The organism is Ruegeria sp. YTSA064 (genome assembly GCF_059610325.1).
Genome location: NZ_JBXWNK010000011.1, coordinates 56262 through 111783, shown reverse-complemented (window position 1 = coordinate 111783; position 55522 = coordinate 56262). Strand labels below are relative to the sequence as shown.

At 56.3% G+C, this 55522-nt stretch carries 61 protein-coding genes (2 of these 61 only partly in view); 25 read left to right on the top strand and 36 right to left on the bottom strand.

Going from position 1 to position 55522, the window contains the following annotated elements:
• The 6 genes from fabF to fabD form a co-directional block, all read right to left on the bottom strand.
• On the bottom strand, positions 1–940 hold the 5' portion of the coding sequence (gene fabF / locus AC2FI7_RS17030; protein ID WP_010442090.1) for a beta-ketoacyl-ACP synthase II. The gene continues 326 nt to the left of window position 1, outside the view; 940 of the gene's 1266 nt are visible here — the first part of the coding sequence; the start codon lies at positions 938–940; its stop codon lies off the left edge, out of view.
• A 204-nt stretch (positions 941–1144) separates the two neighbouring features.
• On the bottom strand, positions 1145–1888 hold the full coding sequence (locus AC2FI7_RS17025; RefSeq protein WP_010442089.1) for a 1-(5-phosphoribosyl)-5-[(5-phosphoribosylamino)methylideneamino]imidazole-4-carboxamide isomerase: 744 nt from the start codon (positions 1886–1888) through the stop codon (positions 1145–1147).
• A 123-nt stretch (positions 1889–2011) separates the two neighbouring features.
• A complete protein-coding gene (locus AC2FI7_RS17020; RefSeq protein ID WP_010442088.1) occupies positions 2012–2551 on the bottom strand; it encodes a GNAT family N-acetyltransferase in 540 nt (179 codons plus the stop codon).
• 139 nt (positions 2552–2690) lie between these two features.
• Positions 2691–2924: an acyl carrier protein gene (locus AC2FI7_RS17015; RefSeq protein WP_008756330.1), complete on the bottom strand. Its 234-nt coding sequence runs from the start codon at positions 2922–2924 to the stop codon at positions 2691–2693.
• Positions 2925–3133: 209 nt separating this feature from the next.
• A complete protein-coding gene (fabG, locus tag AC2FI7_RS17010; RefSeq protein ID WP_010442087.1) occupies positions 3134–3871 on the bottom strand; it encodes a 3-oxoacyl-[acyl-carrier-protein] reductase in 738 nt (245 codons plus the stop codon).
• Positions 3872–3915: 44 nt separating this feature from the next.
• Positions 3916–4854: an ACP S-malonyltransferase gene (gene fabD / locus AC2FI7_RS17005; protein ID WP_010442086.1), complete on the bottom strand. Its 939-nt coding sequence runs from the start codon at positions 4852–4854 to the stop codon at positions 3916–3918.
• Between the two features lie 172 nt (positions 4855–5026).
• On the opposite strand from fabD, the gene AC2FI7_RS17000 reads away from it, so the two are divergent.
• On the top strand, positions 5027–6256 hold the full coding sequence (locus AC2FI7_RS17000; RefSeq protein WP_496816288.1) for a cytochrome b/b6 domain-containing protein: 1230 nt from the start codon (positions 5027–5029) through the stop codon (positions 6254–6256).
• Positions 6257–6309: 53 nt separating this feature from the next.
• Here the strand turns inward: AC2FI7_RS17000 and AC2FI7_RS16995 are convergent, their stop codons facing one another.
• Positions 6310–6882, bottom strand: a complete 573-nt coding sequence (locus tag AC2FI7_RS16995; RefSeq protein WP_319544825.1) for a YceI family protein — start codon at positions 6880–6882, stop codon at positions 6310–6312.
• A 126-nt stretch (positions 6883–7008) separates the two neighbouring features.
• Positions 7009–7518 carry a hypothetical protein gene (locus AC2FI7_RS16990; RefSeq protein WP_238528803.1) on the bottom strand — a complete coding sequence of 170 codons (510 nt, stop codon included), beginning with the start codon at positions 7516–7518 and terminating at the stop codon, positions 7009–7011.
• A gap of 277 nt (positions 7519–7795) precedes the next feature.
• On the opposite strand from AC2FI7_RS16990, the gene rpsF reads away from it, so the two are divergent.
• The 6 genes from rpsF (at position 7796) to AC2FI7_RS16960 (ending at position 11632) form a co-directional block, all read left to right on the top strand.
• Positions 7796–8149 carry a 30S ribosomal protein S6 gene (rpsF, locus tag AC2FI7_RS16985; RefSeq protein ID WP_029622013.1) on the top strand — a complete coding sequence of 118 codons (354 nt, stop codon included), beginning with the start codon at positions 7796–7798 and terminating at the stop codon, positions 8147–8149.
• Positions 8150–8176: 27 nt separating this feature from the next.
• Positions 8177–8404, top strand: a complete 228-nt coding sequence (rpsR, locus tag AC2FI7_RS16980; protein ID WP_005608650.1) for a 30S ribosomal protein S18 — start codon at positions 8177–8179, stop codon at positions 8402–8404.
• A gap of 12 nt (positions 8405–8416) precedes the next feature.
• Complete coding sequence (gene rplI / locus AC2FI7_RS16975; RefSeq protein ID WP_010442081.1) at positions 8417–9037, top strand: 50S ribosomal protein L9; 621 nt, start codon at positions 8417–8419, stop codon at positions 9035–9037.
• 153 nt (positions 9038–9190) lie between these two features.
• Positions 9191–9676: a lytic transglycosylase domain-containing protein gene (locus AC2FI7_RS16970; protein ID WP_010442080.1), complete on the top strand. Its 486-nt coding sequence runs from the start codon at positions 9191–9193 to the stop codon at positions 9674–9676.
• A 280-nt stretch (positions 9677–9956) separates the two neighbouring features.
• A complete protein-coding gene (locus AC2FI7_RS16965; protein ID WP_170472255.1) occupies positions 9957–10658 on the top strand; it encodes an autoinducer binding domain-containing protein in 702 nt (233 codons plus the stop codon).
• Positions 10659–10777: 119 nt separating this feature from the next.
• Positions 10778–11632, top strand: a complete 855-nt coding sequence (locus tag AC2FI7_RS16960; RefSeq protein ID WP_480455800.1) for an acyl-homoserine-lactone synthase — start codon at positions 10778–10780, stop codon at positions 11630–11632.
• Positions 11633–11729: 97 nt separating this feature from the next.
• Here the strand turns inward: AC2FI7_RS16960 and tig are convergent, their stop codons facing one another.
• The 3 genes from tig to AC2FI7_RS16945 form a co-directional block, all read right to left on the bottom strand.
• Complete coding sequence (gene tig, locus AC2FI7_RS16955; protein WP_170473353.1) at positions 11730–13061, bottom strand: trigger factor; 1332 nt, start codon at positions 13059–13061, stop codon at positions 11730–11732.
• Between the two features lie 185 nt (positions 13062–13246).
• Positions 13247–14371 (bottom strand): porin, encoded by a 1125-nt coding sequence (locus AC2FI7_RS16950; RefSeq protein WP_029622010.1) that lies wholly within the window; start codon positions 14369–14371, stop codon positions 13247–13249.
• A 307-nt stretch (positions 14372–14678) separates the two neighbouring features.
• On the bottom strand, positions 14679–16271 hold the full coding sequence (locus AC2FI7_RS16945; RefSeq protein WP_029622009.1) for an NAD(P)H-hydrate dehydratase: 1593 nt from the start codon (positions 16269–16271) through the stop codon (positions 14679–14681).
• Between the two features lie 170 nt (positions 16272–16441).
• On the opposite strand from AC2FI7_RS16945, the gene AC2FI7_RS16940 reads away from it, so the two are divergent.
• The 5 genes from AC2FI7_RS16940 (at position 16442) to AC2FI7_RS16920 (ending at position 20950) form a co-directional block, all read left to right on the top strand.
• The gene (locus AC2FI7_RS16940; protein WP_010442074.1) at positions 16442–16780 is read left to right on the top strand and encodes a P-II family nitrogen regulator; all 339 of its coding nucleotides are present in this window, start codon (positions 16442–16444) and stop codon (positions 16778–16780) included.
• A 41-nt stretch (positions 16781–16821) separates the two neighbouring features.
• Positions 16822–18228: a type I glutamate--ammonia ligase gene (glnA, locus tag AC2FI7_RS16935; protein ID WP_010442073.1), complete on the top strand. Its 1407-nt coding sequence runs from the start codon at positions 16822–16824 to the stop codon at positions 18226–18228.
• A 105-nt stretch (positions 18229–18333) separates the two neighbouring features.
• Entirely contained in the window at positions 18334–18981 is a 648-nt protein-coding gene (locus AC2FI7_RS16930; protein ID WP_496816283.1) for an MSMEG_1061 family FMN-dependent PPOX-type flavoprotein, read from the top strand.
• A 65-nt stretch (positions 18982–19046) separates the two neighbouring features.
• The gene (locus AC2FI7_RS16925) at positions 19047–19841 is read left to right on the top strand and encodes a lytic murein transglycosylase (protein ID WP_029622007.1); all 795 of its coding nucleotides are present in this window, start codon (positions 19047–19049) and stop codon (positions 19839–19841) included.
• Positions 19842–20038: 197 nt separating this feature from the next.
• Complete coding sequence (locus tag AC2FI7_RS16920) at positions 20039–20950, top strand: hypothetical protein (RefSeq protein WP_496816281.1); 912 nt, start codon at positions 20039–20041, stop codon at positions 20948–20950.
• Here AC2FI7_RS16920 and AC2FI7_RS16915 read toward each other — a convergent pair.
• Together AC2FI7_RS16915 and AC2FI7_RS16910 are read right to left on the bottom strand one after the other, a co-directional pair.
• Complete coding sequence (locus AC2FI7_RS16915; RefSeq protein WP_496816280.1) at positions 20866–21306, bottom strand: heme-dependent oxidative N-demethylase subunit alpha family protein; 441 nt, start codon at positions 21304–21306, stop codon at positions 20866–20868. The genes AC2FI7_RS16920 and AC2FI7_RS16915 overlap by 85 nt on opposite strands.
• The gene (locus AC2FI7_RS16910; RefSeq protein WP_496816279.1) at positions 21294–21731 is read right to left on the bottom strand and encodes a heme-dependent oxidative N-demethylase subunit alpha family protein; all 438 of its coding nucleotides are present in this window, start codon (positions 21729–21731) and stop codon (positions 21294–21296) included. Before AC2FI7_RS16910 ends, AC2FI7_RS16915 begins: the two co-directional genes overlap by 13 nt.
• 124 nt (positions 21732–21855) lie before the next feature.
• On the opposite strand from AC2FI7_RS16910, the gene dddP reads away from it, so the two are divergent.
• Positions 21856–23199 carry a dimethylsulfonioproprionate lyase DddP gene (dddP, locus tag AC2FI7_RS16905; protein ID WP_029622004.1) on the top strand — a complete coding sequence of 448 codons (1344 nt, stop codon included), beginning with the start codon at positions 21856–21858 and terminating at the stop codon, positions 23197–23199.
• 3 nt (positions 23200–23202) lie between these two features.
• Here dddP and AC2FI7_RS16900 read toward each other — a convergent pair whose 3' ends face one another.
• Positions 23203–23397 carry a hypothetical protein gene (locus AC2FI7_RS16900; protein ID WP_010442067.1) on the bottom strand — a complete coding sequence of 65 codons (195 nt, stop codon included), beginning with the start codon at positions 23395–23397 and terminating at the stop codon, positions 23203–23205.
• Positions 23398–23652: 255 nt separating this feature from the next.
• On the opposite strand from AC2FI7_RS16900, the gene AC2FI7_RS16895 reads away from it, so the two are divergent.
• Positions 23653–24867, top strand: a complete 1215-nt coding sequence (locus AC2FI7_RS16895; protein WP_010442066.1) for a bifunctional alpha/beta hydrolase/OsmC family protein — start codon at positions 23653–23655, stop codon at positions 24865–24867.
• 12 nt (positions 24868–24879) lie between these two features.
• Here the strand turns inward: AC2FI7_RS16895 and AC2FI7_RS16890 are convergent, their stop codons facing one another.
• From AC2FI7_RS16890 to AC2FI7_RS16865, 6 genes are all read right to left on the bottom strand, one after another.
• Entirely contained in the window at positions 24880–25158 is a 279-nt protein-coding gene (locus AC2FI7_RS16890; protein ID WP_120981142.1) for a hypothetical protein, read from the bottom strand.
• A 239-nt stretch (positions 25159–25397) separates the two neighbouring features.
• Entirely contained in the window at positions 25398–25748 is a 351-nt protein-coding gene (locus tag AC2FI7_RS16885) for a hypothetical protein (RefSeq protein ID WP_010442064.1), read from the bottom strand.
• A 10-nt stretch (positions 25749–25758) separates the two neighbouring features.
• Complete coding sequence (locus tag AC2FI7_RS16880) at positions 25759–26316, bottom strand: hypothetical protein (protein ID WP_010442063.1); 558 nt, start codon at positions 26314–26316, stop codon at positions 25759–25761.
• 139 nt (positions 26317–26455) lie between these two features.
• A complete protein-coding gene (locus tag AC2FI7_RS16875; RefSeq protein WP_010442062.1) occupies positions 26456–27043 on the bottom strand; it encodes a biotin transporter BioY in 588 nt (195 codons plus the stop codon).
• 75 nt (positions 27044–27118) lie between these two features.
• On the bottom strand, positions 27119–27541 hold the full coding sequence (locus tag AC2FI7_RS16870; protein WP_010442061.1) for a DUF6314 family protein: 423 nt from the start codon (positions 27539–27541) through the stop codon (positions 27119–27121).
• On the bottom strand, positions 27538–27870 hold the full coding sequence (locus AC2FI7_RS16865; RefSeq protein ID WP_010442060.1) for a hypothetical protein: 333 nt from the start codon (positions 27868–27870) through the stop codon (positions 27538–27540). Before AC2FI7_RS16865 ends, AC2FI7_RS16870 begins: the two co-directional genes overlap by 4 nt.
• Positions 27871–27958: 88 nt before the next feature.
• On the opposite strand from AC2FI7_RS16865, the gene purB reads away from it, so the two are divergent.
• The 4 genes from purB (at position 27959) to AC2FI7_RS16845 (ending at position 32350) form a co-directional block, all read left to right on the top strand.
• Positions 27959–29263, top strand: a complete 1305-nt coding sequence (purB, locus tag AC2FI7_RS16860; RefSeq protein ID WP_010442059.1) for an adenylosuccinate lyase — start codon at positions 27959–27961, stop codon at positions 29261–29263.
• 374 nt (positions 29264–29637) lie between these two features.
• On the top strand, positions 29638–30180 hold the full coding sequence (locus tag AC2FI7_RS16855) for a tetratricopeptide repeat protein (protein ID WP_010442058.1): 543 nt from the start codon (positions 29638–29640) through the stop codon (positions 30178–30180).
• Between the two features lie 66 nt (positions 30181–30246).
• Complete coding sequence (locus AC2FI7_RS16850; protein ID WP_496833515.1) at positions 30247–31341, top strand: flagellar motor switch protein FliG; 1095 nt, start codon at positions 30247–30249, stop codon at positions 31339–31341.
• A gap of 85 nt (positions 31342–31426) precedes the next feature.
• Positions 31427–32350: a lysophospholipid acyltransferase family protein gene (locus AC2FI7_RS16845; protein WP_170473356.1), complete on the top strand. Its 924-nt coding sequence runs from the start codon at positions 31427–31429 to the stop codon at positions 32348–32350.
• Here AC2FI7_RS16845 and AC2FI7_RS16840 read toward each other — a convergent pair whose 3' ends face one another.
• Complete coding sequence (locus tag AC2FI7_RS16840; RefSeq protein ID WP_496816273.1) at positions 32351–33052, bottom strand: DUF1223 domain-containing protein; 702 nt, start codon at positions 33050–33052, stop codon at positions 32351–32353.
• 226 nt (positions 33053–33278) lie between these two features.
• Between AC2FI7_RS16840 and acnA the strand changes: the two genes are divergently transcribed.
• From acnA to AC2FI7_RS16825, 3 genes are all read left to right on the top strand, one after another.
• Complete coding sequence (gene acnA / locus AC2FI7_RS16835; RefSeq protein WP_496816271.1) at positions 33279–35966, top strand: aconitate hydratase AcnA; 2688 nt, start codon at positions 33279–33281, stop codon at positions 35964–35966.
• A 120-nt stretch (positions 35967–36086) separates the two neighbouring features.
• Positions 36087–37589, top strand: coding sequence for a BCCT family transporter (locus tag AC2FI7_RS16830; RefSeq protein ID WP_010442053.1), 1503 nt, complete (start codon positions 36087–36089; stop codon positions 37587–37589).
• Positions 37590–37704: 115 nt separating this feature from the next.
• Positions 37705–38406 (top strand): SDR family NAD(P)-dependent oxidoreductase, encoded by a 702-nt coding sequence (locus tag AC2FI7_RS16825; protein WP_010442052.1) that lies wholly within the window; start codon positions 37705–37707, stop codon positions 38404–38406.
• Here the strand turns inward: AC2FI7_RS16825 and AC2FI7_RS16820 are convergent.
• The 10 genes from AC2FI7_RS16820 to yajC all read right to left on the bottom strand — a co-directional run bounded on the left by AC2FI7_RS16820 (position 38401) and on the right by yajC (position 45379).
• A complete protein-coding gene (locus AC2FI7_RS16820) occupies positions 38401–38943 on the bottom strand; it encodes a DsbE family thiol:disulfide interchange protein (protein ID WP_010442051.1) in 543 nt (180 codons plus the stop codon). The two genes, AC2FI7_RS16825 and AC2FI7_RS16820, sit on opposite strands and share 6 nt — an antisense overlap.
• Positions 38936–39094 carry a heme exporter protein CcmD gene (gene ccmD / locus AC2FI7_RS16815; RefSeq protein WP_010442050.1) on the bottom strand — a complete coding sequence of 53 codons (159 nt, stop codon included), beginning with the start codon at positions 39092–39094 and terminating at the stop codon, positions 38936–38938. The genes AC2FI7_RS16820 and ccmD overlap by 8 nt, the downstream gene beginning before the upstream one ends.
• Positions 39091–39864 (bottom strand): heme ABC transporter permease, encoded by a 774-nt coding sequence (locus AC2FI7_RS16810; RefSeq protein WP_010442049.1) that lies wholly within the window; start codon positions 39862–39864, stop codon positions 39091–39093. The genes ccmD and AC2FI7_RS16810 overlap by 4 nt, the downstream gene beginning before the upstream one ends.
• A 61-nt stretch (positions 39865–39925) precedes the next feature.
• Positions 39926–40582, bottom strand: a complete 657-nt coding sequence (ccmB, locus tag AC2FI7_RS16805; protein ID WP_010442048.1) for a heme exporter protein CcmB — start codon at positions 40580–40582, stop codon at positions 39926–39928.
• Positions 40579–41193 carry a heme ABC exporter ATP-binding protein CcmA gene (gene ccmA / locus AC2FI7_RS16800; protein WP_010442047.1) on the bottom strand — a complete coding sequence of 205 codons (615 nt, stop codon included), beginning with the start codon at positions 41191–41193 and terminating at the stop codon, positions 40579–40581. The genes ccmB and ccmA overlap by 4 nt, the downstream gene beginning before the upstream one ends.
• Before the next feature lie 130 nt (positions 41194–41323).
• On the bottom strand, positions 41324–41677 hold the full coding sequence (locus tag AC2FI7_RS16795) for an Mth938-like domain-containing protein (protein ID WP_010442046.1): 354 nt from the start codon (positions 41675–41677) through the stop codon (positions 41324–41326).
• A 10-nt stretch (positions 41678–41687) separates the two neighbouring features.
• A complete protein-coding gene (locus tag AC2FI7_RS16790; RefSeq protein WP_496816266.1) occupies positions 41688–42434 on the bottom strand; it encodes a TSUP family transporter in 747 nt (248 codons plus the stop codon).
• Entirely contained in the window at positions 42427–43395 is a 969-nt protein-coding gene (gene secF / locus AC2FI7_RS16785) for a protein translocase subunit SecF (RefSeq protein ID WP_010442044.1), read from the bottom strand. Before secF ends, AC2FI7_RS16790 begins: the two co-directional genes overlap by 8 nt.
• A gap of 1 nt (position 43396) precedes the next feature.
• Positions 43397–45058, bottom strand: a complete 1662-nt coding sequence (gene secD, locus AC2FI7_RS16780; protein ID WP_010442043.1) for a protein translocase subunit SecD — start codon at positions 45056–45058, stop codon at positions 43397–43399.
• A 33-nt stretch (positions 45059–45091) separates the two neighbouring features.
• Entirely contained in the window at positions 45092–45379 is a 288-nt protein-coding gene (gene yajC / locus AC2FI7_RS16775; RefSeq protein WP_010442042.1) for a preprotein translocase subunit YajC, read from the bottom strand.
• Positions 45380–45571: 192 nt separating this feature from the next.
• Here yajC and AC2FI7_RS16770 point away from each other — a divergent pair, with 192 nt between their 5' ends.
• Positions 45572–47236 (top strand): mechanosensitive ion channel family protein, encoded by a 1665-nt coding sequence (locus AC2FI7_RS16770; protein WP_010442041.1) that lies wholly within the window; start codon positions 45572–45574, stop codon positions 47234–47236.
• A 72-nt stretch (positions 47237–47308) separates the two neighbouring features.
• Positions 47309–48601, top strand: a complete 1293-nt coding sequence (gene serS / locus AC2FI7_RS16765) for a serine--tRNA ligase (protein WP_010442040.1) — start codon at positions 47309–47311, stop codon at positions 48599–48601.
• A gap of 50 nt (positions 48602–48651) precedes the next feature.
• Here the strand turns inward: serS and AC2FI7_RS16760 are convergent, their stop codons facing one another.
• The 5 genes from AC2FI7_RS16760 to AC2FI7_RS16740 all read right to left on the bottom strand — a co-directional run bounded on the left by AC2FI7_RS16760 (position 48652) and on the right by AC2FI7_RS16740 (position 54044).
• Positions 48652–49275, bottom strand: coding sequence for a helix-hairpin-helix domain-containing protein (locus AC2FI7_RS16760; protein ID WP_010442039.1), 624 nt, complete (start codon positions 49273–49275; stop codon positions 48652–48654).
• Between the two features lie 70 nt (positions 49276–49345).
• Positions 49346–50332, bottom strand: coding sequence for a fatty acid desaturase (locus tag AC2FI7_RS16755; protein WP_010442038.1), 987 nt, complete (start codon positions 50330–50332; stop codon positions 49346–49348).
• Positions 50333–50496: 164 nt separating this feature from the next.
• Positions 50497–51960, bottom strand: coding sequence for a ribosome biogenesis GTPase Der (gene der / locus AC2FI7_RS16750; protein ID WP_010442037.1), 1464 nt, complete (start codon positions 51958–51960; stop codon positions 50497–50499).
• 48 nt (positions 51961–52008) lie between these two features.
• On the bottom strand, positions 52009–53331 hold the full coding sequence (locus tag AC2FI7_RS16745; protein WP_010442036.1) for a PQQ-like beta-propeller repeat protein: 1323 nt from the start codon (positions 53329–53331) through the stop codon (positions 52009–52011).
• Positions 53332–53372: 41 nt separating this feature from the next.
• Positions 53373–54044 carry a hypothetical protein gene (locus AC2FI7_RS16740; RefSeq protein WP_010442035.1) on the bottom strand — a complete coding sequence of 224 codons (672 nt, stop codon included), beginning with the start codon at positions 54042–54044 and terminating at the stop codon, positions 53373–53375.
• Positions 54045–54270: 226 nt separating this feature from the next.
• Here AC2FI7_RS16740 and AC2FI7_RS16735 point away from each other — a divergent pair, with 226 nt between their 5' ends.
• The gene (locus AC2FI7_RS16735) at positions 54271–55494 is read left to right on the top strand and encodes an efflux RND transporter periplasmic adaptor subunit (RefSeq protein WP_010442034.1); all 1224 of its coding nucleotides are present in this window, start codon (positions 54271–54273) and stop codon (positions 55492–55494) included.
• A protein-coding gene (locus AC2FI7_RS16730; protein ID WP_010442033.1) for an efflux RND transporter permease subunit crosses the window boundary here: on the top strand, positions 55491–55522 show its 5' end (the start). 3784 nt of this gene lie beyond the right edge of the window; only the first 32 of its 3816 coding nucleotides appear in the window; it begins with the start codon at positions 55491–55493; its stop codon lies beyond the right edge, outside the window. Before AC2FI7_RS16735 ends, AC2FI7_RS16730 begins: the two co-directional genes overlap by 4 nt.

Below are 55522 nucleotides of genomic sequence, written 5' to 3'. Positions count from 1 at the left end.
CATGTGCGTTGATGTAGTCCAGATCCTTCGGCTCAAGCCCCGCGCTGCGCAGCGCTGCTTTCATCGAGCGTTCGGCCCCGTCGCCATCCTCAGACGGAGCAGTGATGTGATAGGCGTCGCCGGACATACCGTAACCCAGCACCTCCGCGTAAATTTTCGCACCACGAGCTTTAGCGTGTTCGTAATCCTCAAGAACCACGATACCCGCGCCCTCACCCATGACGAAACCGTCGCGGTCAATATCATAGGGGCGGCTCGCCTTCTTCGGGTCACCGGCATATTTGGTCGACAAGGCTTTGCAGGCGTTGAAGCCTGCGATACCGATTTCGCAGATGCAGCCCTCGCCGCCGCCCGCGATCATCACATCTGCATCTCCGGCGCGGATGATGCGGCTGGCGTCGCCGATCGCATGGGCACCGGTCGAGCACGCGGTAACGACCGAGTGGTTCGGCCCCTTAAATCCATGCCGGATCGATACCTGACCCGAGGCCAGATTGATCAGAGCGCCCGGAATAAAGAACGGTGACACTCGACGCGGACCTTTGTCGCGGATCAGATTTGCTGTGTTGGCAATCGACCCAAGCCCGCCAATACCCGATCCGATCAGAACGCCCGTGCGCAGGCGGTCTTCTTCGTCCTCGGGCAGCCAATTGGCATCCTTGCAGGCCATCTCGGCAGCCGCGATCGAATAGAGAATGAAATCCTCAATCTTGCGCTGCTCTTTCGGTGGCATCCAATCATCGGGATTGAACGTTCCGTCGGTGCCATCTCCGCGCGGCACTTCGCAGGCATAGGTCGTGGTGACCCCGCTTGCCTCAGCGTCGAAATGTGTGATCGGGCCTGCACCGGACTCGCCGTCCAGCAGCCGCGACCATGTTTCCTCAACCCCACTGGCCAAAGGAGTGACCAATCCAAGACCGGTTACGACGACTCTGCGCATGAAGTGCCTCTTGCCTGCTTCCTGTTATGAGAACCGCTCATACCCCGGCCCGGGGTGCGGGGGCAAGAGCAACGGCAGAATCTGGCTCGGTATCCCCAAACCGGAAATCGTTCAAAACTCTGCCATGTAATCTAAAATGCGTGAAAAAGTGAAAACCCGACCGACATCAAGCATATAACGGCCGGGTTTTTTGTTGCGCTATGTCTACTGGAATTCAGCGACCGGCTCGTGCGCCGATTTTGCAACTTCCAACGCTTCGGACAAATCAACTGTTTTGCGGAACAGTGCGCGACCAACGATTGCGCCTGAAATATTCGATATATAGGCAAGGCGCGAAATATCATCTGCAGTACGGACGACGCCGCTTGCAATGATCGGTGTGCGTGATTTCTCGGCGAGACCCGAGATCAGCCCCAGCTGCGCCTCGACATCTTCCATGTCGCTATCGATGTCAGTGACCAAAATGGCCGCAAATGGTGTATCTGCAAATGCTTCAATGAACGCTTCCGGTGTAAAGGCGCTCTGGCTTCGCCAACCTTCGGTCATCACCTGGCCTTGCCAGACATCAACTGCCAATACGATCTGATCAGGATACAGCTTAGCCAGTTCTTTAACCAATTGAGGGTCCCAGGCCGCCAACGTCCCGATTACGATTCGCCCAGCGCCTTTGTTGATCCAATATTCAACCTGCTCGCGCGTCCGCATGCCACCGGCCAACTGCACGGACATCTCGGACGAACGAATGATCTCTTCAACCAGCTCTGCATTGGTGTCACGTCCTTCGATGGCATCGAAGTCCGTCAGTTGCATCCATGCTGCGCCTGCAGCCGACCAGCTTCGCGCGGTCTCTACCGGATTCACATGCCAGATCATCGCGTCATCCAGACGCCCCTTGTCCAGCGTCACACAGCGACCGTTCTGTAGTTCCATCGTGGGATAAATTCTCATGAGCCTTTTCCTCCGCTCACTCAAATGGCAATACCACGATACCATATCTCCGCCGCCCCTCCCATCTTTTCCCGGGATCGGCAAAGTAAATGCCGTTTGCGGCATTGCTCAAGTATAAGCGTTTCAGACCCGCGCCGGGGGTCCATCACGGCGAAACAAATGAACCGCCGTGTCGAGGTACTCTGCCTCACGCAGCAACTTGTAGCCCAACTTCTCAGCCAGTCGCTGAGACGCTGCATGGTCGGCATCAATCAGCGCGACAAGCGGGCCGGGTATGACGCGGTCGAACCAATCATGCGCGGCTTGGGCGGCTTCGCGCCCGTACCCCTGCCCTTGCAATTCTGGGTCCAGAACCCACCCTGCTTCAGGGAAGCCATCAAAATCTTCTCCGAGCTCGCGGTTGCCGAAAAAGAACCCGGCCTGCCCGATCAAAGTGCGATTCGATTGCAGCATCACACCCCATTGACCGAAACCGGTCATCTGCCAGTGGCCAGCGTTGCGCAAGAAGGAATCCCAGGCCTCGCCACGCGTCTTCGGGGTGCCACCGATATGTCGCACAACTTTCGGATCACGCCAGATCTCGGCGAAACGGTTGAAATCCTCGGGGCGCATCGCACACAAGGTCAGACGCGCCGTATTGATCATCGGGATGGATCTTATCATGCCCTTACCCGCTTATTTTTTGCCTCAAGCGCCAGATTGCGAATTCTCAACAGATCAAGGCAAGTGCGAATTACGTCAGGCACAAAAAAACGGCGCTTCCGTTGCCCGGAAGCGCCGCTTTTGTCTTAGAACGATAAGCTTAGGAAGCTTCGCTGATGAATTTGACCGCGTCGCCAAAGGTCTGGATGGTCTCGGCAGCGTCGTCCGGAATCTCGATGCCGAACTCTTCTTCGAACGCCATTACCAGCTCAACGGTGTCCAGGCTGTCTGCGCCCAGATCGTCGATGAACGAGGCGTTTTCAGCAACCTTGTCCTCTTCAACACCCAGGTGCTCAACAACGATCTTCTTTACGCGATCTGCGACGTCGCTCATGTCTATTCCTCATTTCATTTCAGGGCTGTCCGCCCGGTTCTGCCCTTGCCCGTTCGGGATGGACTGGTTTTGCCCTTTCCGGGCGGTTTGGGTCCCGGGTCCCCGGGAAATCAGAGAACCGGCCCTTGGACCGGTTCCTGCGCATATGCGCCGCCTATAACACAGACTACGCACAAGGCAAACGCTTTCGCATCCGCCCCGAATTGCGACTACAACATGGCCATACCGCCATTCACATGCAAGGTGCTTCCGGTAACATAACCTGCTTCGGGGCTTGCAAGATACAGCACAGCGGCTGCGATTTCCTGTGGATCACCCATACGACCTGCCGGAACCTTGAGCAGCAGACCCTTCTTTTGCTCATCGGTCAGCTTCTCGGTCATTGCGGTGGTGATGAAGCCCGGCGCAACCGCGTTCACGGTGATGCCACGGGTCGCAACTTCATGCGCCAGCGCCTTGGAAAAGCCGATCATACCGGCCTTGGAGGCGGCATAGTTCGCCTGACCCGGGTTCCCGATCGCAGCCACTACCGACGAAACGTTCACGATCCGGCCCCAGCGCGCCTTCATCATGCCCCGGATCACGCCTTTGCACAGCTTCATAGTGGCGGTCATGTTCACGTCGATCACGCTCTGCCACTCTTCATCTGACATGCGCATGAACAAGTTGTCGCGCGTGATGCCTGCGTTGTTGACCAGAATATCGACCGAGCCCATCGCCTCGACTGCCTGTTTCGGCAGTGCCTCGACGGCCTCGGGATCGCTCAGGTTGCAAGGCAGGACATGCGCACGGTCGCCCAGACTGTCAGCCAAGGCTTGCAGAGGCTCTACTCGCGTTCCGGAAAGGCCAACAGTGGCACCAGCGTCGTACAGAGCGCGAGCGATATCGCCTCCAATTCCACCCGAAGCACCAGTGACTAGCGCATTCTTACCTGTCAAATCAAACATCTATGTTCCCTCTCTGGCCGCCGAAACCGGCGACTGTCTTTTGTTTATGCGCCGGGGTTAACGGCTTTTTGTACGTCTTCAGGCGATCCAACCGCCGTGCAGGACAGCGCACGATCAATCTTGCGGATCATGCCAGACAAAGCTTTACCCGCGCCGATCTCCCACACCTCGGTCACACCTTGTGCGACCATGTACTGCACGCTCTCGCGCCACCGAACCGAACCTGTGACCTGTTCCACCAGCAGCTGTCGGATCACATCCGGATCGGTCACAGCATCGGCCCGAACATTCGCGACCAACGGCACGGCAGGTGCCTTGATTTCCACGGCAGCCAGAGCGTCTGCCATTACATCTGCAGCAGGTTGCATCAGCGCACAGTGAAATGGAGCACTTACAGGCAACATAATCGCGCGTTTGGCACCTTTTTCCTTGGCAATCTCGGCAGCGCGTTCAACAGCGGCCTTTGCGCCCGAGACGACGACCTGTGTCGGATCGTTGTCATTGGCAGCCTGACAAACTTCTCCCTGCGCGGCCTCTTCGGCCACCAGACGCACTGCTTCTAGGTCCAGACCCAGGACTGCGGCCATTGCGCCTTCACCTACCGGTACAGCGCTTTGCATCGCCCGTCCGCGCGTCCGCAACAGCCGTGCGGTGTCAGCAACTGACAGAGCACGGGCAGCGGCCAAAGCCGAGTATTCACCCAGCGAGTGTCCGGCCACATAGGATGCCATCGAGATTGACGCTCCTTCAGCCTCCAGTGCACGCATCGCCGCCATCGATGTCGCCATCAGCGCAGGCTGAGCATTTTGCGTCAGCGTCAATTCAGCAATATCGCCTTCCCAGATCAGATCGCTAAGCTTTTCGCCCAAGGCCTCATCGACCTCATCGAAAATGGCGCGCGCGGCGGGATAGGCCTCCGCCAGTGCTTTGCCCATTCCGATGGTCTGGGCACCCTGCCCCGGGAAAACGAATGCGCGTGTCATTGCAACCTCATGGATGACGTTAGATTGCGGCGGGGTGTAAACTGACTGACGACGCTGCACAAGCGTTGCATGCGTTCTGCATCAGGACACCTTGACTGTGCATTTCTCCGCCTTGTGTCCGCACAGCATCCCTTTAACTTAGCCGCAACCCAGAAATGCGGAGAGCTAAACAATGTCCCTGACAAATACCCAGTCCAGCTATGGTGGTGTAACCAAAGCATTTCATTGGTTGACTGCACTGCTGATCCTGACGGCTCTGCCACTGGGTTGGTTCGCGAATGAACTGGCCCACGCGATATATGATCAAAACATCCAAACGACCGAGGATGATATCGCCCGCGCGGCCCGGCTATTTTCGTTGCATAAGACCGTCGGGGTCACCGTGTTCTTCGTGGCTCTGGCACGAATCCTATGGGCTCTAAACCAAACAAAACCCGGTCTGCTCAACGCCGATAACAAGCCCGAGGCCTTTGCCGCTGAAACCGTGCACTGGTTACTTTACGGTTCGCTGATATTGGTTCCACTCAGTGGCTGGATCCACCACGCCGCCGCCGAAGGCTTTGCCCCAATTCTCTGGCCGTTCGGTCAGAACCTGCCGTTTGTTCCAAAATCGGCATTTCTCGCCGAGCTAACCGCCGCCTTTCATTGGTTATTCATCTTGGTCCTGGCCGGATCGCTCTTGCTACATATCGCGGGCGCGTTGAAACACCATGTCGTGGACAGAGACAGCACTCTGCGCCGCATGCTGCCGGGTCGGTCCGAGGCGCCACAGCCACCAGCACAACACCATTCGACCGTACCCGCGTTTGCCGCTTTGGCAATATGGGCTGCAGTGCTCGTGGGCGGCTGGGCCACTGGCGAGTTTGACGACCTCGGCAAAGCCTCGGTGGACACTGCAGAGCTTGAAGATGTCCAATCAGAGTGGGAGGTTGAGGAAGGCACCCTGTCGATCACGATTTCCCAGTTGGGGAGTCCGGTGACCGGTGAATTCGCCGACTGGACTGCGGCGATTGCGTTTGAGGACCCGACCGAACCGGGACTGGCGGGATCGGTCGATGTGACCATTGCGATCGGATCACTCAGCCTTGGTACGGTCACCGATCAGGCGATGGGTGCGGATTTCTTCGACAGCAAGACATTTCCCACGGCTCAATTCAAAGCTGATCTTTTCAAAACAGAAACAGGTTACGAAGCACGTGGGCCTCTGACGATCCGGGATAAATCGGTTGATGTTGTTCTGCCGTTCACCCTGGAGATTGCGGACGACGAAGCGACCATGTCCGGCAGTCTGGAGATCAACCGCATGGATTTCAACGTCGGCACATCGCAACCCACTGAAGATTCGTTAGGCTTCACTGTCGTTGTTACAGTTGAATTGACGGCAGAGCGCGACCAGGAATGAAAAAAACCGCCGGAGGGTTGCCTCCGGCGGTAACAGAGTTCGTCAACGTCGGATTAGTCGGCCTTCTGGGCCTCTACCGAAATGCGAACCTCGACTTCGTCGCCGACGAAGGGTGCAAACTGGCCAAGATCGAACTCGCTGCGCACCAGTGTTGTGGTGGCGTCAAAACCGGCCCAGGGTTTGCCCGCCATTGGGTGTTCGCCCACTTGGTTTAACTTGGCGTCCAGTACGACCGATTTGGTAACACCGTTCATGGTCAGATCGCCCGTGATGTTGGCAGTGTTTTCGCCGGTAACTTCAATACCGGTAGAGGTAAACGTGATCAGGTCGCCCTCGGTCACGCCAAAGAAATCTTCGGTCATGAAGTGATCTTCGCGAGGTTTCCAGCCGGTGATCATCTCGACGACCGGCATCGAAACGGTCACGCTGGAAGCGGCGGGATCTTCCTGATCGAACATGATCTCGCCCTCAAAGCCTGAGAACATGCCGTAAGTGGTTGAAAAGCCCAGGTGATTATAGCTGAAAAGAACCTGGCTGTGGCTGGAGTCCAGCGTGTATTTTTCTGCGCTGGCGAAAGCAGTCGTGGCCGAAACGGCCAGAGCAGCGGCAAGAAGGGTGGATTTCATAACAATCTCCGCAATGGTGTTGTCGCAAACCGGGTGGGTTGCTCACCAACAAAAATGTGCTGCCCAAGGGCAGCACACAAGTTTTTTTGATTCACAGAGTCTGTTCCTTTTTGAACAGAATAAAATTCAGGCGAAAATTGTTACGTTTTGGCTGAGTTGACCTTTCAGCGCTGAGCTGACATCGGCCGATTGCAGCGGCAGCTTCATCAGCAGGCTGCCATCCACATCAAACAATTCAACCTGATCATCCGCAAATCGTGCACCGCCCAGCGAGTCGTAGCTGCGGCGCAGAACCGTTTGCGGCCGACCGTTTTCATTCTTCTGCAAAATGCGAACTTCGCGGCGGATCGGATCAAAATAGGCATCTGGGCGTGAATCCATGACCTCGATGGTCAGCAGGCTGACGCCAACAATCAGGAACATCATCGATGCGGCCAGTTTGATCGGCCAAACTTCGGCCCCCATGACAGAGCCAGGCATAAGCCACATTGAAAATGCCGAGAGGATCAGAAAAGCCCCTACGACACGCATAAGAACGATCCGTGCGCGCCAGTTCGGCGCGAAGGTAATCAGAACGGGAACTGATTTCTCAAATGCTGCGCGAGACGCAGATTGTTCAAAAGTGTTTGTGTTCATGACGGCCATTGTTTTGCCCTGTCTAATTTTTCCAAACTGCCGGGTACTCCGGTCTTCATGAACAACCTCGGGGCGAAAAGCGTCAGGAATTGGGCACACCAAAGGAAATTGGGCGACTTCACCAAGGCATCCATGGCAGGGCTTGCCCCGACCGCGCAAACGTGTATACGGGGCCATCCTTCGCAAAGGTTATGAATCGCGCAGCCTCTCGTGGCAGGGTCGCGAAGGACCAATGGCCCCGCCTTTGAAATGCGCCTTGATATAAACAGGAGTGCACATGCCACTGTATGAGCATGTAATGATCGCGCGTCAGGATCTGTCCAACGCGCAGGCAGAAAGCCTTGTCGAACATTTCGGCACCGTTTTGGCTGACAACGGCGGCAACGTCGTCGACAGCGAGTACTGGGGCGTTAAGACGATGGCTTATAAGATCAACAAGAACCGCAAAGGCCACTATGCCTTTCTGAAAACCGATGCCCCTTCGGGCGCGGTTCAGGAAATGGAACGCCTGATGCGCTTGCATGACGACGTTATGCGCGTTCTGACCATCAAGGTCGACGAGCACAACGAGGGCCCCTCGGTCCAGATGCAAAAGCGCGATGAGCGCGAAGGCCGCCGCGAGCGCCGCTGATCAACGCCTGACGAAAGGACATAACCCATGGCCGCAAAACCATTTTTCCGCCGCCGCAAGGTCTGCCCGTTCTCGGGTGAGAACGCGCCAAAAATCGACTACAAAGACACCCGTCTGCTGCAGCGCTACATCTCAGAGCGCGGCAAGATCGTACCTTCGCGCATCACCGCCGTTTCGGCGAAAAAGCAGCGTGAACTGGCCCGTGCTATCAAGCGCGCCCGCTTCCTCGCCCTGCTGCCCTACGCTGTGAAGTAAGGAGAGACTGACATGCAAGTTATCCTTCTGGAACGCGTTGCGAAACTGGGTCAGATGGGCGACGTCGTTGACGTAAAGCCCGGCTACGCCCGCAACTTCCTGCTGCCTCAGGGCAAAGCACTGAGCGCATCCGAATCGAACATCGCATCGTTCGAGGCCCAGAAAGCGCAGCTTGAAGCACGCAACCTGGAAACCAAGAAAGAAGCTGAAGCGCTGGCTGAAAAGCTGGACGGTCAGCAGTTCATCGTGATTCGCTCGGCGTCAGATGCCGGCGCTCTTTACGGTTCGGTCACCCCGCGTGACGCCGCAGACGCTGCGACCGACGCAGGCTTCACCGTCGACAAGAAACAGATTGTTCTGATCGCCCCGATCAAAGAACTTGGTCTTCACTCGCTGGCAGTCAAACTGCACCCCGAGGTTGAAGTCGAGATCAAGATGAACGTTGCCCGTTCGGAAGAAGAAGCCGAACTGCAGGCATCGGGTAAATCGATTCAGGAACTGGCTGCTGAAGAAGAAGCCGCCGCTGAATTCGAAATCGCTGAACTCTTTGACGACATCGGCTCGGCCGCGTCGGATGACGATGAGTTGGTCGCCGAAGAAGCTCCGGCTGAAGAAGACGAAGCCAAAGCCTGATCCGGCTGTTTCTACGAATCCAAAGGGCCGCACTTATGTGCGGCCTTTTTTGTTTTCTTATCGCCACCAGCAAGATTTAGCCCGATTGATCGCCTAGACTTGCGGACCGGCGAAGGTTTCATATCATCGCCCTTCGATATCAGGAGCATTTATATGACCCCTCTCCTTCGCCGCAGCGTTTTGACCTTGTTGCTCATTGCGCCACTTGCCGCCTGTGGTGGCCCAAACGCTTCAGGTGGCACCGACACCTCCGACCCGCCCCTCTATCCCAATGAGACGCCGGAACTGCGTGCCTCGATCAACAAATGGGCCGATCACTATGAGCTTCCACGAGAGTTGGTGCACAAACTTGCCATCCGCGAAAGCACACATCGCCCCTGGGCGGTGAACCGCCCCTACTATGGGCTGCTGCAAATCCTGCCTGCGACCGCGCGATCTATGGGCTATGCTGGTAATGCCCAGGGATTGCTGGACGCAGACACAAATCTGGAATTTGCAGGTAAATACCTACGCGGCGCGTGGCTATTGTCGGACGGCGATCAACAGCGCGCTATTTTTCTCTATGCGAAAGGGTACTACCCCGAAGCTAAGAAGAGGGGTATGCTAGTTGAAACTGGTCTAGTTTCCGCCACAAAATAGACGTTATTAATGCGCATTCACCTCGTAAAGTATGCGCATAACCACTCAAACACCCGATAAACTTCGGAATGGGCACCACAAATCTGACATTGACCTGAGCAAAGGACGCCATAAAGATGTGCACCAAAGGCACATTTCCCTTTAAACGGCAGACATTTCCCCTAGCTTCTTGTCATGATATGGGAAATGTGGTGTCCTTGTTGACGTCAGGGAAGACAGTATCTTTTTTCCTGGATAAAGGGATCCGCCCGCTCACTCGGGTCTAGCTGGTCGTTGCCGTATGGATATTGTTGATCTCAGCACCCTTCCAGAACAGGATACTCGATATGACGAGTTCCTGCGCCAAGTCTGTGACAAATACGAAATGGACCACGCAGCCTATGCGGGTATGAACCCTGCTGCGGGGACGATCCACGGCCACGTGACTTATGGGGACGACTGGAAAACCCACTATCAAGAGCAAGGCCTGCACCTGATCGATCCGACGCTGCACATGAGCCAGCGCAGCATCGCCCCGGTCGATTGGAGCCGTCTGGAACGCGGCAAGGATTTCCAGCGCGTTTTCCGTGATGCACATGATTTTGGCATTCCAGATCAGGGCATTACGATTCCTGTGCGCGGGCCGTACGGAGATATCGGCCTGCTCAGCGCCGTGCGTGAATGCAGCCGGGAAGAGTGGAAGAAACTGGTGCCCAACGTGATAAGTGACCTGCAATCTTTGGCCGTACACATTCATGACAACGTCATGACGTCGGATACAATCAGCCGAATGCTGTACCACCCGACCCTCTCCAGCCGCGAGTTGGAGATTTTGCAATGGGCCGCAGCAGGCAAATCACAGCAGGATATCGGCGATATTCTATCGATTTCGCACCGTACGGTTGAGGTGCACTTGCGCTCTTCTCGCGAAAAGCTTAATGCACTGACGACTCCGCAGGCCGTCGGTCGCGCCATCGGAATCGGCTTAATCTACCCAGGGTAAAGCCAAATCTTGCCAAAATTGGGCTAAAAAAAGCCAATATTACGGGAAACCCCCAATAGATTCGCTGTGGAAACCGAGTAACGTCTTATCCACAGACAGATCACTCGAAGGGGGTTAACATGATTTTGGTAGTTGATGGGCTGAACAGACATCTGTTCACCGAAGTTCTTGACGATATGTTCGAACTGCGCGCTCGGGTTTTTGGCGGGCGACTTGGTTGGGACGTTAACATCCAAGATGGGAAAGAAATCGATCAATTCGATCATCTGGATCCTGCATATGTAATCGGTCTCGACGATGAGGGGAACGTCGTGGCCGCAGTACGTGCACTCCAGACCACTGGCCCACACATGCTTTCGGATGTGTTCTCGGATATCTTATGCGGCGAAGCACCAATGCGCAGTGCGACCATGTGGGAATCGACCCGCTTCTGTGTCGATACGCAGCGTTTGACTCGAGGAAAAGAGAAAAACTCGGTCTCATATGCGACCTGTGAGTTGATGATTGGATCACTGGAATATTGCCGCAGCGCGGGTATTCAAGACATCATCACCGTCATCGACCCGGTCATGAACCGCGTCCTCAAACGCTCGAACTGTGCGCCCTACGATTATGTTGGCGAAACAGTACCGATGGGCAAAGTGCCGGCGATGGCGGCCCTGCTGGATTGCTCGGAAGAAAGGATTTCGGGCCTTCGAGAGTTTGCTGACATCCACCACGATGTCTTTATCGAAGAAGAAAAGGCATTGGAGTTCTTCGAGGCAAAAAAGGCAGCGACTGCCAACCCGGCAAACCGCGACCACAAACCGCTCACCGATCTTGAGAAGTATTTTGTCGAACAGATGAGTGCGGCAAAGACGGAAGTGGAAAGACAGGCAGTGCTGAAACTGATCGAAGCGCTGACCGATACATTCACCCCAGAGCAAAAGACCGCTCTGTTACAGACCCCCCGTGCTTTTGCTCATGAGGCCTGACCCCCTCACCTCATAGTACAAAGCCACCCATGCGGAGCCGTCTAATTTCCAGACGGCTCCGCTTTTTTGTGGCCCCAGGCCGGGAGAAGGAAGAGGATTATTCCTCTTCCAGTGCCTCAACGGCTTTTTGCAGGTCGTCTTTGCTGACTTCTTTGTCTGCGACCTGAGCCAGCTCGACGATGTAGTCGACAACCTTGTCTTCAAAGATCGGCGCCCGCAATTGCTGCTGCATCTGAGCGTTCTGCTGCACGAACTCAAAGAACTGACGTTCCTGACCTGGGTACTGACGTGCCTGGTTCATGATCGCCTGAGTCATCTCGGCATCGGTCACTTCGACTTCGGCCTTCTGGCCCAGCTCTGCCAGCAACAGGCCCAGACGCACGCGGCGCTCGGCCAGTTTGTTGTGCTCGTCGGTGGGCTCGATCGGATCATGATCGTGGCCTTCAACTTCAGGGTTCTCTTCGTGCCACAGCTGATGTGCAATCTGTTTGGCTTCGGCTTCCACCAACGAGGGCGGCAGGTCGAACGAAACTTTCTCGTCCAGCACGTCCAATAGCGCGCGCTTCATAACCGCACGCGACGCACCGGCATATTCCGCTTCCAGGCGCTCACCAATCTGCTCTTTCAAAGCAGCCAGATCATCGGCACCAAATTTCTTTGCCAGTTCGTCGTCAACCTCGGCTGCAACCGGTTCTTTCACTTCTTTGATGGTGCAGGTGAATACGGCGTCTTTACCGGCCAGATGCTCGGCACCGTATTCTTCCGGAAAGGTGACATTCACGTCTTTTTCTTCCTCGGCTTTTACGCCAACCAACTGCTCCTCAAAGCCAGGGATGAAGCTGTTCGAGCCCAAAACCAGCGGGTAATCTTCAGCCGAACCACCTTCGAACTCTTCGCCATCAACCTTGCCAACAAAGTCGAACACGATCTGATCGCCATCTTTCGCTTTCGAACCCTTGCGACGCGCTTTGAAGTTCTGGGCGGTTTCGGCCAGGTTGTTCAGCGCTTCTTCCACGGCTGCGTCATCAGCTTTGACAACCAGCTTCTCCAGCTCGACCGATTTCAGGTCAACCTCTGGAATTTCGGGCAGTGCTTCGTAGGACATCGCAACTTCTACGTCATCGCCTTCTTTCCAGTCTTCATTGGTCATCTTGACCTCGGGCTGCAGTGCAGGACGCTCGCCGCTGTCCTCAAAGTGCTTATTCATCGCACCGTCGATGGTTTCCTGCATCGCTTCGCCAAGCAGGCGCTGGCCAAACTGCTTCTTCAGCAGCGCCATCGGCACCTTACCTTTACGGAAACCCTTCATCTCGACTTCGGGCTGCGCTTCGGTCAGCTTTTCGTTGACCTTGTTGTCCAGCTCGGCAGCGGTCACAACGATGTTGTACCCGCGTTTCAGACCTTCATTCAGCGTCTCGGTAACCTGCATTATGGTAGTCCCCATAGGATTCGGGGCGCGCAAAACGGGCGCGCCGGGCAAATTTGACGCCTTCTATTTGCCCAGCCGCCTACGTGCAAGAGGCAAAGGCCTTTTCAGCCCCGTTTTGCCCATATCACAGACGAAAAAACGCCCCGGCGCAGGCCGGAGCGTTTGGTCATTACAGAGTTAAGAGCTCAGAACTTCCAGCGGGCGCCCAACACCCAGGCTTCGTTGTTGTCGAACGAAGCGCCATCTTCGAAGTCGTGATTGCGGTATTTCAGGTAGGCATCTGTATTGATGCTGTCGATACGCTGAACGACAGCGATGCCCCAAGCGTCTGTGCTGGACCCGTCATTCACGAAGTCCGAACCCGAATAGTAGTCGATCCCGATACCGGTTTTGCCCCAGGAGACCCACTGATCTTCATACGCGATCTTTCCATAGAAGTAGTTCGGATCAGACGCACCGTCCGCATCATTGTCGCGCGTGCCCGCAGCGACGGTGAAGCTCAACCCACTCTGCAGCAGAACGGACGCGGAACCGATGGTATCCTTGCGATCCCCTGATCCATCGTCAGCCGAACGAACCGAGTAAGCAATGGCTGCAGCAAACTCGACCCCGCCACCGAAGGTGTTGTTGTATCTGAGGCCAACATCATAATAGTCATCGTCATCGCTGCTGGACAGGATGTTCTGACCATATGCCAGCCCAGCGGTGAATCCACTGAACTCGGGTGTATCATAACGAACACGGCCACGACGCGCGCCGTCAAAGTTGCTGCTGGAATCGCCTACGGTGATATCGCTTAGGAAACCGTCAGTGCCGCGATAGAAAAAACCGCCGTTCTCGTCATTAGTGAATGAATACAGCGCGGTCCCGACATAGGACAGGTCCACTTCGGCGGCACCGTCCGCCACCATGCTGCCCTGACCAGCAGAGAATTTACCCCAGTCACCCGCCAGAGCGAAATCTACATGCCGGATGTCTTCGCGAGTCCAACCGCTGAAATCAGTGCCCAACTGGTTCCACTCGCTTGAATTCGGAAGTCCCAATCCGGTTTCCAGCCGGAATGTGAAATCGTTGTTCCCAAAAGGCTGTAACAGCTCAAGTCCGACCCGGCTATTCGAAAGGTCGTTGTCCAACACGCGGGTCTCGGTGTCTTCTCCATCATCGACCGAGATCAACGCAGGGTGCAGCTGCCCGTATAGCAACACATAACCACCTGTGTTGTTTTCATATTTGAGTTCGGCGGCGGCAGGTATCGCGGTTGTTGCAGCAAAAGCTGCTGCTAAGGAAGTCAGTTTATAATTCACTGTCATGTCATTCACCGTAGATGGTTCTTTAAGTTTGATACTGCTCAAATGCTCATCGGCTCCTGCATTTCCAATGATACCCGGCTCAAGTTCCGCATTCATTGCTTTATCGCCACAGGTATCTGCGTCGAAGGCAAGAATTCTGCATTAATTTCAATTCATTGATCGAGTCCCAGAAGCGACTCTAATAACCATGCAAGAAAATTGTGACGCTGATCGTTGCATACTGCAAACAGCCGCTATGCGACTGGCGGGACGCAGCGGCATAAATTCGCCGCTTTGGGCTGTGATCGGCCATTAACCGCCGATCCATTTATACTTCAATCTGTTGCAATACGGCGGGCAACTGCTCGGCTAAATCTTCGGCGATCAAGCCTGGCCCAAATATCCGAGCGCATTCAACATGCAGCCAGGCCGCCGTTTCTGCCGCTTGCATTGGCTCGAACCCACGGGCAAGCAATCCGGTGATGAAGCCGGCCAACGTATCGCCCGATCCGGCCGTTGCAAGCCAAGGGGCCGCCCGGTTGTAATGTGCAGAATTGACCGAGCACCGCCCGTCCAGCGTGGCAATGACCGTGTCAGGCCCTTTCACCAATACACAACATCCAGCTCGCGCCGCAGCCTCACGAGCCGCATCAACCTTAGAGAATGCCGGGCCCTTGGCGGGCACTTCATTCAGCTTTTCTGCGATATCCGGGAACAAACGCGCGAACTCTCCTGTATGCGGCGTCAGCACGCATCTTTCATGCAGCAGTTCTAATAGCGCCCCCGGTTCTTCGGCAAACGCTGACAAGGCATCCGCATCCAACACAGTCGGCCGCGCTGCGCTTAGTGCAACCGGCACCAATTCCCGAGATCGCGTTTCCCCCAGGCCCGGTCCAAGGCACAATGCGTTAAACCGCTCATCCTGCAGAGTTTCAAGTAAGTCCCCTGCCCCATCAACCCGCTTCAGCATCAGAGCGGTGATCTGGCTCGCGATCTCCATTTGCGCGGCAGGTGGCGCACCCAGTGTCACCAACCCCGCCCCTATCCGCAGCGCCGCTCGAGCTGCCAAACGTGCGGCCCCGGTTTTGCCGACGCCGCCCGACAGCACAAGCGCATGACCGTGCGAGTACTTATGGCTGTGCTCACTTTTGTAGAGATGAGTGCCAGATGGCGCTTCGACAGAAGTTGCCGCCTCAATCCCTCCATCATCCCGATTCAATCCGATATCTTTCACGACCAGCCGACCGCAATGAGATGGACCCTCACTCAGAACATGCCCAAGCTTTCGCGCGTGGAATGAAACGGTCAGGGCGGACCGTGCGCAACGGCGACCATGCTGTGCAAAGGCGCCCCCAATAACTTTGCCTGAATCCGAGCAGAGACCTGAAGGCAGATCAATTGCGACTGTTCGTGGTGGTACGATATCGGTTCCACCACCTTGCCTGCGCATTTCCCATGCGTCTTCCGCATCATCATGCGCCCATAGGTATTCCCACAAAACCGGATCTTCGATTGGTCGCGTCAATCCGGTGCCAAACAATGCATCAATGGAAAGGTCAGGATGCTGAATTTCAGCCCTACCAAAATCAGCCACGCCAAGCGTCCTTCCTTCCCACCGTTCATAGTTTACGCGCGCATCCGGTGGCAATTTGGCAGGGTCACCATAGAGCAACACTTCGACTTGCCACCCCTGCCCTTGCAGCAACCGCGCGACCACAAAGCCGTCTCCGCCATTGTTGCCCGGGCCACTTAATATCACCGCGCGACCACCGGATTTCGCTAAGTCTGACCATTCCTCAAAAATCGCGGCCACAACGCCTTGTCCTGCGCGCTCCATCAACTCAAGACCCGTCGCCTGCCCAAGACCAATCGCGGTGGTCTCGATGAGGCGTATTTGCGCAGCGGTCAGCAGTTTCGTCATCTCTGGCCCCTCAGGCGATTCAAATTCGATTACTTTTTGTGCACAGCGATCAAAATTTGATCCAATGATCGCTTTCACTGTTTCTGGCAGCCTGCAACACAGCAATCAGATTGCCGCCCAATCTTAGACGTGATCAGTGCCTTCAAGACAACCATGCAAGGTGAGCCGGAATGAAAAAGATCGAAGCGATCATCAAGCCGTTCAAGCTGGACGAAGTGAAAGAAGCGCTGCAGGACGTGGGCGTTCAAGGTCTGAGCGTGATCGAGGTCAAGGGCTTCGGACGCCAGAAGGGCCATACCGAACTTTATCGCGGCGCGGAATATGTCGTCGACTTTCTACCCAAAGTAAAAGTCGATGTAGTGCTTGAAGATGATCAGGTTGACGCTGCCATCGAAGCAATCATATCCGCTGCCAAAACAGACAAAATCGGCGATGGCAAAATCTTTGTCTCACCGGTTGAACAAGCTGTTCGCATCCGCACCGGCGAAACCGGTCCAGACGCACTCTAAATCATCCGAATACAAACATATCTATCAGAAGGACCAATGGAATGAGCGTAGACGCAGTGCTCAAGACACTCCGCGAAGAAGACGTCGCTTACGTCGATATTCGTTTTACCGACGTGCGTGGCAAGCTGCAGCACGTAACCGTGGACGTTGATCTGGTTGACGAAGACTTCCTGGAGGAAGGTTTCATGTTCGACGGCTCGTCCATTGCGGGCTGGAAGTCGATCGAGAACTCGGACATGAAATTGATTGCCGATACGACCTCGGCTTACATCGATCCGTTCTATGCCGAAAAGACGTTGTGTCTGCACTGCTCGATCGTTGAACCTGACACTGGCGAAGCATATGGTCGCGATCCGCGTGGCACCGCGCAGAAGGCCGAAGCTTACCTGAAATCCAGCGGAATCGGCGATGCTGCCTATATGGGCCCCGAAGCTGAGTTCTTCTTGTTCGACGACGTTCGTTTTTCGAACAGCATCAATAAGGTATCGTTCGAAGTCGATGCGACCGACGCATCCTGGAACACCGACACTGAATACGAGATGGGCAACATGGGCCATCGTCCGGGCATCAAGGGCGGTTACTTCCCCGTGAACCCGATTGACGAAGCACAGGATCTGCGCTCGGAAATGCTGTCAACCATGAAGCGTCTGGGCATGAAGGTCGATAAGCACCACCATGAGGTCGCGTCGTGCCAGCACGAACTGGGCTTGATCTTTGACAGCCTGACCAAGCAGGCCGACGAGCTGCAAAAGTACAAATACGTCATCCACAACGTGGCGCACGCCTATGGCAAGTCGGCTACCTTCATGCCCAAGCCGATCTATGGTGATAATGGCACCGGCATGCATGTGAACATGTCGATCTGGAAAGACGGCAAGCCGCTGTTTGCGGGCGACAAATACGCCGACCTGTCGGACGAAGCGCTGTACTTCATCGGTGGTATCCTGAAGCACGCCAAAACCCTGAACGCCTTCACCAACCCAGCAACCAACAGCTACAAGCGCCTGATCCCGGGTTTTGAGGCTCCTGTTCTTCGCGCTTACTCGGCACGTAACCGTTCGGGTTGTGTCCGTATCCCGTGGACCGAAAGCCCGAAAGCCAAGCGCGTCGAGGCTCGTTTCCCCGATCCGGCCGCAAACCCCTACCTGGCGTTTGCTGCGCTGCTGATGGCCGGTCTGGACGGCATCAAGAACAAGATCGATCCGGGCGAAGCCATGGACAAGAACCTGTACGATCTGCCCGCCGAAGAACTGGCCGACATCCCGACCGTTTGCGGATCGCTGCGTGAGGCTCTGGAAGCTCTGGCATCCGATCACGACTTCCTGCTGCAGGGCGACGTTTTCACAAAAGACCAAATCGACGGCTACATCGCATTGAAGATGGAAGAGGTCGAAACCTACGAGCACACACCGCACCCGGTTGAGTACGGCATGTACTACAGCTGCTGATCCAATAGCATATCGGACTGTTTCAAGGGCGCCCTTCGGGGCGCCCTTGTTTCGTTTGACGCGATCTTCCACACTCGCTGAACCAGCACCAAAGGAGGAACGCGCATGCCCGTCGATGCTTCACCTTTTTCAGAGTTCGCAAGTCTCGTGACCTCAGAAGCCGAACTCGAACAGATTTGCGGGCACCCCCTGCCTCAGATCATCGACAAAGAACTTCCGGCGCTGGATCAGATGTGCCGTGACTTTATCGCAACCTCACCTTTCTGCCTCATCGCGTCGGCGAACCCGTCCGGCTATCTAGATATTTCTCCGCGTGGGGACCCGGCAGGGTTCACATTCATCATTTCTGACACGGTGATCGCCCTGCCCGACCGCCCCGGAAACAAGCGCGTAGATACCTTTCACAACGTTCTGAAGGACCCGCGCGTTAGTTTGATCTTCTTAGTCCCCGGAAAAATGGAAACGCTGCGGCTTCGGGGCACCGCTAGGATTTGTGCGGATTCTGAACTGCTTTCTACCATGGCTGTAGGAGGTCACATGCCCAAATTGGCATTGTTGATCCATGTCGACACCGTTTTTGCGCATTGCCCCAAATGCATCATCCGTTCGAACCTGTGGCAGCCAGAGGAATGGCCGGATTCTTCGCATCTTCCCAATATGAACGCGATGATGGTCAAGCATGCCAAGATCGATAAAACCCCGGACGAGTGGTTCGAAACCCTGAAAACCACAGGTGAACTTGATCTGTATTAAACCGCTTTGCCCGACAGCGATCAAAGCTTAGGCTGAAGCAGTTAATCTGCAATCGGATTTCCTTCATGCTTAGAATTTGCACCTGCGTTGCTATCGCTATTCTCATGCCCTCGATGGCGTTCACGGCCCCATGCGGTAATACCGGTAGCGGATTTGAGGCTTGGAAAGCCGACTTCGCCAAAACGGCCAAGCGTGCGGGGGTGAAAAAGAAAGGCCTGCAGGCATTGGCGCAGACCCAATACGCGACCCGCACCATTGCAGCTGATCGCAATCAAAAAAGCTTCAAATACTCGCTGGACAAGTTCATGAAAATTCGCGGAGCGGATACCATCGTCGCGCGGGGACGTAAGCGTAAGGCGCGCAACCCGCAATTCTATGCTGCTCTGGAGCGCCAATACGGGGTGCCCGCGGGTGTTCTGATTGCCATCCACGGCATGGAAACCGGCTTTGGTAACTTCATGGGCGACAGCCAGGTTGTTTCCGCAATCACAACATTGGCCTATGATTGTCGCCGATCCGAGTTCTTTATCCCGCATGCCATTGGTGCGCTAAAATTGGTCGATCAAGGAAGCGTCACGATGGCGACAAAAGGGGCAAAACATGGCGAGCTGGGTCATACGCAATTTTTGCCTGGCAATGCTTTGACCTATGGCGTGGACGCAACGGGTGATGGTCGGGTCGATTTCTACAACATGACCGACGCCCTTGCCTCAACTGCAAATTTCTTACGTAAGAATGGGTGGAAGCCAGGACGTGGCTACCAATCCGGCGAGCCGAATTTTGCGGTTATTCAACAGTGGAATGCCGCCACTGTTTATCAGCAATCCATCGCTATTATGGCCGCTCGAATCGACGGTTGAGTCGACCAACTTATCTGGCCCGGCAGATCCGATTTCAGCCACATTCTCGCCACATATATTAAAGAAAACCGCGTTTTTCTTGGTTTCCAAAGTGTAATCAATGATGGAAATCTCTGACTTTTTTGCATTTTCGTCAAAATTTGCACCATTTCGGTTGCTACATTGTTGTGAAGATTATTACGGCAAAGGAACATGCTGTGACTTCGAAGCATATGTACCACGGCGGTCTCCAGTTCGACGGCTCTGCGGATGGCGCGCTTGAACGCGTTTGCGATGTCGTATCCACCACACTCGCGGATTATGGCCATCTGGTCGAGCGCAAGACGCTTCTCAGCGCGTCCGAGGCTAGCATCGTCTGCAGCCAGTATCTTGTGCGTCTGACCCTTGATTCAGAATCCAAGGCAGTTGAACACAGCCACCATGAACGGATGGACAAAACTGCGGGTCTCAGAACCAAGGCGCGTCGTGTCGTAGCCCCCCCAGACAACCGGTTGACGATTACAATTTGTCCAGTTTCAAAGCTGCTTGATGATAGCGAAATTTCAGAGCTGATGCTGGTTGTGATGCTTTACCGCATGGTCGATATCTGTACGACCCGGCGGGTTGAATGGTTATCGCCCAATACAGTACTGACGATTGAACAATTCATGAGCGCGTTCGACTCGATCAGCCCCCGCAATTCCCGAAATCGTAAACAGATTTTCGAAGCGATCAGCGGTCCATTTGCCGGGCTCGACTTGCCCGATCCCAATCCAGTGCAATTGGATACCAAAACCCAGAGCAAGCCGCGCCCAATAAAGCTGAGCGATGACCAACTCCTCAGTATCGCGTTTCGCACTGAAACCGATCCGTCGCCGTCGGCAAACCTTTCTCAGGACAGCGCTGAGGAAACCGATCGCCCAAGCGATATCCTTAGGCTGACTAGTTGGGGCATGACAGGCGCGATTGCCAGCATATCTGCCCCGGTTGCCGTTTCCTTGGCGGCTGTCAATCTGATCCGCGGTGAGGACTTTCGCCTCAACACTCAGGTGTTGGCATTTACAACCGCGATTTTCAGCCTGAACCTTACAAATGCTTTTGGCGAGGTCGCAAGCGCCCTAGGCATGTAACCAAACGACCCAAGACCCTCCTTGGAAACCCCGCCATCAGGCGGGGTTTCCAATTCTAAGACCTGCTCCGCCACCATCACGTATGTGTGGATGGCAAATACCACCGCGCCTGTTTGTGGTAAACGCAAGAGAGTTTGTCGTTCGCTGCGCAGATACCGGGCGGTGTTTTCGTTCTGTGGCGCACGTCTTTGCGCAATACTGCGTGGCTGGAACAGTTCAGCGTCATGATACCAAAGCGCATTAAACCGCCACAGCGGGCGGTTCGGTTGAATCCCATCAAATAAACGCTGAACCCTACGTGCTATGTTTGCGTCGTAGACATCCACGGGTTCATGAATTCCGGTCAGTGGGCGCATGAATTTTTTTCGGACAACATCCAGCTTGCAGGAAAGCACAGGATCGCGCCTGTAAGTACATGCTCATCTCCGTGCTTCTGCAATATGCAGAAATCTTCCTGTACCAATTGGCAAAGCGTTTCCAACGGGTGGTCCCGATCAATTTCGACCTTGATCCCGTCTGGCCTAACAACTTGATCGGAAGCGCCCGGGTAGGCTTGCCTAAGAACCAATTCAAGCAACTCCTGCGCGGGCTTCGATGCTTCGGGGCTCAGGGCCAGAACATCTAACGTCCGCTCTTCCAACAAATCTGTCCGCCGTTGCATCTGAGCCGCAAAGGCATCGTCCTGGTGCAACCAGTTGTTAGGATCAGCCGGCTTGATCCCAGGTAGCGGGTTTGGGGCAAGCGGATTGTGGGGGATGGAATGCTGCAATATCTCCGTCATGACTGAGGCATAGCATCCCAAACTGGCTTTGCCGGTCAAAAAGCGACTTCTAGACAGTCGCAAACTTTCGAGACGTATCGTCTTTGGCTTTGCAGGCTGGGTTGACAAGCAGAAAGGCCCGCCCGTGAACACACCCTATCGCGACACCCGTAAGATTGATCCCACCAAGGGTACCACTCTCGGCGATGGAACCCCAAATGACAATGATCGGATCGAAATCGGACCGACCCAGCTGGCCTTTGATGAATGGACGGCAGCAGGGCTGAGCCTGCCCAATCTCGAACGGATGCGGGAATACCGCTGGTCGCGATTAACCCAAGCCATTGTGAAACGTGGCTGGGGTGGTGTCTTGCTGTTTGACCCCCTCAACATTCGCTACGCGACCGACAGCACCAATATGCAGCTTTGGAACACTCACAATCCGTTCCGGGCGGTGTTGGTTTGCGCAGATGGCTATATGGTCATCTGGGACTACAAAAACTCTCCTTTCCTGTCGAAGTTCAACCCGCTGGTGCGCGAGCAACGCTCGGGTGCGGATCTGTTCTATTTCGACCGGGGCGACAAAATCGATATCGCGGCGGATGTGTTCTCGAACGAAGTGCGCGTGTTGATCAAGGAACATGGCGGCGGAAATAAGCGACTTGGTGTAGACAAGATCATGTTGCACGGCCTGCGCGCGCTTGAGGCGCAAGGGTTTGAAGTTATGGAGGGGGAAGAGCTCACCGAGAAAACCCGCGCTGTCAAAGGCCCTGACGAAATCCTCGCCATGCGCTGTGCCAGCCACGCCTGTGAAACCGCGGTGGCCGAAATGGAGCGCTTCGCACGTGCCAATGTCGGGGATGGTAAGACCTCTGAGGATGACATCTGGGCTGTTTTGCATGCTGAAAATATTCGACGCGGAGGCGAGTGGATCGAAACCCGGCTTCTGGCCTCGGGCCAGCGTACCAATCCATGGTTTCAGGAATGTGGCCCACGTATCACGAGACAGAACGAGATCATCGCATTCGATACCGACCTGATCGGATCATACGGCATTTGCATCGACATTTCGCGCACATGGTGGATCGGCGATCAAAAGCCACGGCCTGACATGATTTATGCAATGCAGCACGCGCACGAGCATATCATGACCAATATGGAAATGCTGAAACCGGGCGTCATGATCCCAGAACTGACCGCAAATGCACACCGGCTGGACGACAAATTCCAGGCACAGAAATATGGTTGCCTGATGCATGGCGTGGGATTGTGCGACGAATGGCCTTTGGTGGCTTATCCAGACAAGGCGGTGGAAGGGGCCTATGACTACCCGCTTGAACCAGGAATGGTGCTGTGCGTCGAAGCGGCGGTTGGTGAGGTAGGTGGCGACTTCTCAATCAAGCTGGAAGATCAGGTGCTGATTACAGAAGACGGCTACGAAAACCTGACCAAGTATCCGTTCGACGCACAGTTGATGGGCGCAAACTAAGCGCTATTTCGACCAGTGAGATCGTTTGACGTTACCGTGCCAATCCTCGGGCGCGGTGATGATCTGTGTTTCTTGGGGCAAGGTGCTCAGTGGCCAGGTTTGCCCAAGCGCGAAACCGATTGCACCCGTCAGCAGGATCGCAATCAGTACTCCGGGACGAATTGCCGGACTCAGAGGTACAGGTGTCGAATGTGCCATTTTGGTCTCCACAGTGAGTCATTGGAATGACTATTAGTTGGGAGGCGACAGCAAATAAGTAAAATGAATATTTTTACGGCAACACATCACCATTTTTGATTTATTGGGCTCTTTGACGAAAATTGTAAAAGAACTTGGTGCCCAGATAAGATCACTTCCCGATCTCTCACCTTCCCGTGACGCAGCTGACACAAGGGTTGAGCCGCCCGCCCCCAGCGCACAGTATTGTCGAAACCTGACAACCTAGGAATAATCATGCCCACCGAACGCATTACCTTTGCCGGTCACGACGGCAGCCAACTGGCCGCGCGCCTGGATTTGCCAGACGGGCCGGTTCTGGCGACGGCGTTATTTGCACACTGTTTTACCTGCTCGAAAGACATTCCGGCAGCACGGCGAATTTCGGCGCGCTTGGCGGCGATGGGCATCGCGGTCCTGCGGTTCGACTTTACCGGCCTTGGTCACTCGGACGGCGAATTCGCCAATACGACATTCACCTCGAATGTCGAGGACCTGATCAAAGCCGCAGAATACCTTGCGGGCCGTAATATGGCACCGTCGCTTCTGATCGGCCATTCGCTTGGTGGCGCTGCCGTATTGCGAGCACGCGCAGGAATTCCGTCAATCAAAGCCGTGGTAACGCTCGGCGCACCCGCCGACCCCGGCCATGTGTCCCACCATTTCGAGGCCGCCTTGCCCGAAATCGAATCTCAAGGCAGCGCCGAAGTGTCGTTGGGAGGGCGTCCGTTCCGCATTGGCAAGGCGTTTGTTGAAGATATTTCAGAAACCGCGCTCACTCCGGCCATTGCTGAACTGAAAGCTGCCTTGCTGATCCTGCACGCACCACGCGACAGTACGGTCAGTATTGACAATGCCAGCACCATCTTCATGGCGGCAAAACATCCCAAAAGCTTTGTTACACTCGATAATGCCGACCACCTGATCACGCGTGCGCAAGATGCGGATTATGCGGCTGATGTCATCACCGCCTGGGTTTCCCGCTATGTCAAGCTGTGCCCTCCGGCCCCGCCACCTGGGGCACCAGAAGGTGTCGTCCGCGTGACCGAGGCAGACCCGTCGGGTTTTCTGCAGGACATTCAGTCGGGCCCGCGTCATCACGCGGTCGCGGACGAGCCCGCATCTTATGGTGGTTCGGATCGGGGCATGTCACCTTACGGGTTCGTGTCGTCCGGGTTGGGGGCATGTACCTCGATGACCATTCGCATGTATGCCCGCCGCAAGCGATGGCCGCTGACAGGTATCACGGTCGATGTCTGTCATGATAAAGTTCACGCGCAGGATGCCGGGCTTGCTAGCGAAGGCAAGGTCGATCAGTTTCGCCGTAAAATTCGGCTGGAGGGCCCGCTGGACGCGGATCAGAAGGCCAAGCTGCTGGAGATTGCCGACAAATGTCCTGTTCACAGAACTCTTGAAGGCTCGGCCCATATCACGACTGAACTTCTGCAGTAAATTGCGGTTGGATCAGGGCGCTTTCCAATCTGTCGAGTGCGTCTCTCGGCGTCTGGTAGCGCCAAGACCGCGCTTGACCCCACCGACAACAGAGATCGAATAGACGCATCCCCTCTGATCGAACGAAATCTCCATAAGGGCGTCGCGGATATCCTTTCCAAACGGTCCGCGTGGATGAGCGGCAAATCCAAAGTCGCCCATATCATCTTCGATCTCGTCCATAATATCTTCGGGTATGGCCCTGGCATTCAGGTTTATGCGAAACGGGTTCGGTAGACCGATATTGGGCACAATCAGGATACCGCAGAACGCGGCTGCAAAGGCTCTTAGCTGTTCTTAAGTCAGCATCGTCGACTCCTTTTGGCAAAGGTCGAGCGGGCTGTGACATTCGATGCGGTTGTTATTACGGAACTTCTAAATCAAGCCCGCCCAATTTGCACTCTATCACGGATTTGCAATTCGCATAATCTGTGGGGCCTAACGTGCCAATCCCCGATCGGGTCGGGGCTGACCAATCTGCCCCGAGTTCTTCAGCGACGTCTTGGAGACGGCCGATGGATCGGCGGCCGCGCCGCCGGGGGGCGCGCCACTGGGGGATGCGGGCGCGAAGGTGGTTTGGCGACTGGAGGTTTGGGCCGCTGCGGCGGGTTCGGGCGCACCGGGCGGTCAGGCCTGTCGGGTCTGTCGGGCCGATCAATATCCACGTCCACGTCTACATCGTGATCGTGGTAATAGTCATTCCACAGCATCGAATCGTAAAATGGGTCATAGCCGACGCCATACCCTACCCCGACCGTTACGCCATCGCAGGCTGACAATGTGAAGGTTGCAGCCCCCAGTCCCAGCGCCAAAACTGAGCGTTTTATCACTTTGCGTGTCATCCAGGCCTCCTTACTGCAAAGACCGGAACGACGCGAAAACGGCGTTCAAGGCATCAACATAAGACGGGTCGGCCCCGTCCCGCAGGATCGCAACCCCAATGGCCACACGGTCGCGCGGCAGGTCGATCACGGTGGCGGTAAAGTTCACTCCGCGCCCATCTCGATTGCCGGTGCCTCGAATAACCTGGGCAGGCCGCCCACCAATCCTTGTATCGCTCTTACTGGTCACGGTCGGGTCTTTGACGAGGAATTTGTCGATATCCTCAAGATAGCGCAGCCCGCCCTGAATGCTTGAAACCCGCGATGGTGAGACGAACCCCATCCAGACATTATCGTCAGTCACCGGTCTGATCCCCATGACGCGCGAAACCGCACGGGCATCGCCCAGATTGGTATCCTCGATCTCACGCGGGCCACCGGTGCGCAATGTCCAGAAGTCGGGAACCTCAAAGCGGAACAGGGCGCGCCCTTCATCGGTGTAGGTCACCGGTGTGTCGGCTTGCACAGGCGTTACAGCCAACCAAGTCACGGCACTTGCAGCAAGCGCCAAGCTTAACAAAATACGCATATCTCAATAACCTGATCAGTTTTCTGGTCTCAGGTTGCCCACGCAGATTGACTTTGTCCAGTATCCTATTCTGCAGACAATAAAAAACCCGCGCCCGGAAAGCTCCGAACGCGGGTGTGTCTTGCGCAAGAGCGCGCTATCAGGTGCGTGCGTCGCCCAGCAGCTTCCACAGACCGGGGATCAGCAGAGCGGCCAGCGCCAGCTTGATCGCGTCACCCAGCAGGAACGGTGTCAGACCCCATTCCAGGATCGGCTTGTCCCAGCCATACAGTTGACCCAGCCACAACAGGCCCGGCACGTAGATCAGCACATTGGCCAGTACCAACGCCAGCGCCAGCTTGCCAACCGAGCGATCCCAGCCGCGCGCGGCCAGTGCACCCAGCAGAATGGTCGCCATCAGGTAACCGACCAGATAGCCACCGGTGCCACCCATCATGTAGGTCAGGCCGAATTTTTCGGCCGAGGAACCCGCAAACACGTCAAAGCCCAGAGCGCCAACCAGCAGGTAACCCAGCATCGTGATCAGGCCAAGGCGCGCGCCATAAGCGGTGCCGATGGTCAGAACGGCGAATGTGCCCATGGTGATCGGAACCGGCCACATCGGCACTTTGATTTTGGCAGCAACAGCCAGAGCAACGATACCCAGGGCAACCAGAGCCACCTGCTTGACGCGCAGCGCCGTCCCCTCACGCGGGCCAAAAGCATTGGCCAATACGTTTGCGTTCATCTCATTTCTCCACATTCGGACTTATTTGCAACTGCAGCAATGCCCGTTCCGAAGCGTTGCTGCAAGATGATTACGCTATCGCAGCGCGTATTTGGTCTCCATTTCATAGGATTTTCGCGGTCCGGACACTTTCCAACGGACAGTCCAGCGCGGCCATCCCGAGAAATCATATACTGCATCATAGCTGTCTGGCGGGCAATCGTGGTGGTCCTCGGCGCGGGGCTGACCTAGCTTGAGTGCGTGAAAAAACCGGTCATCGTCGAAGTGAATGGCAATCTGATCCCCAGCATCATGCCAAAGGTATCGACGCGTTCCCGTCATTGCAGGCTGCCCCGGGATGCGAAGCGTGACCGTCTCGTCATACACCAACCCCAGCGCATCTTGCTGCAACTCTGCCTGACCATCCGCCTGAATGATATGGCCCGCGCGCTCATCCCGGATGAGGCGTGTCAGGCTCCAAACCCCTTGGAAATCCGCAATATTCCTGGGTAGGTTCACTTTACAAAGGTTCCGTCAGTCGTATTGCCTGCATCATCTACAAATCGGATCGTATCTCCGCTTTGCTCGACATCGTAGCAAGCCCAGATATCAGATGGCGGCCAGACCGAACAATATCGATCCTCACGCACAGCCCAGCGCCCCGCGCTTGGGCGACCTGAAAAGTACTGCGTGTGCATGCTGTCATCGAAGGTCTGGCTGATACCCTCACCGTAGTCGAGTTTCTTGCCCATGAGCGCCATCAGTATTTCATCCGCTGTCAGCCGCCGAAACTCTTCGGCGGATAAAATTCCCGGCCAAAGCAATAAAATCAGGGCAAACCGTCTCATCCCAGCACTCGCGCCTTGTTCCTTGGTCAATGCGCGGCTAAACCCCGCGCCAACGCCTCATCCCAATCACAAAAAGGTGCTGCCGCCAATGATTCCCCGCTATTCCCGCCCCGAGATGGTCGCCATCTGGTCGCCCGAGAGCAAGTTCCGCATCTGGTACGAGATCGAGGCCCATGCCTGCGACGCCATGGCCGATCTGGGCGTGATCCCGCGTGAAAACGCCGAGGCGGTGTGGAAAGCCAAGGACGTGGAATTCGACGTTGCCCGCATCGACGAGATTGAGGCCGTTACCAAGCACGACGTCATCGCCTTCCTGACTCATCTGGCCGAACATGTGGGCAGCGAAGAGGCCCGTTTCGTGCATCAGGGCATGACTTCCTCCGACGTGTTGGACACCTGCCTTAACGTGCAGCTCACCCGTGCCGCTGACATCCTGATCTCTGATCTCGAAGGCCTGCTGGCCGCCCTCAAGCGCCGGGCGATCGAGCACAAGAACACGATCCGCATCGGTCGCAGCCACGGCATCCACGCCGAGCCGACTACCATGGGCCTGACCTTCGCGCGTTTCTATGCCGAGATGGATCGCAACCTGTCCCGCATGCGCGACGCCCGAGCGGAAATCGCCACCGGCGCGATCAGCGGCGCGGTTGGGACCTTCGCGAATGTCGACCCGCAGGTCGAAGAGCATGTCTGCGACAAACTGGGTCTGGTGCCCGAGCCGATCAGCACGCAGGTCATTCCGCGCGACCGTCACGCGGCCTTCTTTGCCACGCTGGGCGTGATCGCCAGCAGCATCGAAAACATCGCCATCGAAATCCGCCACATGCAGCGGACCGAGGTGCTGGAAGGGGCCGAGTTTTTCTCGATGGGCCAAAAGGGCTCGTCGGCCATGCCGCACAAGAAGAACCCTGTGCTGACCGAGAACCTGACCGGTCTGGCGCGCATGGTGCGTGCAGCAGTGATCCCAGCGATGGAAAACGTGGCGCTCTGGCATGAACGCGATATCTCGCATTCCTCGGTCGAACGTATGATCGGGCCGGACGCCACCATCACTCTGGATTTTGCCTTTGCCCGCCTGACAGGGGTGATCGACAAGATGCTGATCTTCCCCGAGAACATGCTTGAAAACATGAACAAGTTCCCCGGCCTTGTGATGAGCCAGCGGGTTCTTCTGGCGCTGACACAGGCGGGTGTCAGCCGCGAGGATGCCTATTCCATGGTTCAGCGCAATGCCCTGAAAGTTTGGGAGCATCGCACCGACTTCAAAGAGGAACTGCTGGCCGATGCAGATGTCACCGCCGCGCTGAGCCCCGAAGAGATCGAAGAGAAATTCGATCTCAGCTACCACACCAAACACGTTGATACGATTTTCGCGCGCGTGTTCGGCGAATAAGTCCGGACCGGATTTAAGCAAGGCCCGGCCTGTTTGTTCAGGACGGGCCTTGTTTCTTTGCCAGATTGGCAAAACTCGGTTAATCTGCTGGCATCTTTTCCGCGAAAGGAAAACACGATGCTAAGAACTGCTCTATGTGCAATTGCTTTGATTTGCGCAGGCACCGCCGGGCTTGCTTGCAGCGGTCATGCAAAGCAAACCCAGTCCTGTGCGGAAGGCACGACATGGGACAGCGAAAGCCAAAGCTGCATGAAAATCGTCAATAGCTGACATTTTTATTTCCTGCTTGTGAATAAAAGCGATCTGTCAATCGTTAGCTTTTTTGTAGATCACGCTATGATTGTAACAAGTCACTTTGACAATGGAGTAGGAACATGCGTCTCGTACTAGCCTCGGCCATCGCTCTTCAGGCCTTTACCTTCGCACCCATGGCAATTGCTGCGGGTGGTGGTGATAGCAGCCCACCCAAGCCGACAAATACCACCAAGAAGTGCCTGTTTGGTCGGGTTTACGACGAGTCTGCAGGGCGCTGTGTTAAACCAGACAAATCCAAGTTCTCCGACGATCAGTTGTATGACGCCGTGCGTGAGTTGGCCTATGACGGGCAATATGAGAACGCGCAGGGCATTCTGCGTATCATGAACCAAGGTGACGATCGGGTGCAGACCTATTGGGGCTTCACCTATCGCAAAATGGGTGAGTTGGAACTGGCCAACACCTTCTATCAGAAAGCCATCGAAACCAACCCTGATAACATTCTCGCCCGTAGCTATATGGGTCAGGGCTTTGTCGCCGAGGGAAAGAACGAACTAGCCATAGCGCAATGGCGCGAGATCAAGGCGCGCGGCGGTGAAGGTACTTGGGCCGAAGCATCGCTGCGCGAGGCTATTCGCACCGGGCTGACCTATAGCTACTGAGTTTCAGGGTTTCTTTACCTGAGTCTACCTAAACTACCTGTAACGCAATATTGGCAATGCAGGCAGATGCAGGATACGAACCTAATGGTACAGATGTCGCCGGGTGCTCAGTCCTCGGCGGCCGACCAAGAGAACGACGCCCCACGCGTCGTGCCTCGCAATCTCAGCAATCGGGAAAAGGCTGCGGTTGTTGTACGGCTTCTTCTGAACGAAGGCGCGGATATCCCGCTTGAGGAACTGCCTGACCTGCTGCAGGAGCAGTTGACCCATCAACTGGGTCAAATGGGACTGGTTGACCGAGTGACGCTCGCCGCTGTCGCACAGGAATTTGCCGATGCGCTTGATGGTGTCGGTCTCTCATTTCCACATGGGTTGGCGGGCGCACTGGATGCCGTGAATGGCAAAATTGCACCGGCCACTGCTGCCCGGTTGCGCAAGGTGGCGGGGGTACGCCAGATCGGTGACCCATGGCAACGCTTGCGCGAGGTATCCGCAGAAGATCTGGCCGAGATGGCCAGAGCGGAAAGCACCGAAGTCGCAGCCGTCATGCTGTCAAAACTCGAAACCGCCAAGGCCGCCCAGTTGCTGGGCCACCTGCCCGGTCCCACGGCGCGGCGAATAACCTATGCGGTATCGAAAACCGCCAACGTGACGCCTGAGGCGGTTGAGCGGATTGGTTGGTCCTTGGCTGCTCAATTGGATCAACGCCCCGAGCCCGCCTTTCGGGACGGCCCGGGTAAGCGTGTGGGCGCGATCCTCAACCAGACCGCTGCGGCGACGCGTGATGGTTTGCTGACCGCACTGGATGAGGAGGACGCCGATTTTGCCAATACCGTCCGGCAATCGATCTTCATCTTTTCGCACGTGCCTTCCCGCATCCAATCCCGCGATATTCCTGCAATTCTGCGCAGCGTGGACCAACCTGTTCTTGTCACCGCACTTGCCGGGGCCAGCACCGACGAAGACCTTGCAACGGTCGAGTTCTTTTTGGCAAACATGTCCTCTCGCATGGCAGATAATCTGCGTGAAGAAATGGCCGAACGTGGCAAGGTCAAACAATCCGATACCGAGGATGCGATGTCTCAGGTCGTCGCCGCCATTCACGCCCTTCTGGACGAAGGCGCGATTACACTTGTCGAAACGGACGAGGCTGAAGAATAATCTGGCCCGGCGCGGCTACTTGTGATCGCACCATGAGGACTGTATGTCTGAGCGCGCAGTTCACAACACTCAGGTGTCCTTCCCCATGCCCGTCGAAAAGTCGGAACTGAGCCGCTTTGAGCTTGGAAAATACTACATCGCCAACTTGTTTCTGACAGGTGTGATCGGCTGTATGCGCCTGCTGCCATACGAGCGCCGTATCGGCGCAATGGGAGCAATTGTTCGCTGGCTTGCGCCTTTGGTCGGTTTCCGGACCCGTGTGCGCCGCAACCTGAAACTCACCTGCCCCGACTTACCCGAGGCCGAGGTCAAACGAATCTGCCGCGCCGTGCCCGACAATGCTGGACGCGCGATCATGGAGCATTTTTCGGCCGATGGATTCATTGATCGGCAAAGCAAGGCCAAAGTTTCTGGATCGGGTGTCCAGGCGTTTGATACCGCCGTCGCCGAGGGACGTCCGGTGATGATGATCACTGCGCATTTTGGTCATTATCTGGCAGCGCGCGTCGCTTTGCAGGCCCGCAGCGGTCGACCCATCGGCTGCCTTTATCGCCGCATGGCTAACCCGTACTTCAACGACATGTATGTCGAAGCATTCCATCAGACTGGTTCCCCCATGTTCGAACAGGGGCGCCGGGGCATGGTTGAGATGGTCAGGTCGCTCAAAAGCGGAGGTATTATCGCCATCGTATCCGATCTGCATGCGCATGGCGGCGAGGAGTTGACCTTTTTCGGCAAACCCGCCGTGACTTCGGTGCTGAACGCGGAACTTGCGATCAAGTACAAGGCCGTGCTGATCCCCTGCTATGCGGTGCGCCAACCCAATGGGATCGATTTTGACATCGTCCTGCACGACCCGGTCCCTCATACCGATGCCAAAAGCATGACCCAGTTCACCAATGACGATCTGGAGGCGATGGTGCGTCAACATATGGGGCAATGGTTCTGGATTCACCGCCGCTGGAAGGCCTGGCGTGGACTAGGCGTTCAACCCAAAGATATGCCTTGATTACTCGACTCTTGCCGCAGCGACGATCGGACCATGCTCTGTACGTTGGATCAGAACTACCGCCGGTAAATCCGATGACAGCGACGCAGTGAAGCTCTGCGGTGTTTGGCCATCCCAGTGACCGGCCACCTGCCAATTCTCAACGACATTCGCATAATCCAATTCGTGCCCAGCCAGCTCCCCACGCCGGATTGAGGCGTGACGCATCGGTGAGTACTGAACGACCCACACATCATAGGTTTCACCTTCCGCCAACTCGACCGGGACAACGTCCACAGTCAAGTCGTTAGCCGTACGCGTGGCGCTAACCTCGGCTTGGGATGCTGCGGTCTGGTGCGCGTCGATCAGCCGTTCCAACTCAAACGACTTTGCACCCACCACGTCCTGCTGACCGTTCACAACCATCTGAGGTGTATAAATCATCGTCCGCCCACCTTCGCGCGCATAGGCTCTCTGACGCTCCGTATGGTCGGGATCGGCATATTCGTCTTTCCACCCAATATAGTCCCAATAGTCCACATGCAGCGCAAGCCCGATCACATCATCCCGCTTGGCCAGATCATGCATGATCCTGTCCGCGGGCGGGCAGGACGAACACCCTTGCGATGTAAACAGCTCGACAACAACCGGATCATCCTGAGCGTCTGCTGAAACGGCAAGAAAAAGCGAAACAAACGCGGTCACGGCGGCTGATCTATACATTATCTCTCTCAGTTTTCGCGGAGTGCTCAACTGGTTTAGATCGAAACTGAAAAAACTGCCAATCAAGGTTTCTTGAGACCGAAACCTTCAATCTTCGGCAAAATGTGTGCAATGGTATACAATTTTACATTTATGCGACCCGTTGCACCTTGAAACAATGCGTGCCGTGATGCAGATAAGCCATAGCGAACTCCAGTATCCAAATCATTCGAGAGGGAGGCCAAAGATGCCCATCAAGGTCGGACAGGACACAGCCCAAACACGCCGCAGTCTGAGCGTGAATGGTAAATCCATTTCCTATTACTCGATTCCAGCTGCTCAAGAAGCAGGCCTTGGTGATTTCTCGAACCTGCCTGCCGCGCTGAAAGTGGTGTTGGAAAACATGCTGCGCTTCGAGGATGACGGGTTCTCGGTCTCCGTAGATGACATCAAGGCCTTCGCCGAATGGGGCGCAAATGGCGGCAAGAACCCACGCGAGATTGCCTATCGCCCTGCCCGTGTGCTGATGCAGGACTTTACTGGCGTCCCGGCTGTGGTTGATCTGGCAGCGATGCGCGACGGCATCAAAGCGCTGGGTGGTGACGCCCAGAAAATTAACCCGCTGAACCCGGTTGATCTGGTCATCGACCACTCGGTCATGATCGACGAGTTCGGGAACCCTCGCGCGTTTCAGATGAACGTAGACCGCGAGTATGAGCGCAATATGGAGCGTTACCAGTTCCTCAAGTGGGGTCAGGGTGCGTTTAATAACTTCCGCGTTGTGCCCCCGGGCACCGGCATTTGCCATCAGGTGAACCTTGAATATCTGGCCCAGACCGTCTGGACCGACACGGACCAGAGCGGAGAAGAAGTCGCCTATCCCGACACGCTGGTCGGCACTGACAGTCATACCACCATGGTCAACGGCATGGCCGTTCTCGGTTGGGGTGTTGGCGGGATCGAGGCCGAGGCCGCGATGCTGGGTCAGCCGATCTCGATGCTGATCCCCGAGGTCGTGGGCTTTGAACTGACAGGTTCGATGGTTGAAGGCACAACCGGTACTGACCTTGTTCTGAAGGTCGTTGAGATGCTGCGCGAGAAAGGTGTGGTCGGTAAATTCGTCGAGTTCTACGGCGAAGGACTTGACCGGCTGCCACTGGCTGACCGTGCCACCATCGCCAACATGGCCCCCGAATACGGCGCGACCTGTGGTTTCTTCCCGATCGACGGCGAAACCCTGCGCTACATGCGCAATACCGGGCGCGATGAGGATCGTCTGGCATTGGTCGAAGCCTATGCTAAGGAAAACGGGTTCTGGCGGGATGATAATTACAGCCCGATCTACACCGACACCCTGTCACTGGACATGGGCACTATCGTTCCCGCGATCTCGGGCCCGAAACGTCCGCAGGATTATGTCGCGCTGACCGACGCCAAAGCCGCCTTCACCAAGGAAATGGCCGAGACCTTCAAGCGCCCGATGGGCGAACAGATCGAAGTCAAAGGTGAAGAATATGGAATGGAGTCCGGCAAGGTTGTGATCGCCTCGATCACCTCCTGCACCAACACGTCGAACCCCTATGTCATGATTGGCGCTGGTCTGGTGGCGAAGAAAGCGCATGAGCTGGGCCTGAATCGTCAGCCTTGGGTCAAAACCTCTCTGGCCCCTGGGTCGCAAGTAGTGTCCGAGTATCTTGAAGCTGCTGGTCTACAGGAACATCTGGACGCGATCGGCTTTAACCTTGTGGGCTATGGCTGCACCACCTGTATTGGTAACTCGGGTCCGATCCAGAAAGAAATCAGCGAAGCGATTGCCGAGGGTGATTTGGTCGCAACCTCGGTTCTGTCGGGGAACCGGAACTTTGAAGGTCGAATCTCGCCTGATGTCCGCGCCAACTATCTGGCCTCACCGCCGCTGGTTGTCGTTTACGCACTGGCGGGCACCATGGATATCGACCTGACATCCGAGCCAATCGGCAAGGACAAGGACGGTAACGATGTCTTCATGAAAGACCTCTGGCCGAGCCAAAAGGAAATCTCCGATCTGGTGCAGGAAACCGTGACGCGCGAGGCATTCCAGTCGAAATATGCCGACGTTTTCAAAGGCGACGAGAAATGGCAGTCGGTTGATACCACCGATGCAGAAACCTACGACTGGCCACCTGCTTCGACCTACATCCAGAACCCGCCCTATTTCCAGGGCATGGGACATGAACCCGGCACAATCTCGAATATCGACGGGGCGAAGGTTCTGGCCGTTCTGGGTGATATGGTCACCACCGATCACATCTCACCCGCTGGGTCCTTTGCGACAACAACTCCGGCTGGTAAGTACCTGATTGAACGTCAGGTTCAGCCGCGCGAGTTCAATTCCTACGGGTCGCGCCGTGGCAACCACGAGGTCATGATGCGCGGCACCTTCGCCAATATCCGCATCAAGAACGAGATGCTGGACGGCGTTGAAGGCGGCTATACAAAAGGACCCGATGGCGAGCAGACGTCGATCTATGACGCCTCGATGGCCTATCAGGCAAACGGCACACCGCTGGTCGTTTTCGGGGGCGAGCAATACGGCGCGGGGTCTTCGCGCGACTGGGCGGCCAAAGGGACTGCTTTGTTAGGTGTCAAAGCCGTGATCGCCGAGAGCTTTGAGCGTATCCACCGCTCGAACCTCGTCGGAATGGGTGTGATCCCGTTCGAGTTCACAGGCGGCGATAATCGCAAAACGCTGGGTCTGAAAGGCGATGAAACCGTCTCAATCCACGGATTGGACTCGGTTGAACCACTGCAAGAGGTGCCCTGCACAATCGTATATGGCGATGGGACCGAGAAGACGATCGCCCTGAAGTGCCGCATCGATACCGCGCCCGAAATCGAGTACATCGAAAACGGCGGTGTGCTGCAATATGTGCTGCGCAACCTCGCAAAATCTTAGTAACGCAATAGCTTACAATCCGATCTTCACCTCCGGCCCAGCGCCGGGGGTTTTGTTTTCTGGTCATTTATTCAAAAGTCTGAAACTGTTAGGCGAAAGCACATCTGGAACCCAATCACTATGAAAAAACCTAACGCCTTGCTGGTTTGCTCGCTCAGCGTCATCTCGGTGATCGGGATATGGGGCGTGATCGATATCCAGAGCCTGGTGACTTGGGCCAACGGCATCGTGCAGCAAACCTTCCACAGTCGCGGATGGTTCGTGATGCTCGCGGCCTCGGGCATGTTGATCGGGTGTTTGGTTCTCGCATTTTCGCCCTATGGCAACATTCGTTTGGGCCGGGATGATGAAGAGCCCGAGTTCTCGACCGCCACTTGGATCTCAATGCTATTCTCGGCCGGAATGGGCGTCGGATTGCTGTTCTGGGCCGTCGCCGAGCCACTAACCCATTTCAACTTCATCTCAGGCATGGCCCCCGATTTTGTTGCCGCGCAGCAGGCGATGCTGGCGACAAACTTCCACTGGGGCCTGCACGCCTGGGCGATTTACGGCTCCACCGCGCTGACCATCGCTTATTTCAGCTTTCGGCGCGGGACGGGCATGATGGTCAGCGCCCCGATCAAAAGCCTGTTTCCCGGTGAACGCTGGGCCGAGCGGGTCGGGTGGCTGTCGGATTTCATGGCCATCGTCGCCATCGCCATCGGCGTTGGCGGCTCCATGGCCATGGGCGTGTTTCAGGTTGCGGACGGGATCGCGGTTCTGGGTGGTCGGGAAACGGTTGGTGCCCTTCTGATCGGCGTTGTTTTCCTGGCGATGGTCGCAGCCTATATCCCTGCTCTGTTGATTGACCTTGGCCAAGGCATGGCGCGTTTGTCGAATGCAGCAATGCTGATCGCGATCTGCCTTGTGGCCTATACGGTTGTCCTCGGCCCCACAGAGTATCTGTTGAACACTGTGGTTCAGGGGTTCGGCGATTACGTCACCAATGTCATCCCTCGGGGCTTTCAGACCTTCACGTTCTTCGGCGATGACGTCACCAAATGGTTCAGCGACTGGACCCTGACCTACATGGTCTGGTGGATCGCCTGGGGGCCATTTGTCGGCGTGTTCGTCGCGCGTATCTCTCGCGGTCGCACGATCCGAGAATTCGTGATCGGAGTGCTCTTCGCACCCACACTGTTCTCGATCCTTTGGTTTGGTGCCTTTGGCGGCATTGGTCTGTTTGAGGCGCTCAACGGTGCCGGAGAGCTGTTGGCCTATACGCAAACAAACATCGAGCGTGTAACTTTTGCCCTGCTCGACCGTTTGCCGCTGTCGCTGATCACAACACTCGCAACCGTAGCCGCGGCGTTTCTGTTCATCGTAACCAGCGTCGTCAGCGCGGCCTTTGTGCTGGGCACCTTCTCGACCGAAGGGGATGAAAATCCGCCACCGCGCGTGCGCCTGCTCTGGGGCGCATTACTGGGCCTGTTGAGCGTCGCGATGATCCTGTCGGGCTCGGTGGACTCGGTCAAAGTCCTGATTTCACTTGGAGCGCTACCCTTTGTGTTCATCTCGGTTCTGCTGATGGTCTGCCTATTCCGAGGGTTACGAGAGGAGGGGCAAATCCATGCTGATCGGTGATCTGACAGACACCCTGATGAACCTCACCACATTTGCCTTCATCGGCGCAATGATCTGGATTTTGGTTCGCAAGTAGCTGCTTGAATCTCTGCCGCTTTACCGATTTTCTGCGACTATGGAAAAAGTCGCATTGATAACCGGCGGCGCGCGCGGCATTGGGCGCGCAATCGTCGAAGACCTGGGCCGCGATCACCGCATTGCATTTACATGGCTGTCGAGCGAACCGATGCCAGATCTTTTGGTCGGGGATAAACTGGCTATACGTTCCGACCTATCTGCGCCAGATCAGCCTGCCAAGGTGATCGAACAGGTAGTGCAGCACTTTGGGCGGCTTGATGTGATCGTCAATAACGCCGGTCTGGTGAAATCTACGCCGAAAGAAGAATTTCAGGCCGAGAATCATCGCGCCATTCTGGACCTTAACCTACTGGCTCCAGCCGCGTTGTTAACCGCCGCGCTGCCGCATCTGAAACGCGATGCCTCAATCGTCAGCATCTCATCAATGAACGCAGTCCTGCCCCCCCGAGACGCAGTGACCTATGGCGCCAGTAAAGCGGCCTTGAACCTGTGGACCCGCGCCATGGCCAAAGAGCTTGGGCCCGAGGGGATACGTGTCAACGCAGTGGCGCCAGGCGCGATTAACATTCCCGAAGCACCTCGATCAGAGGAACTGACTGCTCTGTTTGTCAACGACACCGCCTTAGGACGCGCGGGAAAGCCCGATGATATCGCCAAGGCTGTTAGATTCTTGGCCTCGGATGCCGCGTCGTTTATCACCGGCGAGGTGTTAACCGTGACGGGTGGCTATCGCTTATGAGCCCCCCGCGGCTTTCTCAAGCGCCGGGCGGATCGTGCTCTCGATCACCCGCTGCGTAATCGGCCCGGCCCAGCGCAGAATAATCGTGCCCTCACCATCGACCACATAGGTCTCGGGCACGCCGTAGACGCCCCAATCCAGCCCCATACGGCCCTGTTCATCCCGTCCGATCCCGGCATAGGGATCACCCAGCTCGGTCAAAAAAGCCTCGGCATTGTCCAGTTGGTCTTTGTAGTTGATGCCGTAAACTGGAATCCCCTCGTCGGACAAAGCCTGCAGGTTGGGGTGTTCGACGCGGCACGGGGCGCACCAACTGGCCCAGTAGTTGACCAGCTTGACCTCACCATCACGCAGGGTGGCATCGTCGAAACCGGGTTTACCCGCGAATTCTGTCAGAACGACGGGCGGAGCAGGCTGCCCTTCGCGCGCCGAAGGCAAGGCATTGGGGTCGTCGCGGAACATGCCGATTCCAGCAAGCACAGCGAAGGCTCCGAAAATCAGAGGAGGCGCGATCATCAGGGGCGAAATCTTAGCCATTGCGCGACATCCTCTGTTCGACTTTCTCCATCTCAGCCCGCACCTTGCGGCCTCGGATCACGCTGAATCCCACCAGCGCAATCAGAAGCCCGATGGATACAACATAGGACCACAAAACAGTATCGGCATATTTTCCAAGATCAGGGATCATCCGTTCACCCTTTCCCGCGCCATCAGCGCCTTGGTTCGACGGGCTCGGATTTCGGTGCCCGTGCGATAGAAGACCAGCGCGATAAACAGAAGCACAAAGCCGATGATACACAGGAGCAGCGGATAGAAGTAGATGTTGCTAACCTTCTCCTCGGTATCCGTACCTGTGATCGCCCCTGCACGCATCACGGAAGCCCCCTGATGCAGCCCCTGATTCCAGAAATTCACCGCATACCGGCTGAGGAATGCAAAGACCGAGCCCACGAGGCAAAGGACCGAGGTCAGATCAGCCGCGGTGTCCGGATCTTCGATCGCCTCCCATAGCGCGACATAACCCAAATAAAACAGGAACAGAATCAGGAACGAGGTCAGGCGCGGATCCCAGGCCCACCATGTACCCCACATGGGCTGGCCCCAGATCGCTCCGGTGGCCAAAGCGATCAACGTCATCACGATGCCGATCGGCGCAGCGGCGCGGGCGGCCAATGCGCTCACATGGTGGCGGCGCACCAGCCAGACGAGCGAGGTCGCCAGCATCATGATCCAGCAATTGATCGCCATCAGCGCGGCAGGCACGTGCAGGTAGATGATCTTTACGGTCGAGCCTTGTTTGTAGTCATCAGGGGTAAAGAAGAAACCCCAGATCAATCCTACGACCAGACACAGACCTGCACCGATCCAGAAGAACGGAAGAACCCGCTCGCTGGTGGCGAGGAACTTGCGCGGATTGGCGTATTCCCAAAGGGCGTTGGCTTTGGCTGCGATTGTCATGGGCACTATCTAGTCCGAGTCGGCGTGGTTCTCAATTGACCTCAGTCAAGCTTTGTTGCCATCACCTAAGATTGATGCGCAAAACCGCTGCGCTGGCAAAGGGTAAAAGTGCGACCGTTGCGGCAGTAATCCCTGCCAGCATAAGCAGGGGCGTTTGCGTCTCCATGCCTGTCGCACCGCGTCGGGCAACCTCGGCCCCGAAGATCAATGTCGGCACGTAAAGCGGTAAAACCAGAAGCGACAGGAGCAGACCGCCCCGTTTCAGGCCCACGGTGAGGGCGGCGCCGAAGGTGCCGATAACGCTCATCGCCGGGGTGCCAAGCAGCAGTGAGATCACCAGCCACGAAAACCCAGGTACAGGCAGGTTTAGTAAAACGCCCAGAAACGGCGCAGCCAACACCAGCGGCAATCCTGTGGTCAACCAATGGGCTAGCGCTTTGATGGTGACGACCGACTCCAGTGGCAGCGGCGCGGTGGCAAGCAGATCAAGCGAGCCGTCTTCCCAATCCAGCGCCAGCAGACGGTCCAGCGAAAGCAGGCACGCCAAAAGCGCGCCCAGCCAAAGAACGCCCGGCGCGATGGTCGAAAGCAATGAGGATTGCGGGCCTACCGAAAATGGCACCAGAACTGTGACGATCAGGAAGAAAGCAAGACCGAGGCCAAAGCCACTCCCTGCGCGGAAGGCCAGTTTCAGATCACGCAGCAATAAAGCGATCACAGGAAGCCTCCATCGAAATCGTCGAAGGGTTTGGGTTTGGCCTTATTGGGACCGACGTCTAGTACCTCTCCATCCAGACCAAGGTCGATATGGGTGGCGATCAAAGCAGAGCCGCCCTGCCCCAGATGCGCGCGCACCGCATCCGCGAACATCTCCACGGCGTGACGATCCAGCGAGACTGTCGGCTCATCCAGCATCCAGATCGGGCGACCGGTAACCAGCATTCGCGCCAATCCCAGACGCCGTTTCTGCCCCGCCGATAGGTTGCCGGCGTGGCGGTCGGCCAGTTCGTTCAGGGCGAATGCATCCAAAGCGTGCTGGATATCACGGGTCCCAAAGACCGACGCCCAGAAGTTGAGATTTTCGACCACGGTGAGGGTCGGCTTTAACCCGTCAGAATGGGACGCATAAGCGATCTGGTCTTCTGCCCCTTCGATCTGTCCCACCAGCGGCGGCTGCAGGCCTGCAAGCGTACGCAGTAATGTTGTCTTTCCGATCCCGTTCGGCCCCCGCAGGATCAGCGCATTTCCGGCCTCAAGCGAGAAGCTCAGCCCTTCGAGCACGGGGACACCGCCGCGTGCGATGGCCAGGTCGGTTACTTTCAAAGTCATGAAGCCCGCTTAGCGGATTGTGCGTGTAGGCAAAAGGTCGGAATTGCCGCAGAGAGGCTGGTTGGATCGCAGTGAGGGGCCAGCCCCTCACACTCCCTGGGATATTTTTAGCCAGATGAAGAACAGATCCTCAGACCGGTATCAGCGCAAGCGCAACGCGGCGGCCTTCGGAAAGCAGCACGTTGTAGGTGCGGCAGGCAGCCGGAGAGTTCATGATTTCGACACCCAGCCCCGCCTCTTCCAATGTGGTACGCAGGTCGGCGGGGATGTGGGTCAGGTCTTTGCCCGTACCGATGAACAGAACGTCGACATGTTCGGACAAGGCCAGCAACGCCTGGGCGTCGGAGTAACCCGCCCAGGCCGATGTGCCAGTGGGGCCCGTCAAGACTGCCCCGTCATAAACCTGCCCCCCGATCCGAAAGAAGCCAGGTCCATAGCCATCGACGGGTTGGGCGTTTGTATATGTGATCTCGTTCAAACGCATGTGCGGGGTTCTAGCCCCAAAGCGGCAGGCCGGACAAGGCCGCTGTTGCGATCACCAGATAGGCTGCGGCGCGGTACGGCCTTTCATGTTCGGGTCGAAACATCCAGCCCCCCAGCCAGTTACCGGCGATGTTGGGGATCGCCAGCGCGAGGCCCAATCCGATGCTCGCCATCGAAAGACGCCCCATCCCGCCGAGGTATCCAAGGATCAGCAAATCGAAAACAAACAGGAACAGCAGGATCGTCGCGCGGATTATCTCAACTGGCAATGAACGCGACATGTAGAACAGGATGACAGCTGGTCCGGGAATCCCGACCACTCCACCGAGTAGCCCCGCTACCCCGCCAATTGCCACAACCATGCGGCGCCGCACCGTCCCGCGATAGCGCAGACCAAATATCAGTACGACAAGCATCGACAACGAGATCACACTGACCAAATAGCGAAATACTTCGGGTTGCGTAAGCGTCAGCAGCCATAAGCCGACCGGCAGAACTAATGCGCATCCGAGTAGAAGGCGCGCCAAATCTCCTTTGTCGACGACAGACCATGCGCGGCGTAGGTTTGGGATGGGACCGAATATGTCCATAACTGTCAGCGCGATGATCGCGCCGAAAGGTCCAAGATAGGGGCTGGCGATGGGCAGGAATATCAGGGCCGTGCCAAAGCCGGAGAAACCGCGCACGATGCCCCCAACAAAGGCAGCGAAAATGATAACGGCCAGACCGGTTGGGGTCTGGCCGAAATACTCAGGCATCGATGTTGGCAAACTGGTTGCCCGCCGTGTTCGACGGCTTCGACCAGTCGCGTTTGACCCCCAGCCACAGCAGGATGGTCGAGGCCACGAAGACCGACGAATAGGTCCCGACAATCACGCCCCAAATCATCGCGAAGACGAAGCCGCGGATCACGTCACCGCCCAGCACGTAAAGCGAGATCAACGCCAGCAGCGTGGTCACCGAGGTCATCACCGTCCGGCTAAGCGTTTCATTGATCGAGATATTCAAAACCTCTTTGAGGTCTTTCTTCTTGTATTTGCGAAGGTTTTCGCGAACGCGGTCAAAGACAACCACGGTGTCATTCAGCGAATAGCCGACAATGGTCAGGAGCGCCGCGATGATGGCCAGGTCAAAGCGAATTTGCAGTTCCGAGAAGATACCAATTGTCAGGATCACGTCATGCACCAGCGCGGCGACCGCACCCAGAGCAAACTGCCATTCGAACCGGAGCCAAATGTAGACAAGCACCGCACCAATCGCCAAGGCGACGGCGATAACGGCGGTCTGGATCAACTCACCCGAGACCTTGGGGCCCACAGATTCGACCGAAACGAACTGAATGTCCGGCGCGGCAACAGTCAATGCTTCTTCAACGGCGGTAACGATTGCTGCAGACACAGCTTCGGCTCCATCCTGGGCCTGAATACGGATCATGGCGACGTTTTCATCCTCGCCAAAGGTCGGATCGAAAATCTCTGTGATGGTCACATCACCAAGTTCCAGCGGCGCAATGGCGTCGCGATAGGCGCCCACGTCGATCTCTTGCGCGGATTGCGTGCGGATCGTGGTGCCCCCGCGGAAGTCGATACCGAAGTTCAGCCCCTGCAGCAGGAACGACGTGAAGGCGATCACCATCATTAGGCCCGAGATTCCCAACCAGATCTTCCAGCGGCTGAAGAAATCGAACGAGGTGTTTTGCGGTACGAGTTTCAGTCTCATGTCAAACCTCGATCGTTTTCGGACGGCGGCGTTCGAACCAGATTACGATCATCAGGCGCGTTACAAAGATCGCGGTGAAGACCGAGGTCAGAATACCCAGACCAAGTGTAATGGAGAACCCGCGTACCGGCCCGCTACCCATGGCAAACAGGATGGTTGCGGTGATGAACGTGGTTACGTTCGCGTCCAGAATGGCCGAAAGCGCCTTTTCATAGCCCAGCTCGATGGCGCGCGCAGGGCCTTTGGCAGATTTCAGTTCTTCGCGAATGCGTTCAAAGATCAGCACATTGGCGTCTACAGCCATACCGACCGTCAGTACGATGCCAGCGATTCCTGGAAGGGTCAGCGTCGCACCGATCAACGAGAGCAGTCCGAAGAGCAAGCCCACATTCAGGATCAGCGCAATATTGGCGAAGATGCCAAACAGGCCATAGCTGAGCGCCATGAACACCAATACTGCGACAAACGCCACAATGGTAGCGACTTTACCCGCATCAATGCTGTCTTGCCCCAGCTCCGGGCCGATGGTGCGCTCTTCAAGAAATTCCAGGCCCGCAGGCAAGGCCCCGGCACGCAGCAGGACCGCCAGATTGGTGCTTTCCTCAACCGTGAAGTTACCGGTGATGATGCCGGAACCGCCAGGAATATGGCTTTGGATTACAGGGGCCGAGATCACCTCATCATCCAAAACAATGGCGAACGGCGCGCCGATATTTTCTAGCGTGTAGTCACCAAACTTGCGGGCACCAGAAGTGTTGAACCGGAAGCTGACCGCAGGGCGTCCGTTCTGATCGAATGACGGTTGTGCGTCGACCAGCTCTTCCCCGGTTACCACCGGCGCTGATTCCAAGGTGTAATAAACCCCGTCCTCATCGATCGAAGGAACAACTTCTTCACCCACACCCGCGATGGCGTCAGGATCAGTACCGCGCCCCACCACGGGGTTGAACGTCAGCTGAGCCGTGGTGCCGATAATGTCTTTCAACTCACCTGCGCTACCGATGCCCGGCACCTGTATCAGTATCCGGTCAGCACCTTGGCGTTGGATTGTCGGTTCTCGCGTGCCGACTTCGTCGATGCGGCGACGAATAATCTCAAGCGCCTGACGCACCGTACGGTCATCCGAGGCAAGCTTTTCAGCCTCGGACAATTGTACGACAATGGTATCTCCTTCAGCGCGGGCTTCGATGTCAGTGGCCCCAACCCCGGTCAGTGTTTGCACCTGACGCGCCAGACCGCGCACGACTTCCAGCGCACGCGACATACCTTCGGGCTGACTAATGCGCACGCGAATCTCATCAGGGGCCGAGTCTTGTCGGCGAATGGTGCCTACCGTGGCGCGCTCATCGCGCAACGCATCGCGGATTTCGGGCCACATCGCCTCCATCCGAGATTCGTAGACGTCATCAACCTTAACTTCAGCCAGCAGATGCGCACCGCCGCGCAAATCGAGACCCAGATTGACAAGCGATGAAGGCAGCCAGTTCGGCCATTGAGCCGCCTCTGCCTGCATCTCAGGTGTATCGATGCCAAGCTCAATTGCGGCTTTGGCATCATTCGATTGCTCAACGCGTGTATAGAACGCATTCGGCAGGGCCAACAGTAGGCCGATCACGCAGACCGACCATATTAGGACCCGTTTCCAGGAATCAATTTGCAGCATTACCCTGCCTTTTCAAGGATTTAACGCGCGAAGTTACTTCGCCGGTTCGGTCTTGTTCAGAACCTGAGCGATGGTCGATTTGACCACGCGAACCTTCACGCCTTCGGCAATCTCGACTTCGATCTCGTTATCGCCTTCCTTGACCTTGGACACCTTGCCGATCAGCCCACCTTGCGTGACAACCTGATCACCCCTGCGCACGGCTTCGACCATGGCCTGATGTTCCTTCATCTTCTTCTGCTGCGGGCGGATCAGCAGAAAATACATGATCCCGAAAATCAGGATCAGCGGGAGAAACTGGGCGATTGCGCCACCTTCCATGACATATTCCTTTGTTCTGGTAATGCAGAGGGCTCTCTGCAAAGTTGGCGCGAACCTATGCTTTGGTTCAGACGTTTGCAAGCAAACGCATCTGCAATTCACCTATCAAGTGCACAGGATTGATGCGGGACGTTGCAGATATGTTCTAGGCAGCCCCGGCAAGTCGGATATAGTTGTGGCCAGGGGGGCCTAATGATTCAATTAATCCAGACCTTTGGCAAGTTTATTCGCCTAATCCTTTTGACGGTTTCTCTTTGTCTCTTGGCACCACCACTTTGGTCACAGAACGTAATCGGAGAAGAACAAAACACAGAGGATTCTGAAACACAGACCTTTCAGGCTCCAGTTATCGTTGATGGCGATACACTGTTTCATGTGCGCGGCTCCAGCGCTTTGCCCGCAAACGAGCGGGCGGAGGGTGTTCAGAACAAGATCATTGAAGTAGCCGAATCCTCGGATGCAAAGAAAGTTTCGATAACCTTCGAGGACTCTGAATTCGGGATCCGGATATTTGCCGATGGCATCCAGGTTTCGATCGTGACCGATGCGGATTCCGAACTTGAACAAATGGATCTGAATGTTCTCGGGTTATTGCACGGCCAAGCTATTGAACAGGCGATCGAAAACTACCGCGCCAATCGCACGGAACAAGCACGCGTTTCGGGTGCTATCGAGGCCCTGGCCTGGACGCTCGGCTTCGCGTTATTCGTTGTCATCATTCTCTGGTTACACCGACGCATCAGGCGGCGGACGCTTAAACTGGTTAAACGCTATCTCAAAAACGTCGAAACCGCGACCGCCAAGAGCGTCCAGGCCGAGGCCATAGCGGCATTGATCCGGTATGCCCTGAATTTCGTATTGCTGGTGATCTTTTTCCTTGGCTTCTATTACTATCTCTCCTTCGTTCTGCTGGCCTTTGCCGAAACGCGATACTTTGCGCAATTGCTGCTGACCTACCTGACCGAGCCGGTCCTGCTGATCTTCAAGGGTATCCTCAGCTATTTCCCGAACCTGATCATGCTGGTGCTTATCACCTGGATAACGATGTATATCATCCGGGGAATGCGCGTGTTCTTTGACGCAGTCGAAGCGGGATCGTTCGATCTTGGCGATTTCGAGAAACACTGGATTGGCCCCACGTTTAACATCGCCCGGGTTGTTGTGATACTGATCGCACTAGTCTTTGCTGTCCCTTACATTCCCGGATCGGACTCTGCGGCCTTTCAGGGACTGACTATCCTTGTCGGCGCGATGCTGTCGCTGGGCGCGAACTCGGTGGTCTCGAATATGCTGGCGGGGCTTTTCGTGATTTATCGCCGCTCGACTTCGCTCGGGGACCGTATCCAGATCGGAGACCACATCGGAGATGTAGTGCAGATCAAGCTGATGGAGACACATCTGAAGTCGATCAAGAATGAGCTGATCTCGATCCCGAACGCGCAATTGATGAATTCGGACGTGGTGAACTTCTCAAAAAAAACCGATGGCAATGGGTTGCTGCTGCATACAACGGTTGGGATCGGATATGAAGAACCGCCCGAGAAGGTCGAAGCGATGCTGATCGAGGCCGCACATCGTACCAAGAGCATCAAAGCCAAACCCGAACCCTTTGTTTTGTGGACTGCTTTGGCGGATTACGCGATCAATTATCAGATCAACGGATATAGCACACGGGGCAGTATCATCCCGAAGATCCGCTCGGATTTGCATCGCAACATCGTTGCCGTGTTCAACGAAAACAACGTGCAAATCATGACACCTTCGTACATGGCTGATCCGCCCGAGCCGAAGATCCCAGCGGAAGAGTGGGATGGCCATCTGGCACATGAAACGCACGACGACGCGGATAAGTCGTAACCGGCGCTACACCCTTCCTTTCAGATGGTGCATAAGCGGTTTCAGTGATTCACGCATTTAAGGATCTGAACCATGCACGACATCCGCGCCATTCGCGAAAACCCAGCCGCCTTCGACGCCGCCCTTGCGCGCCGTGGGGACGCGCCGGTGTCGTCAGACCTGCTGAGGCTAGACGAAAGCCGTCGCGCGAAAATCCTCGCGGCCGAGACGGCGCAGGCGGAGCAAAACAAGGCCTCCAAAGAGGTTGGTGCCGCCAAAGGGCGCGGCGATGAGGCCGAATTCGAACGTCTGCGCGCGCTGGTGGCCGAGAAAAAGGCCGAAGTGGCCCGGATGCAGACCGAAGCCAAGGACCTGGACGCTCTGCTGACCGACCAGTTGATCCGTATCGCCAACCTGCCGGCAGAGGATGTGCCCGAGGGCGCGGATGAGAATGACAATGTCGAGATCAGCCGCTGGGGCACGCCGGGTGAACTGAATTTTGCCCCGAAAGAGCATTTTGAAATCGAAGCCGTTCAGAACGGTATGGATTTTGAGACGGCTGCCAAACTCTCTGGCTCGCGCTTTGTGCTGCTCTCGGGCGGCGTCGCGCGCATCCATCGCGCTCTGGCGCAATTCATGCTGGACACGCATATCAATGAGAACGAGCTGACCGAGGTTAACGGCCCGGTCCTGGTTCTCTCGGAAATGATGCAAGGCACTGGCCAGCTACCGAAATTCGGCGAGGACAGCTATCAGACCCGCGAGGGCTGGTGGTTGATCCCAACCTCCGAAGTGTCGCTGACCAACATCGTCAACGACACGATGATCGAGGAAAGCTATCTGCCCCGCCGTTATACCGCGCATTCCCTGTGCTTCCGGTCCGAAGCGGGCTCGGCGGGCAGGGACACGCGCGGGATGCTGCGCCAGCACCAGTTCGAAAAGGTCGAGATGGTCTCGGTCACGCATCCGGACAAATCGGACGACGAGCAAAAACGCATGCTGCGCTGCGCCGAAGGCATTCTGGAAAAACTGGGCATCCCCTATCGCACCGTCATTCTGTGCACGGGCGATATGGGTTTTGGCGCACGTCGCACCTATGACATCGAGGCTTGGCTACCCGGTCAGGACACCTATCGCGAGATCAGTTCGGTTTCGACCTGCGGTGATTTCCAGGCCCGCCGAATGAACGCACGCTTCCGGCCAGAAGCTGGCGGTAAGCCGGAATATGTTCACACCTTGAACGGGTCTGGTCTGGCTGTCGGGCGCTGCCTGATCGCCGTGCTTGAGAATGGCCAAAACGCAGATGGCACGGTGACCCTGCCTGAAGCCTTGGGCCCCTATCTGGGCGGCAAGCTTACGCTACAGATCGACGGTAAACTGGCATAACAAAACCGGCATCGATGATGCCGGTTCCCGATTGACAAGGCGAAGAAGAGTTACTTCTTCGCCTTTTTCTTATTGCTCTTCTTACCAGATTTTTTTTTAGACGTTTTGCCGGACTTTTTGTCAGACTTCTTCTTAGCGTCCTTCTTCTTGTTGTCCTTTTTGGGCTTTTTGTCTTTCTTGCCCTTCTTGGACTTTTCCTTGACCTTTTCCTTGGCTTTGGAAAATGCTGCTTCCATTTCGGATTTCTTCTTCGCAGCCTTCTCAGCCTTGGCTTTGGCCTTTGCCTTTTTCTTCGCCTTGGCCTCGGCAGCGACTCTCTCCGCCGCAAGGCGTTCTTCTGTGGCTTTTCGCTCGGCCTCGGCCTTGTTCGCGGCGGCATTGCTTTTTGCAGTTGCCCGACGTACCGCAGATTGCTTTGCTGCTGGCTTTTGCGTGCTTGAGCCGCGTGCTGGTGCACGAGCCGCGGCCTTGGGTTTGGCACCTGCAACAGCCTTCGCCGCTGCGATCAACTTGGTTGCGCGGGCAATACCGACGCGCGGAATACCAAGCATGTCTTCAGGTTTGGCCTTGGCTAAGGCTTCTGCTGTTTTGAAGCCCTTTGAATTCAGCGCCCGCTCCAGCGTTGGCCCTACCCCACTCACGTCGGCAACTGCGGTCATGTTGGTTCCTTTCATTGTCTCCACCTGGCAACGTAAGTGTTTTGGCATCGACCAAAAAGTAGAGAGATTGACAGCATTTGTAGCGTTAACCGCTTTCGGCCAGCCGGTGCTGTTCTGTTCTGTTGGGGAACGGGACAAGGCGTTTGGCTTCCTCATCCCAAAGCTTCAGGTTCAGTGCCGCCACTGCTTCGGGAAATTTGATCCGACGCGGCGTGTATTCCGGGGGTAAGTTATAGTGGCACGCGCGCAGACGATAGGACGGAATGCGCGCATTGAAGTGGTGAATGTCGTGCAAGGTGATGCAAGCTACGGCATTGTCAAACCACCAACCGAAATCCAATGCCGATGATCCTTCCAGCGCTGCTAGCTTGGGGTCCAACTCAGGACGTCGGTCCCAATAGGTGTCTTCGAAATTATGCTGCAGATACACTAGAAACACACCAAGCATGCCCCCGAGCAGAGAAAAGACCAACCAGACTAAAATACCGGTGGCGCCTGCAATCAGGTAAAGCAGTCCCAGAAACACGATAATTGAGAGGTTATGCAGCAGCACACCCATCACCCCAAACCGAACAGTATTCTTGGGCCAGCGATAGCGAATGAAGTAGGTGAACAAAGCACCAACTGGCACAAGAATGAACGGGTTCCGGTAAAGCCTATAAAACAGACGCGTTTTCCAATCGGCTTCGTTCCATTCACGCAGCGTCATTGTGTGAATTTCACCTGTCTCGCGATGTTCGAGGTTTCCGATCCCAGCATGGTGCAGATTATGGTTCTGCTTCATCACTTCGAACGGGGCGAAGGTAAATGGCGACAATCCGTGGCCAGCCCATTCGTTTTGCAGACGGGTTTCAAACAGCGAATGGTGACCGCAATCATGCTGCAGCACGTATAGACGGACTGCAGAAAAGGCAAAAACGATCCCTGCCGGAATCATGACATACCACTGGTCCACATACGTGATCGCCAAAGCCAGCGATGCGAAATACACCGCAAATGTTCCAAAATAGCTAAGGGCGGCAAGCGTATTGTCCTGTACCGCGTATTGTCTTGTATATTCTCTCAGATCCATCACGCCCGCTCCCCAGGGTGGTCCGACCAATCTCAAACTCAAATTACGTGCGGCAAACCCGCAATCAAGCAGCACGTACAAATACAAATGCACGCACTTGAATGCTAGCGCGCGGAAACGGGGCTGTCACGCCCCCTCACTGAAAATGCTGAAAATTAGCGCGGTTACGCGCGTCCCTTGAGATGCTTGGCCAAGGCGCCTGCGTTCTTCTTGCGACGGCCCTTGTAGGGGTTCTTGTCGCCCTGCCCACGCAAAGTCAGGCGTATCGGGGTGCCCGGCATGTCAAAATCCTCGCGCAACCCATTGACCAGATAGCGGTTGTAGCTTGCGGGCATCTTGTCGGGATGCGAGCACATCACGACGAACCCCGGTGGGCGCGTCTTGGCCTGAGTCATATAACGCAGCTTGATCCGACGACCCTGCGGCGCTGGAGGCGGGTGCTGTTCCAGCATGGCGGTCAGCCAACGGTTCAGCGCTGCGGTCGGCACGCGGCGGTTCCAAACGTCATGAGCACGCAGGATCGCGGCGCGTAAACGCTCCAGCCCCCTACCTGTTTTGGCCGATACCGTGATCAGAGGCGCACCACGCAGTTGTGGCAACAAACGGTCAAACGACTCTTTCAGGTCACGAAGTTTTTCTTGCTTGTTGTCCTCGATGTCCCACTTGTTCACGGCGACGACCACGGCGCGGCCTTCGCGTTCAGCCAGATCGGCGATCCGCAGATCCTGCTGTTCGAACGGGATGGCCGCGTCCAACAGAACCACGACGACTTCGGCAAACTTGACCGCCCTCAGACCATCCGAGACCGAGAGCTTCTCCAACTTCTCCTGCACCTTGGCCTTCTTGCGCATCCCAGCTGTGTCGAAGATCCGCATCGGTGTGCTGTCGCCATCTGGGTCAGCCCAATCGATCCGCAAGCTGATAGCGTCACGGGTAATCCCGGCCTCGGGGCCGGTCAGCAGACGATCCTCCCCGATGATCTTGTTGATCAAAGTGGATTTACCCGCATTTGGCCGCCCAACCACAGCCACCTGCAGAGGTTTATCAGCCGTGATCAAAGGGGCTTCACCCTCGCCATCCTCGTCCAGTTCGATATCAATCTGGGGGCTGTCGTCCTGCGCCTTTTCTGCTGCCGCATCCGCCAGTGGCATAAGTTGGGCATAGAGATCGGTCATCCCTTCGCCATGCTCGCCAGACAGGCGCACCGGTTCGCCAAGACCAAGGTTGTAAGCCTCAAGCACACCCGCATCGGCCGCGTTGCCTTCGGCCTTATTGGCGGCAAGGATCACATGCTTGGATTTTTTGCGCAGGATATCAGCAAACATTTCATCGGTCGGCGTAAGCCCTACCCGCGCGTCGATCATGAACAAGCAAACATCAGCCATGTCCACAGCACGCTCGGTCAGTCGCCGCATCCGGCCCTGCAGGCTGTCATCGGTCGCGTCCTCAAGACCCGCCGTATCGATCACAGTAAAGCGCAGATCTCCCAAACGGCCCTCGCCTTCGCGCAAATCACGTGTCACGCCAGGCTGGTCGTCGACCAAAGCCAGACGTTTGCCCACGAGGCGATTGAATAGGGTGGATTTGCCCACATTCGGGCGCCCCACAATGGCGAGGGTCAGCGACATGTTCTCATCTTTCAAGACTCAAGAAGCGCCCTTTAGCGCATCTTGTCGTCAACGGAAAGCGTGCAATTCGCCCTTGGTCGAAACGACATAGAGCGTCTGACCCGCCACAACCGGCGCAGTGGTCGCGCCGCCCGGCACTTCGATCTGATGGACCAACGCGCCGTCAGCTGGATTGAAGAAGCGTAGATACCCATCGTTCGAAGCTACAACCAGCCGCCCTCCGGCCATGATCGGGCCGTAATGAGCAAAGATCGGACCCCGACGGCCCGGCTTGTTCTTGACGAATCCGGGCAGATCGATTGCCCAGACAATCGAGCCATCCGCTGCGTCCAGACGCACCAGTTGGCTGCGATCGCTGATCAGGAATACACTGTTTCCTGCTGGCCAGACCGTATCAACCGCACCTTCCAGAGCGGTCCAGTTCCGCTCACCTGAACCAGTATCAAAGGAAACCGTACGACCCGAGTGGTTGCCGATCAGGATCGAATTGCCAGACACCATAGGCCCGGCTGTCACGTCTACGATCTGAGCCGCCGCGCGACCCCGGCGGCCACCCGCTACAGATGCGTTCCAACGCAAGATGCCTCCCCGGCGAAAAGTCGCGGCAATGTCACCCGACCCAAATGCAAAAACCGACAGGTCCGAAGCGATGACCGGCGCTGGTGCACCCAAAACGTTCCCGACGCTCGGAGTGCCGTCAATCTGCCAAATGATCCGGCCGTCCTTTGTGTTCACCGCCCAGCCGGTCTCGTCCCCGGCCACCAGATAGAGAATCCCGCCACTGACCAAAGGCGCGCCACTGCCGGTTGCATTCAAACGCTTTTGCCACTTTTGAGCGCCTGTTTTAGCATCTAACGCGGTCAAACGACCAAAACCCGATGAGACGTACAGCACACCATCGGCGTAAGCGAGCCCGCCCCCCGTGGCATCGACGTCTTTTTCATTCGGTGGAATCAGATTGGTGCTCCAGGCAACTTGCCCCTGTGGCGTCACCGCCGAAACAGTCGCACCGGAATCGAGCGTATAAATCAAACCACCCGCAACAACCGGGTCTGCAGTAATCCGCTGTTTCCGGCTGTCGCCGGAACCAATGTTGGCTGACCAGATACGCTGTGGCGTGGGGTTCAATGCGGCATTTGTAGTGCGAAATTCAGGGGTGCCTGGGCTTTGCGACCAGTTCGCGTTCCGGCTTTGGGCCGGAATGCTAATTGGCTTGGCGCCACGTGTTTCAACGGTTTCGTTGTCAACGGCGGCGCGAATATCCTCACGCTCACCGGGCAAAATAACCTCTGGTTCCTGACACGCGCTCAGCGCAGTCAAGGAAACTGCCGCGGCGACCAATCCAAAGCGTGAGAAATAACGTGTTACCATATTCGACAAACTCGCCTGTGATGTTCCGTTTCGCTGCCGGGTCAACCCTGCTGGGTTGCGACAGGCTCGGGCACACCCCCAAGCGCAATGATCAGTTGGGCTGCGCGTTGCTGTAGATCGGCGCTGGCTTCGGCGTCCTGGCGCAAAGCCTGCAAGCGATCCAACGCAGCCTGTGTACTTCCCTCGGTCACATCAATCAGGGCCAGCTGCTCCTCGGCAAGCAAGCGCAAAGGCGCACCGGGTATCGCAAGCGCCTCGAATTGTTGACGGCGATCTGCGACGGGCATCGTGTCGGCTTGCAGCAGCAACGCCTTGAAGCTTGCAATCGCCCGGTAGATTTCTGGCAAATCCCCCTGTGTAGCGATCGCGTTCAGGCTGTTCACAGCATCCTGATGCGACCCTGCATCGGCCTGCGATGCAGCCAATAACATATTCAGAACCGCGTCACCTCCCGCAGATGAGGCATCGACCGCTCGCAGGCTGGCTGCGCGCTCATCGGATGCGTTCTGAGACAAAGCAGACAGAATCGCATCACCCAGAGCTTCGGCCTGGTTTGTATCGCGCGCCTTGCGGTATTCGTTGAATGCCGCGCCACCTACAATAGCAACGACAGCGACAACACCCACCCAACCCCATCGGCGCAATAGCAGGTACATGCGATCGCGGCGCACCTCTTCGGTGACCTCATCAATAAAACTGTCGACGTCGCTCATCCCTGCCCCCAGGCTTAAGTGTCCGGTTTTCTAGCGCCATGTCATACCGCGCCGTTCAGGCCAAGCCAAGTGCTCGAATCCACACATTTGCCCGCATCCGCATCGCCCTTGCGAAAAAAACTAAACCGAACTATTCAGTTCAGTATGGAAAAGCCGTGTCTATTACCCCATTTCAAGTGATAGAGGCGAGAGCCAGCCGCGCGAACAGATCTGGAGATTGTACCGCATGCGATTGATTTCATTCGTTAACGCTGTTTTGGTTATTATTGCGTTGTATTTTCTTGTATTCGAACGCGACACGCTTTTTGCGTTCGCTGGTCGCGGGGATGAGCCTGCTGAAGCCGCAACTGAGGTTTCGGAATCAGTGCCTGCTCCGGATGCGATAGGTGTTGTCGTGGTGCGTTCGACTGCGCGCGAAATCGGCAGTGCGGTCCAGTTGCGCGGTCAAACCAAGGCAAATCGCCAGGTCGAGGTACTGGCTGAGACGATCTCGACCGTCGTGTCCGAACCTAAACGCAAAGGCGCATTTGTCGAAGCGGGTGATCTACTGTGTGAGCTGGATCCCGGCACCCGCCCTGCAAGTCTGGCCGAAGCGATGGCTGCAAAACTTGAGGCCGAAAGCCGTGTCCCCGAAGCCGAAGCACGTATCGAAGAGGCTCATGCTCGTCTGGCCGAGGCTGAAATCAATCTGAAAGCAGCGCGCAAGCTGTCTGAAACCGGGTTCGGTTCGGAAACGCGCCGCATCTCGAGCGAGGCCGAAATGAGCACCGCCGAGGCTGGCATCAAATCCGCTGAGGCTGGTCTGGAATCAACGCAAGCGGGCATTGAAGCCGCCACTGCAGCGGTTGCGGCCGCCCAACGCGAGATGGATCGCCTCACTATCGAGGCACCGTTTAAGGGGCTGCTGGAAAGCGATACCGCGGAATTGGGCAGCCTGATGCAGCCCGGTTCGCTGTGTGCGACCATTATCCAGCTCGACCCAATCAAGTTGGTGGCTTTTGTGCCTGAAACCGAAGTGAACCGGATTATCGTCGGTTCGATGGCGTCTGCACAACTGGTCACAGGCTTGCAGGTCGAAGGGCGCGTCACCTTCCTGAGCCGCTCGGCCGATGAAACCACCCGCACGTTCGAGGTGGAAATCACCGTTCCCAACCCGGAACTTCTGATCCGTGATGGCCAGACCGCCAATATCCAAATCGCTGCCGAGGGCGTCAAAGCACATCTGCTGCCGCAATCCGCGTTGACCCTGAACAATGAGGGCGAACTTGGTGTACGCACCGTTGTCGCTGACAACGTTGTCGATTTCGTCCCGATCCGCCTGCTGCGCGACACTGCCGAGGGTGTTTGGGTTGGCGGCCTGCCAGAATCCGCCGATATTATCGTGATCGGTCAGGAATTCGTGACACGCGGCGTAACCGTTGCGCCGACCTACAGGGAAGCATCGCAATGACGGGTATCGTCAGTTGGGCCGCAAGCCG

Excerpts from the sequence above, each read along its gene's own strand:
- AC2FI7_RS17025 (WP_010442089.1), bottom strand. The coding sequence starts at position 1,888 with ATGAGAATTTATCCCACGATGGAACTACAGAACGGTCGCTGTGTGACG.
- AC2FI7_RS17020 (WP_010442088.1), bottom strand. The coding sequence starts at position 2,551 with ATGATAAGATCCATCCCGATGATCAATACGGCGCGTCTGACCTTGTGT.
- AC2FI7_RS17015 (WP_008756330.1), bottom strand. The coding sequence starts at position 2,924 with ATGAGCGACGTCGCAGATCGCGTAAAGAAGATCGTTGTTGAGCACCTG.
- fabG (WP_010442087.1), bottom strand. The coding sequence starts at position 3,871 with ATGTTTGATTTGACAGGTAAGAATGCGCTAGTCACTGGTGCTTCGGGT.
- fabD (WP_010442086.1), bottom strand. The coding sequence starts at position 4,854 with ATGACACGCGCATTCGTTTTCCCGGGGCAGGGTGCCCAGACCATCGGA.
- AC2FI7_RS17000 (WP_496816288.1), top strand. The coding sequence starts at position 5,027 with ATGTCCCTGACAAATACCCAGTCCAGCTATGGTGGTGTAACCAAAGCA.
- AC2FI7_RS16995 (WP_319544825.1), bottom strand. The coding sequence starts at position 6,882 with ATGAAATCCACCCTTCTTGCCGCTGCTCTGGCCGTTTCGGCCACGACT.
- AC2FI7_RS16990 (WP_238528803.1), bottom strand. The coding sequence starts at position 7,518 with ATGAACACAAACACTTTTGAACAATCTGCGTCTCGCGCAGCATTTGAG.
- rpsF (WP_029622013.1), top strand. The coding sequence starts at position 7,796 with ATGCCACTGTATGAGCATGTAATGATCGCGCGTCAGGATCTGTCCAAC.
- rpsR (WP_005608650.1), top strand. The coding sequence starts at position 8,177 with ATGGCCGCAAAACCATTTTTCCGCCGCCGCAAGGTCTGCCCGTTCTCG.
- rplI (WP_010442081.1), top strand. The coding sequence starts at position 8,417 with ATGCAAGTTATCCTTCTGGAACGCGTTGCGAAACTGGGTCAGATGGGC.
- AC2FI7_RS16970 (WP_010442080.1), top strand. The coding sequence starts at position 9,191 with ATGACCCCTCTCCTTCGCCGCAGCGTTTTGACCTTGTTGCTCATTGCG.
- AC2FI7_RS16965 (WP_170472255.1), top strand. The coding sequence starts at position 9,957 with ATGGATATTGTTGATCTCAGCACCCTTCCAGAACAGGATACTCGATAT.
- AC2FI7_RS16960 (WP_480455800.1), top strand. The coding sequence starts at position 10,778 with ATGATTTTGGTAGTTGATGGGCTGAACAGACATCTGTTCACCGAAGTT.
- tig (WP_170473353.1), bottom strand. The coding sequence starts at position 13,061 with ATGCAGGTTACCGAGACGCTGAATGAAGGTCTGAAACGCGGGTACAAC.
- AC2FI7_RS16950 (WP_029622010.1), bottom strand. The coding sequence starts at position 14,371 with ATGACAGTGAATTATAAACTGACTTCCTTAGCAGCAGCTTTTGCTGCA.
- AC2FI7_RS16945 (WP_029622009.1), bottom strand. The coding sequence starts at position 16,271 with ATGACGAAACTGCTGACCGCTGCGCAAATACGCCTCATCGAGACCACC.
- AC2FI7_RS16940 (WP_010442074.1), top strand. The coding sequence starts at position 16,442 with ATGAAAAAGATCGAAGCGATCATCAAGCCGTTCAAGCTGGACGAAGTG.
- glnA (WP_010442073.1), top strand. The coding sequence starts at position 16,822 with ATGAGCGTAGACGCAGTGCTCAAGACACTCCGCGAAGAAGACGTCGCT.
- AC2FI7_RS16930 (WP_496816283.1), top strand. The coding sequence starts at position 18,334 with ATGCCCGTCGATGCTTCACCTTTTTCAGAGTTCGCAAGTCTCGTGACC.
- AC2FI7_RS16925 (WP_029622007.1), top strand. The coding sequence starts at position 19,047 with ATGCTTAGAATTTGCACCTGCGTTGCTATCGCTATTCTCATGCCCTCG.
- AC2FI7_RS16915 (WP_496816280.1), bottom strand. The coding sequence starts at position 21,306 with ATGCGCCCACTGACCGGAATTCATGAACCCGTGGATGTCTACGACGCA.
- AC2FI7_RS16910 (WP_496816279.1), bottom strand. The coding sequence starts at position 21,731 with ATGACGGAGATATTGCAGCATTCCATCCCCCACAATCCGCTTGCCCCA.
- AC2FI7_RS16900 (WP_010442067.1), bottom strand. The coding sequence starts at position 23,397 with ATGGCACATTCGACACCTGTACCTCTGAGTCCGGCAATTCGTCCCGGA.
- AC2FI7_RS16895 (WP_010442066.1), top strand. The coding sequence starts at position 23,653 with ATGCCCACCGAACGCATTACCTTTGCCGGTCACGACGGCAGCCAACTG.
- AC2FI7_RS16885 (WP_010442064.1), bottom strand. The coding sequence starts at position 25,748 with ATGACACGCAAAGTGATAAAACGCTCAGTTTTGGCGCTGGGACTGGGG.
- AC2FI7_RS16880 (WP_010442063.1), bottom strand. The coding sequence starts at position 26,316 with ATGCGTATTTTGTTAAGCTTGGCGCTTGCTGCAAGTGCCGTGACTTGG.
- AC2FI7_RS16875 (WP_010442062.1), bottom strand. The coding sequence starts at position 27,043 with ATGAACGCAAACGTATTGGCCAATGCTTTTGGCCCGCGTGAGGGGACG.
- AC2FI7_RS16865 (WP_010442060.1), bottom strand. The coding sequence starts at position 27,870 with ATGAGACGGTTTGCCCTGATTTTATTGCTTTGGCCGGGAATTTTATCC.
- purB (WP_010442059.1), top strand. The coding sequence starts at position 27,959 with ATGATTCCCCGCTATTCCCGCCCCGAGATGGTCGCCATCTGGTCGCCC.
- AC2FI7_RS16855 (WP_010442058.1), top strand. The coding sequence starts at position 29,638 with ATGCGTCTCGTACTAGCCTCGGCCATCGCTCTTCAGGCCTTTACCTTC.
- AC2FI7_RS16850 (WP_496833515.1), top strand. The coding sequence starts at position 30,247 with ATGCAGGATACGAACCTAATGGTACAGATGTCGCCGGGTGCTCAGTCC.
- AC2FI7_RS16845 (WP_170473356.1), top strand. The coding sequence starts at position 31,427 with ATGCCCGTCGAAAAGTCGGAACTGAGCCGCTTTGAGCTTGGAAAATAC.
- AC2FI7_RS16840 (WP_496816273.1), bottom strand. The coding sequence starts at position 33,052 with ATGTATAGATCAGCCGCCGTGACCGCGTTTGTTTCGCTTTTTCTTGCC.
- acnA (WP_496816271.1), top strand. The coding sequence starts at position 33,279 with ATGCCCATCAAGGTCGGACAGGACACAGCCCAAACACGCCGCAGTCTG.
- AC2FI7_RS16830 (WP_010442053.1), top strand. The coding sequence starts at position 36,087 with ATGAAAAAACCTAACGCCTTGCTGGTTTGCTCGCTCAGCGTCATCTCG.
- AC2FI7_RS16825 (WP_010442052.1), top strand. The coding sequence starts at position 37,705 with ATGGAAAAAGTCGCATTGATAACCGGCGGCGCGCGCGGCATTGGGCGC.
- AC2FI7_RS16820 (WP_010442051.1), bottom strand. The coding sequence starts at position 38,943 with ATGGCTAAGATTTCGCCCCTGATGATCGCGCCTCCTCTGATTTTCGGA.
- ccmD (WP_010442050.1), bottom strand. The coding sequence starts at position 39,094 with ATGATCCCTGATCTTGGAAAATATGCCGATACTGTTTTGTGGTCCTAT.
- AC2FI7_RS16810 (WP_010442049.1), bottom strand. The coding sequence starts at position 39,864 with ATGACAATCGCAGCCAAAGCCAACGCCCTTTGGGAATACGCCAATCCG.
- ccmA (WP_010442047.1), bottom strand. The coding sequence starts at position 41,193 with ATGACTTTGAAAGTAACCGACCTGGCCATCGCACGCGGCGGTGTCCCC.
- AC2FI7_RS16795 (WP_010442046.1), bottom strand. The coding sequence starts at position 41,677 with ATGCGTTTGAACGAGATCACATATACAAACGCCCAACCCGTCGATGGC.
- AC2FI7_RS16790 (WP_496816266.1), bottom strand. The coding sequence starts at position 42,434 with ATGCCTGAGTATTTCGGCCAGACCCCAACCGGTCTGGCCGTTATCATT.
- secF (WP_010442044.1), bottom strand. The coding sequence starts at position 43,395 with ATGAGACTGAAACTCGTACCGCAAAACACCTCGTTCGATTTCTTCAGC.
- secD (WP_010442043.1), bottom strand. The coding sequence starts at position 45,058 with ATGCTGCAAATTGATTCCTGGAAACGGGTCCTAATATGGTCGGTCTGC.
- yajC (WP_010442042.1), bottom strand. The coding sequence starts at position 45,379 with ATGGAAGGTGGCGCAATCGCCCAGTTTCTCCCGCTGATCCTGATTTTC.
- AC2FI7_RS16770 (WP_010442041.1), top strand. The coding sequence starts at position 45,572 with ATGATTCAATTAATCCAGACCTTTGGCAAGTTTATTCGCCTAATCCTT.
- serS (WP_010442040.1), top strand. The coding sequence starts at position 47,309 with ATGCACGACATCCGCGCCATTCGCGAAAACCCAGCCGCCTTCGACGCC.
- AC2FI7_RS16760 (WP_010442039.1), bottom strand. The coding sequence starts at position 49,275 with ATGAAAGGAACCAACATGACCGCAGTTGCCGACGTGAGTGGGGTAGGG.
- AC2FI7_RS16755 (WP_010442038.1), bottom strand. The coding sequence starts at position 50,332 with ATGGATCTGAGAGAATATACAAGACAATACGCGGTACAGGACAATACG.
- der (WP_010442037.1), bottom strand. The coding sequence starts at position 51,960 with ATGTCGCTGACCCTCGCCATTGTGGGGCGCCCGAATGTGGGCAAATCC.
- AC2FI7_RS16745 (WP_010442036.1), bottom strand. The coding sequence starts at position 53,331 with ATGGTAACACGTTATTTCTCACGCTTTGGATTGGTCGCCGCGGCAGTT.
- AC2FI7_RS16740 (WP_010442035.1), bottom strand. The coding sequence starts at position 54,044 with ATGAGCGACGTCGACAGTTTTATTGATGAGGTCACCGAAGAGGTGCGC.
- AC2FI7_RS16735 (WP_010442034.1), top strand. The coding sequence starts at position 54,271 with ATGCGATTGATTTCATTCGTTAACGCTGTTTTGGTTATTATTGCGTTG.